Source organism: Methanobacteriaceae archaeon (assembly GCA_030656015.1).
Classification (GTDB): domain Archaea; phylum Methanobacteriota; class Methanobacteria; order Methanobacteriales; family Methanobacteriaceae; genus UBA349.
The window spans coordinates 288357-346027 of sequence record JAUSNX010000004.1 but is presented as its reverse complement, the minus strand read 5'-3'; the positions used below and the strand labels follow the sequence as shown (position 1 = coordinate 346027).

Here is a 57671-nt window from a genome sequence, read left to right as displayed (position 1 = left end):
TCAGTTTTTAAAGTATAGCGATCCTAAGAAATCTGGAGACAAGATTTTAGATGCTTATCACTTGTTATTTTACGGTTTTATAGCTGGAGTTTGTTCTGGTCTACTGGGAATGGGTGGGGGAATAATTTTGGTTCCGATCATGGTTATTTTGCTTGGATTTAGGATGATTGAGGCGGTGGGAACATCTACAGCAGTCATTATTCTCACATCTTTGGGAGGTATAATAGCTTATACATTTAATGGTCTAGGAGTTCCAGGATTGCCGGAGTATTCTGTGGGATATATAAATTTGCTTCAGTTGGCAGTTTTAGCTGGTTTTAGTATACCTATGGCTAAATTAGGTGCCCGAACAGCGCAAAAATTGCCTGAAAAGTATTTGAGATACATATTCTCAGCCATTTTAATTTATATTGGCTTAAAAATGATAGGAGTTTTTGAATTTCTAAGAATTCCAATTTAAATCCTATCATCAAATTAAAAAATAAACTGAACAAATTAAATAAAGAAATATTATTGGAACATATTATTGTTTAATATATTTGATTATTAATTCTCAAAGTTAAAAAAATATTAAAAAACTATTAAAATCTAATGTATTATTCAATTAATAAGAAAATATTTGACGATGTTTTATATTATTAAAAATTTCACCTAATAAAACCTAATAAAATAATTCAATCAACTTTATTTATAATCAAATTTAAAATGAAAATAAATATAATTAATTAAGGAGTTATCAAATGCCAGAAAGTGATAAAATTGCTTATGTATCTGCAGCTGCAGGTATTATTCTTATTATTTATCCATATTTAGGTCCGGTTAACCTGAGTAAGATTTCTGGTTTGATTCTACTTGGCCTTTGTCTTTTAATCTTTTTCAGTGAATTTAAGGATACTAATTTTGAAAAAATTTCAAATGAAAGAATAAAAATGGCTTGGTTAGCTATAGTTGCACTTTCATTACTATTGGGGATTTCGTTAATATATCAAATTTATGTTTTTGGACTATGGATTTTAATAGTTGGAATATTGCTTGGAGCATCAGGATATCTTATTTTTAAATCAGGATATTCTAATAAGTACCAAAAGGATCTTAGAAACATTTTATTGGTTTTGGGATTAATTTATATTTTAATGGGAGTTGGAATTATTAATCCTATGTATTTAGGCATTTTTATTGGTCTGGCACTTATTTATTATGCTTATCAACGTCAAAGATAGAAATAACGAACTAATATGAGTAATATAGGAATTAAAATAGAAAAATAAAGAATTAGAGAAAGAATAGAATTAATTAGGGCAATTAATTGCTATTTAAGCTATTTAAAAACTATTAAAATGAATTTAAATCACATTTTACCATAAATTGTCATCCCTACCCAAATAAGCACAAATGCAGCAAATAACACATAAATAATCTTTTTAGTTTTATTGACTTTATTCCGATTGTCAATTAAGATTTTTTCACATTTATCTGAACAGGTTCTTTCTTCTAATGGTATGGGAGTTCCGCAAACGGAACAATGTCGATGTGGTTTGGTCATATTTATACCTCTTTACTTATATTTATTAAACTTTATTTGTTAATTAGAAAATATTTTAAATAAAATTTATTTAAAAAATATGTTTATTTTCATTATTTTGGGATTATAACTGTTCCTATTTTTCCATTTAAAGCATTTAATAAGTTTTCAGGATAATTTCCATTAGCAATAACGGTTTTTATCCCAGATCGCTTTATCATTTGAATAGCAGTCATATCAAAAAATTCGTATGTACCGGCCTTTACATCCTTATCTGCCAAAAATTCCATCATCTTGGTGGCCGTAACATTTTTATGAAGCTGGGCATCCTGGTGTTTATTTGGATCTTTGTCATAAAGGCCATCTACAGATGTTAAATTTATTAAAAGATCTGCTTTCACAAATTCAGCTAGAATGGCACCTACGGCATCAGTGCTATGGGCTGGTTCAGTACCACCCATGACAACTATTCTGTCGCTGGTAGAATACTCTAGTGCTTGGTGGAAGTTCTCTGGAACTAAAGGATAAGCATCCTTACCAAGTGCCATAATTAATAACTTGGCATTCAATCTGGTAACATCTATGCCAATATCATCACAATGTGCTTCACCACCATCTAGGTCTCGTGCTACTTTTATGTAATCTCTGGCCGGTTGGCCACCACCTACAACCACAAACATTTCATGCTGGTCTTTTAAAGAACCCAAAATTTCTGCATAATCTTCAAATTTCTGGTGGTCATATTCTTTTATTATAATGGATCCGCCGATAGTTACTACAATTCTCATAATGATCGCCTGGCTATTTTAAAGGCCTTAACTTTATTATTATTGAAAAATATAATTTATTAGTTAATTGTTTAAAGTGGTTCATAAAATGAAATTTAAATAAAATTTTTTTAAATTAAAACCAGTTATGAATCTTTAATCTATTTAAAATTTTAATCTATTTAAATATTTAATTTATTATATCATTATAATTATATTAGAAGTATAACTTTATACCCTTAAATAACATAGTTTATAACTGTTTATTTAAAATATATAAAAAAATATTGATATCAAATTTGCATAATTTACTATTGATACGCATTATTTTCTTATAATGCATAACTTAATAAAAAATTAAATAAAAAATATTTTTCATAAATAAAAATTCACATTAGATTTATTTAATTTATTTAATCACAGATAATCTAACTAAATTAAGAATATTATTTAAAATAATTAAACAAATTTAAATAACTTTATCAATTGAAATTTAATTTAATATTTAATATATTTTTTATAGATCAGGAGTGATTATATTGACTGAAATATCATCAAAAGATCTTTATGAATTTAAAAGAACTTTAAAGGAGCTTGCCGATAAAAAAGGCAGAGGAACTGAACTTGTTTCAGTTTATATCCCACCAGACAAACAGGTCAGTGATGTTGCCAAGCACATGCGAGAAGAAATGAGTCAGAGTGCAAACATCAAGAGTAAATCAACCAAAAAAAATGTTCAATCTGCTATTGAAGTTATAATACAAAGATTGAGGCTGTTTCCAAAACCTCCTGAGCGTGGATTGGTGATGTTTGTAGGGATGATACCTAGAGGTGGCCCGGGCACAGAAAAAATGGAGACTTATGTTTTCGAGCCTCCAGAATCAATTCAAACCTATACCTATCACTGCAATTCCGAATTTTTCTTGGAACCTCTTCAAGATATGCTGGGGGACAAAGATGTCTATGGTCTGGCGGTTCTTGACAGAAAAGAAGCTACAATAGCTGTTTTAAGGGGTAAAAGGATTGATATCATCAAAATTTTAACCAGCGGAGTACCAGGAAAGCATAAAGCCGGGGGTCAATCTCAGAGAAGGTTTGACAGGGTTATTGAATTGGCAGCACACGAATTTTTGAAAAGAATAGGTGAACAAATCAATGATGCTTGGTTACCATTACCAGATTTAGATGGTGTTGTATTGGGTGGTCCGGGTCATACTAAGGAAGAATTCCTTAAAGGCGACTATATGAATCATGAAATAAAGAAAAAGGTAATAACCACTGTTGACACGTCATATACTGGTGAATTTGGTATTCGTGAGGTCATTGATAAATCAATGGATGTTTTAACTGAAATTGATGTAATGCGTGAAAAGAAGCTGGTTCAAAGGTTCTTGCATGAGCTGGTAAGTGATAATGGGCTGGCCTCTTATGGTGAGAAAGAAGTGAGACAGAATCTTCAAATGGGTGCTGTTGAAGTTCTTTTATTGTCTGAAGACCTTAATTCTAAAAGAATAAGCTATGAATGTTCTGTTTGTGGTCATACTTCAGAATATACCACTAAAAATTCAGAATCTGAAGTTGAAAAAACATGTAATAGCTGCAATGAAAAAATGAAATTTGTAGAAAGCAAAGATGTCATTGATGACTTTGTTGAAATGTCAGAGGAAGTTGGGTCTGAAATAGAGATAGTATCTACTGAAACAGAAGAAGGAATGCAGCTGCTACGTGCTTTTGGTGGAATAGGTGCTGTTTTAAGATACCGGCCTTAATGGCCTTTAATTTTCATTTTTTTGAGTATTCTGTATTTATTAAATGATTTATAATTTTCATTGGAGTTTTATCTTGAAATTCTTTACTATTTTTTTAAGTTTTTATAATCTCCATATTTCTTAGAAATTAGCCTCCAAATAAAAATTTCATAAAAATCAATATTCCAGGATATAGTATGGCCTCTATATCTGCAATAAATGACTTATTTGACAATTCTGCTGGATTCACATGGCCTACTTTCAGATAATGAGAGGTATATATATAAAAAAGTGTTAAAAATAAGGCAATTGGTGGTAAAACTTTTAAATACACTCCTATTATTAAAATACTTGAGGTTAATATATTAATTCCTTTTAAAAAGTTGATTGTATTTTTAATTCCTAAAACAGCAGGCATAGTTTTTAAGCCAGATTTTTTATCTGATTTTGTGTCTTTCAGGTCGAAAAATATAGTATTTACAATTACTTTAGAATAAATAAACAAAAATAAGAAAATAAAGCTCATATTAAAGGTTGATTTATGGTAAATAGCAATTAGAAATGTTCCCCAAGATCCCCAAATTAAAGCTATATAAAAATTTTTAAAGGCCGTAATTTTTTTAGTTATTCCCTTTAAAAATCCAGTATAAATGATTCCCATTATAAAAATGGTTATTACGAATACTATTATTGCAAAATTGAATACCCATATTAGTAAAATCCCCATTAGAGTAAGATAAAAAAGTGTTAATTGTTTACTTCTATTGGGGTCTAAAAAATTTGCTCTTTCAGGATTAGTTTTAGCATCATTTTCTAAATCTTCATGATAATCATGACTATAAACAATTAATGGAAGCAAAAAAGAAATTAAAAGTATTCGGAAGTCTAAAGAAATATTTAAAATAAAACAAACAGTTAAATTAAGTGAAGGCCCCCATAACGCAGGTAAATATCCGCCATAAATAAACAATTTTTTTATAAATTCACATAATCTAACAAAAATTAATAGTGCTTTTTTTGGAGACAGGGATATTAAATTCCTGTCTCTATAAACTAACGGAACTTTATGTCTCATGTATTAATATTTTATTAAAATCACCAAAAGAACTTTTTTTATTGATTTAAGATACTATTAAAAAGTAATAATGTTATATTTAAAGTAGATAATACGCCAAATTTTTTATTTTTTGTTAAAAATCAATTAAAAGAGATTTATTTGTATTCTGGGCCTATTTTCAAAATAATAATAATAAAAAACTTAAATTAAAATTAAAAAATTTTTAATTTAAAAAAGGATTATCCAAGGCGGCTGACTTGGATTAATGATTCAACAGGAACATCTGAAACTTGGGAAATTCCTTTTTTATCAATCAAGACGGTTACTGCAGTGGGGATAGCTCCTTGATCTTTAAGGACATTGATAACTTCTTTTATAGTGCGACCACTGGTAATAACATCATCGACGATTACTACTCTTTTACCACTCACTGAAGCAAAATTACTACTTATGGCACCTGCTGCATCTTCGCCTTTCCGGTGTTTAATTGGGTGAAAAACAGCAATTGATGTTTCTAGACCAGATTCCACATCCATGACATCAGCCATCATGGTGGCAAATGGTACTCCACTAACTGCAATTCCAACAACCACATCAGCTGTTCCATGCTTTAATGCCATATCGGCCATGGCCGCAGAAACATATCTTAAACGGGCAGAACTGCCACCTAAACTTTCCCAGTTAATTGCAAAGTCCACAGGGGCTTTTTCTTCTGATTCTCCCATTTTTTTACCAGTAGATTGTAGTGTTAGCCATCTTGCTGTGTCTTTAGAAACATTCAGTTCGTCGGCGATTTCTCCTGTAGTAAAACCTCTGCTTCTCAGCTCATTAGCTTTTTTTATAAGTTCCTGATTCATTTACAACCCTCACTGGTACTGGATATTATATATTATAATAAATTAATTATTCTCCATTTAATTTAACAGGCCTATGCTCTCTTGAAGATTTCATAGCGGCCAAAACGGTTCTAAGAGCATAGATTCCATCGTCTCCTGTGATTTCAGGATCTTCATCATTAACAATTGATGAAAGGAATGATTTTATTTCTTCTTTTAATGGTTCTTCGTGTTTTATTTGAACATCTTGAGCAAATTTTCCAAATACATCAATACTTTGATCAATGTAATCAATAGAAATTATTCCATCAGTTCCAGTAATTTCCAGTTCACGCCTTTTGTAAGGAGTTAACCAGTTTACTTCTAAAATACCAGTTATTCCGCTGTTAAATTTAGTCATGATTTCGGCATGATCTTCAAATTCACATCTTTCGAGTATACTACCCATAGTTGCATAAACTTCTGCTACTGGCTCACTAAACAAGTAGTACATTACATCAAGATCATGAATCGCCAAATCAATAGTTACGCCCACGTCTTTAATTCGGGGAGGGAATGGTCCTACTCTTTTAGCAGAGGCAGAAACTACATCTCCAATAACATCATTTTCAATGAGTTCTTTGGCTTTCTGAACAGCAGGATTAAATCTTTCTACATGTCCGGTTCCTAATTTAACGCCTTTTTTCTTGGCGGCCTTAACCATTTCTTTGGCTTCATCCAGTGTAAAAGCAATTGGTTTTTCAACTAAAACATGTTTTCCATGTTCTATAGCATTCATTACTACATTATAATGGTGTGTAGTAGGAACGCAAACACTCACAACTTCTATTTCTGGCATTTCTAGAATATTTTCATAATCCACAAATCCTTGTGCATCATATTTTTTTGAAACTTTAGCTAAAGTTCCTTGTGTTATATCAGAAATAGCCATTAAATTGGCTTCTTCAAGGCGATAGTAAACTCTCGCATGGTTATATCCCATTGCACCTACGCCTATTACTCCCACATTAACTTTATTCACACATAATCCTCCATATGATTTGCAGCAATTAAACCTAATTCTTTGGCTTCTTTAATTGATCCATTTAAATTGATTTTTGATAAAATTTCGCCTTCCCTATTTAGAAGAACTGCATAAAGGTCTAGTTTACCATTATTTTCGCGCGCTATGGCACCTAATGGCCATTGACAGCCAATACCTAATTTTTCAAGCACGGTTTTTTCTGCAAGTACTTCTTGGAAAGATATATAATGATTTAATTTTTCAATGATGCTTCTTTTTGGACTATCTTTTCTGGTTATTACTGCCAGCGCCCCTTGTCCTGCAGGGGGAGTTAAATATTCCAAAGAGAATCTATTTTTAATATTTTTTGTCAATCCCAGACGATTAAGGCCGGCTTCTGCCATCAAAGTAGCATCACATTCGCCTTCCATAACTTTTCTAATCCGAGTCTCTATATTTCCTCTTATAGGCTCTAACTTAAAATTCTTTTGGTGATAATTACAAAAAGCTTCTCTTCTCAGACTACTGGTTCCTAATTTTGAACCGGGAAGAAGTTCTTCCCAGCTTTTTTTGGAAACCAAGACTTCATTAGGTGATTCTCTGATGGGAACTGCTGCAATCACCAAATCCTGGTCTAAGTCGGTGGGAACATCTTTTAGGCTGTGAACAGCAAAATCGACTTTTTCGTCTAAAACCGCCCGATCAAGTTCTTTTGTAAAAAGCCCCTTAGAATCCATATTGTAAAGTTGAGAATTGGTTATTTGATCCCCCATAGTTTTAATAATATGGGTTTCTATTTTCTCATTGCTTATTTTTGAAATTTCTTTGATAATATATTTAGTTTGCACTGTGGCAAGCATGCTCCCTCGAGTTCCTACGATCAATGAATCATCTCCAAACTTATTACGGAGGATTTTTAATTTAATAATTATATAATTCTTATTTTATAAATTTATACTTTAAAAATGAATTTTAATCCAAAATAGTTTAATCTGCAAATATAATCTATCTTAAAATTTATTTACTAGATTTTTTTGTTTTCATTCTTAAATTTTTTTAATTCGATATTATAATATATAAAGTGATATCATGAATTAAGATTTTCATTATATAAAACCTTCATTTGAAAATTTTTGAAAATATCTATTGAATTATAATGTATTCCAATTATATTAAATATTATATTAAATTTTTTCCAGATATCAGATATAATGAATATAAAATACTTATTTATTTATACTAATTACCGTTGCTTAAGATTTGAGTAATTTGAGCGATAAATGAAAACAATATTTTTTCTTCCATTATCAATAGCAAATTGGACTGCTTCTTGAGGATCAAAAAAGTGATAAGGATTATAATTCATATTTTCTTTAATTCCTAACCCTAATTCGTTGGTAAGTATTAAAGAAATCTTTTTTTCGGGAATACTATTTGATGTATTATTATTTTTATTATAAAATATCTTTTCTAAAAGTTCAGCAGCTTTAATTTCATCTATTTCTTCGCAAGTTATTCCGTATTGTCCGCCTAGAATAATGGCTGGGTTTTTCAGTTCCATAGTCATGTTAATCGCATGTTCTATGGCAGTGATATTTATACCGGGATTAATTTCTTCTATAATGTTTATTTTATCAAATTTTTTTATAGAACTTCTTCCTTCCAATCCAGAAAAATTTTTCAGCCCTTCTTTAATGTTATTGGGGATCATCCCTAATGTTAAAGCACAACAAACAGCAGCCAGTACATTTTCAACCTGATATGGGGATGGAGCAAATGTTTCTACTGAAAAATCGCAATTTAAAACATCCCCATTAATTGTTTTCAAATTCCAGGTCTTTATTCCAATAATTGATTTTTTAAGTCCATATTCAATGTTGCTTAAGCATAAATTTGATTGGTCTGTTTTATTAAAACTGAAAGTGTTTAATCTATTTTTTAAATTACCATATTTCAAATGACCATAATATTCCATAAATGTGTCATATTCACAGCATATCATCTTGCTCTGGAATATTTGTTCTTTAGCTAAACTGGCCTTACTTTTTTTACCGGCAATTGGGTAGTCTTCAATTATGTTGGTTAATAACCCCACATCAGCCATTCCAGTAGCTCCTAATGAAGTTTCAAATATAGAAATTCCATAATCATTATTTCCTGCCAATTTAATGGTTTCAATTATACTGGCAGGGGTTATGCTAATATTTTTTTTTAGAACAATTGATTCTGATATTATTTCACTATTTTCAGATGGTTCACCATTTTCAAAGATTTCTGCCCCTAAACTACTCAGTATAAGTGGCCGGTATGGTGCAAAAATTTGTTTTAACATTCCTACTGTACTGGTTTTTCCTTTTACACCAGTAACTTCAATTATAGGAATTTCTTTGGAATTCCCATTTAAATTTAATGGATACTTTTCCTTTAAATTTTCTTCAAAATTGCTATTTTCAATTTTTAGTTTTTTCCAATTATCTAAAATTAATTTAATAGCTTGATGATGGGAAAAATCTGGTTTAATATTTAGCGGACAATGTACTGGTGAAATGATTTTAATATCATCATCTGTTTGGAAATCCGGGTTATTTAAACTTAAAAATGATTTCAAATCGTCTTTACTTTCCAAATATTCGTTTTTTCTGAACCCAGAATTTATTAATCTGATTCCATTTTCCTGAAGAGTCTTTTTTTGCTTCGCGCTGGTGGTTTGGTAAATATCCCATACCCATACATCCTTAAAAATATCTAATTTTGCTATTTCTAAGGCGATAATCAATCCGCCATGAGTAAGGTCTATTATAAGAACATTCATTAAATTCACCAGGTAAATAAAATATTTGACAAATGATTTATTTAAAAATTAATTTGGATTAAAATGTTGATTAAAATTTGATTATTAATAATCGGTTCATATTTCAGCAATAAGTCTGTTATTTAGATTTAAAGCTAATTTGATTTTATTTGGGGGAGTAATATAAACTTTAAAAAGTTTAATTAAAAGTTTAGAATTTTCATGAATTAATTCCGCCTTCAGTAAGTTTTTCCCTGACTTTTTTGTAAAAGTCTTTATTAAGCCTCACAAAATAAGCTTTGGTGTCTGATTTTTTGAATAACAGTTCTTCCGGATAATTGAATTCTTCTTCAAATTGCCCATCTATTACAGCAATTGCTTTTTTTCCTTCTCTTAACAACTTTACTTTTATCTCACTTTCGTTGGAAACTACAATTGGTCGCGCACCAAGCTTAAATGGGCATATGGGAACAATAAGGAACGCTTCAACTCGAGGATCTACTATGGGCCCTCCTGCTGACATAGAATAAGCTGTAGATCCGCTGGGAGTGGCGACTATAAGGCCATCAGCTCTTAATTCTTCTACAACTTCTTCGTCAACAGATATTTCTATATGTAGCATCTTAGCAGGTTTTTTGGTCATCATAACTACTTCATTAAGGGCCGAAGGTAATTCATTTCCATGATAAACTCTTAGAAGTGTTCTCTCTTCAATAAAATAATTTCCAGATAATACTTCTTCCAAGGCAGTGAATGTGTTTTCAGGATCTATTTCTGTTAAAAATCCAACAGTACCTAAATTTATTCCCAAGATGGGTATTTTTTTACCATTAACCAAATTTTGGGTCCTTAATATGGTTCCATCGCCCCCAATGGCTATTATCATGTCTGCTTGCATATCTTGAATTTCCACACCCATTTCTTTAAATTCGTTGATTTCTTTTATGAGCGAAGAATCTATGGAAACTTTGATATCTTTGTTCAAAAGAAATTTAACTATTTCTTTAACTAATTCGACTGATTTTGGGATGTCTAAACGGGCCACAATTCCAATATGCATCTAGATGACCTCCATTATTTTCATGATTTCTTGATGAAGATTACTATTTCCTGCAGCAATAATGGATGTTCTTGCATTTAAACTTAAAAGACCATCTACGGATTTTCCTTCCTGGTCAGTTACAATTCCTCCTGCTTCTTCTACTATTAATTTAGCTGCCGCAATATCTACTACTCTCAGGTTTCCTCTAAGATCCATAAATGCGTCATAGGCCCCATTACCAACATATGAAAGTTCTAAGGCAACAGAACCTAATATCCTCATTCTTCGGATGATTTTACAGATGTTATTCACCTGGCTAAATTTTGTGCCATAAATAAAAGCACCCATGGATGATTTATTTAAACTATCTTGGGTGGATGGAAAGACTCTTTCTCCATTCACCATAGATTCTCTTCCTTTAATGGCCTCGTAAAAGTCACCGGTGGCGAAATTTTTAACAAATCCCATTTTCACATCTCTTAGGGACGGTAAATTTGCGCCAGGTATGTATTCTGCCACAGCTACGGATATTCCAAATGCAGGAATATTTTTAACAGAGTTACTGGTTCCATCTAGAGGATCCACTACAAAAATGATTTGAGGGTGTGGGCTTGTTTTGAAAAAGTCACCGTCTGGCTCTACATTTTCATCATGTGCATTTCTAAGTGATTCCGTATCTAAATAATCATTTGGGCTGGAATTAATTTTTATAGTCCCAATTTCCTCACTTATTAAAATTACTGGCCTTTTTGATCTTATAAGGACTTCAATTACTTCATCTTCAGCAACTAAATCAATTAATTTAGACGGCGTACCGTCTGCACCCATTTTTATTATTTCTCCTGCTTCATTTTTGCCAACTAGTGGAGAAACAGCTTTTTCAACTTGTTCGGTCATTTTAACAGCTATACTTCTCCAAAATTGCAAATCAGATTCTTCCATTTAACCATCCCATTTTTATTAATATCTGGTATTGTAATTACAAAAAATCTGCTATTATTTTCTTACAGCAGTTTCATTTGACTAATTTTAATTCATTAGTTATTCATATTAAGTTACAATTTAATAAAATTAAGGGAAATGTGATTTTATTAAATTCTTTTTTTTAAAAGAGTTTGAAAAGTCAAAAAAATTGGAATTAAAAAAATAATATAAATAATATTAATAAATAAAATCTAGAATTATGATTTCCTGTTATTTGTTAAATAAGAGAATTAAATTATTTTTTAATTTAATTCAATGATATATGCTTCAATGGACTTTAATCACCTAAATAAACTAAAGATGCTACCACTGCACCTAAATCAACTACTTTATGATTAATTTCCTCAACATGCAATTCTTTTATTTCCATATTCCTAACTTGCATCATGTATTTTACCATGGAAATAGTTTCTTTTCTAATTGCTTCTGGATCACAGTTGATTCCACTGTGTTCCACCACACAACCAAAATCAGAGGATGTGGCCACGGCAATAGCTGCTGAAATAAGATCCCCTGGATTAGAAGAACTTGTATAGGAAAGCACACAGTTAACCATATCTCCGGGAGTCAATTTTTTAAGTTCTATAATCTCAGTATTTGCCGGTATTATACTAGAAACTTTAATTAGGTTCACATCTCCAATTCCTGCATGTAAGAGAGCATTGTCAAATGCATTTAGTTTAGTGGGACCTTCTGCTTTTCCAGATGTTATTGCGACTTTCATTAATGATCACTTATCTATTAATTTTTTCAACTAATTTTTTCTAATTATTATCTAATTTTATAAAATTGTAATGCATCTCAGTGATTATTTGATTCAATTATGATTACTGATTAATCACATATTTTTAGTATAATTTTATAATCATTTATACATTAAATAACCTAATAAGATTAATAATAACTTTGATATAATCTAATTATCTATAATTTTAATTAGAAATACAATTATCTTAAAAGGTCTTTAAATAAAGTTAATATAAATAGATAGTTAGATATATTGTTAACATCTTATGGTCATTTCAAATTATTCATGATATATTGATATATTTTTATAAATTGGATTTGGCTTAAATTAGATTAGATATTAATCAATTTTTCAGCTGTTTGTGATAATTATGGCTATTTCATCTAACGATAATTACTATAATGTCTAAATAGCGTCCTATATCAGTTTCAATGCTGGTGTTCTAATTGGAGACTTTTATTAAAGTCTCCAAGTATCATTCAGTATGTTGACATTGATATTTTCTTACATTATATAGGAGGTAAAATAATGTCAAAGAAAGTTGTAGAAGTTAAAACTTTAAAAGTCGGTAAATATGTAATTTTAGGCGGTGAAGCATCTAAAATCACCAGTATTTCAACATCATCCCCAGGTAAGCACGGTTCTGCAAAAGCTCGTGTGGAAGCAGTTGGTATTTTTGATACTCAAAAAAGAAGTATTGTAAAACCAGTGGATACTAAAATTGATATCCCAATTATTGACAAAAGAACTGGTCAGGTACTGGCTCTTATGGGTAGCGATGTTCAATTAATGGATTTGGAAACATATGAAACCTTTGAAATTCCTATTCCAGATGATCTACGAGACCAACTCCTTGAAGGTGTGGAAGTTGAGTATATCTTGGCCATGGGTAATAAAAAACTCATGAGAACTAAAGGATAATTATAATTGGATATCTTAATATTCAGATAATGAATATCTTTAGATTAATTAATTCTGATGATTATAATCTACTATTAATTAAATTAATTGTTATTAATCATCTAATATCTAATCAATTATATTATTTAAATTTAATAATAATCCTTTTAATAATATTTTTAGATTTGTTTGATTAATTGAATATTAATTGATTAAGATATTGAATTGGTTAAACCAATTGCTTAATTAATAAAAAAGATATCTATTATGATTATAAATAAACTTTTAAATAATATTAACTTATAAAATGGGAAATGAGATCATAATGTTACTTTATACTCATAACCCTTCAAAATTTGCTTTTTCTAGGGATAAATCGGACTTTGAAAATTATCTATCCAATTTAGATATTGATTATGCAAATTCTGAAAATAAGGAAAATCAGAGGCTTTTAGGATTAATTGGTGTGCCTTTTGATGGCACTACTACTTACCGGCCAGGGGCTCGTTTTGGCCCATCGGCTGTCCGTGAGGCATCTTATAACTTTGAAAATTATAATTTGTCATTTAATGAAAGTTTAGATGCTATTTTTTTTGATTTAGGCGATCTGGAAGTTATCCATGGCAATGCCAAAAAAACATGTGAAAAACTTCAAGAAACCGTATTGGAACTTTATGGTGCTGGAATTACTCCCATAATTATTGGGGGTGAGCACAGCGTAAGTTGGGGAGTTATATCTGCCTTAAAAGAACATCATGGCTTAGAGGATATTACTGTAGTTCATTTTGATGCGCACATGGATATTATTAATGAATACCTGGGAGAGAAACTTTCTCATGCTACGGTTATGCGCCGAGTTTTTGATCTTGAACCTAAAAAAATCATTCAAATTGGTGTTCGTTCAGCATCTTTAGAAGAAAAAAATTTCGTGGATAAAAATTCACAAAAAATTGATTATTACACTTCGTATGATGTTAAAAATGATGAAAAATTGATAGAATCAATTCTGAATAGAATTGAAGGCCCAATTTATATTTCAATAGATATGGATGTTTTAGATCCTTCTCAAGCACCCAGTGTGGGTAATCCGACTCCCTGTGGATTGAGTTCTTTCCAAATTGAAAAATTTATTAAAATATTGGCCCAAAAAGATGTAATCGGTTTAGATTTGGTGGAAGTTGCCTCTAAGGAGATTGGGGATATTACTTCTATTAATGGAGCTAAAATTATTTATGATTTCCTTTGTTTACAGTGATGAAGGATTATATCTAAATTCTTTTTGATATTTTTTTCATATTTTTAATTTTAAATTAATTTCTATTAAATTTCTATTAAATAAAAAAATAATGAAAAATAATAATGAAATAAATTAAATACTATTCTTTAGAATACATATACAATTATGTGAACAATATTTTCTTAATGCTTTGAATTAATTCAAAAACGAGGATTAATATTAATTTATCATATTAATATCACTATTTATTAGATTTTAGAGGTTATAGAATGAATATGCGCGAAGTAGAACTTTCTGGTCACATTATAGATAGTCTCATCCTTCCTAAAACAATGGATATCATAATGGATATGGGTGGGGACTTTAAAATTCTGGAATTTGAAGTTGGTAAAAAGAAAACGGATACTAGCCATGCCAGAATTCTGGTTTCTTCTGAGACTCCAGAGCACTTAAATGAAATATTGGATGAATTAAGTGAAATTGGAGCATCTATAGCTGAAATTAAAGAGGTTAAATTGGTAGCATCTGAGAAAGACAGAGTTTTACCTTCAGATTTTTATTCTACTACTAATCATCCCACTTTTGTTTATTATAAAGATGAATGGATTGAAGTGGAAGAAATTGAAATGGATTGTATGATTGTTATAGAACCTCGGGATAAAAAAGCCTTCTGCAAACCTATAGGTCGTGTTGAAAAGGATGATTTAATAGTTGTGGGGCGTGAAGGTATTAAAGTCACTCCTCCAGAAAGGCCAAGGGGTAAACAAGGAGTATTTGAATTTATGAATAGTGATGTTTCCTCTGAAAAGCCATTAATGTCTTTAATTAAGAAAATTGCATCGGAAATTAAAGAGATTAAACAACGAGGAGGAAAAATTGCTATTGTAGGTGGCCCGGCTATTGTACACACTGGTTCGGCTCCAATAATTGCCCAAATGATTAAAGAAGGATATATTGACGTTATATTTGCTGGAAATGCAATGGCAACTCATGATATTGAAAATGCATTATATGGAACTTCGCTTGGGATCTGTGTTCGCAGTGGAGAAGCAGTTACTCGGGGGCATCGTCATCACATCAATGCCATAAATGAAATCAATAAAGAAGGCTCTATAAAAGATGCAGTAGACAATGGAGTACTAAAAAAGGGTATAATGTATGAATGTGTTAAGAATAATGTTCCTTTTGTTCTTGCAGGATCTATACGTGATGATGGGCCTTTACCGGATGTTATAACTGATGTAATTGAAGCACAAGATGCAATGCGGATTTATGCACAGGATGTGGATATGGTGATTATGATTGCCACCATGCTACACTCTATAGCAACGGGTAACATTCTCCCGTCTAAAGTTAAAAGTATATGCGTGGATATAAATCCTGCTACTGTCACTAAACTGGCTGATAGAGGAAGTGCTCAAGTGGTAAGTATTGTAACTGATGTTGGCGCATTTTTACCAATATTGCTCGATGAGCTAAAAAAATAATATAAATTAGGATAATTTTGGGAAAGGATTCAAATTAATTAATTAATTAATTTTTTCCCATTTTTTTGATCTACTAAACTAAATAACAAATTAATGATTATTAATCCAGAGTTTTCTGTTGTATTGTGGTGAAGAAATAATAAAATGAAATCAACACTAAAAACAAGATTACTATATTCAAATAAAATAAATAGCCACCAGCACTTATTATTCCCACTTCATTACTGGAATAAGTTATTACAAAAATAGCCACTCCTAAAAGAAATGAAATAGCACCCTTACGTATTTGAGCATACTTTAAAAAGAATCGGGCCTGCATTTCCTCTTTATTGTAGGTTATAAAAATGACCATAGCTCCTAAAATACACACCATCACTGTAATAAATACAATTAAATTAATTATTTCTAAAATAGACAAATATTCACCTCCTAATAGGTTTATTATGTCTTTAAAAATATTTATAATTTATGAATTAATATTTATGATGAATCATAATCACGACTATTTAAAAAAATAAAATAAATATATTCTCACTATTCTTAATTTAATGACTTCAGTTAATTAACCATTAAAAAGTAGGAAAATCATTTATTTACTGCTTTTGGAGCGATAAAATGAATGGACAAAACAGAAAAGATATTAAACGAGGATCTGAAGTTTACATAGTACTTAAAAAAGATCAACGCACTGGAAAAAGAACCAAGGGTGTAGTTAAAGATTTGCTCACAAAATCTGCTTCCCATCCACATGGAATAAAGGTTAGGCTTGAAGATGGGAGTGTGGGTCGGGTGCAGGAAATCCTAAAATAATTAAATAGATTTATTATTATCTAATACTCATTAGCTTAAATTATTATTCTAAATTCAGATTATGGGCAAATAATAGAATCAAAGATGATATTAATACATTATAATGGGGTTTTTTCATGATAATGGGAAATATTTTAAATGTTTTTACAGATGAAGTGTATCCTGCTGAAATTACTATTAAATCAGGTATTATAACTTGTGTAAAAAAAATTGAAGGAGATTTTGATGGAATACTAATTCCAGGATTAATAGATGCCCACATTCACATTGAAAGTTCTATGCTTACTCCTTCTTTTTTTGCTAAAGCCGTGGTTCCTAATGGTACAACTGCTGTAGTGGCCGATCCCCATGAGATAGCTAATGTATGGGGCCTTGAGGGGATTAATTTCATGCTTAATGATTCGAAAAAGGTTCCCCTTCGATTATTTTTCTCAGCACCCTCTTGTGTACCTGCAACAGAATTTGAGACTTCTGGAGCGGATGTTGGCCCTGATGAAATTGATATTTTAATGGAAAAGGAAGAAATTGTGGCTCTGGGTGAGATGATGAATTTTCCAGGAGTTATAAATGGCGATCCTCAAGTCATGGCCAAAATTGCTAGTGCTAAACGCCATAAAAAACCTGTTGATGGCCACGCACCACTTTTATCTGCTGGAGAACTTTGTAGCTATATATATGCTGGGATTTCTACTGATCATGAATGCAGTTCGCTGGAAGAGGCCCTGGAGAAAAAAGAACTGGGAATGAAAATAATGATTAGAGAAGGTTCTTCTGCAAAAAATTTGGAAGATTTAATATCTGTGGGGGGAGATTTCCTAGTTTCTGATGATAAACACCCTCAAGATCTTTTAGAAGGACATCTGGATTATATAGTTAAAAAAGCAATTAAATTAGGTATGGATCCAGTGAAAGCTATTAAAATGGTCACTATTAATCCTGCTGAACATTATTCTCTTAATATGGGAGCTATTAGTCCTGGAAGGGCTGCTGATTTTATTTTGATAGATAATTTGACAGATTTTAATGTAAAAAAGGTTTTTATTGGTGGGGAATTAGTTGCTGAAAATAAATCTGCTCTTTTTGATGCAACTCCTCAATGCCATAGCAACAGTATTGTCCTTGAAAAACTTGAACCATCAGATTTTAGAATCCGGGCTTCTGGAAATGAGGTAATTGTTCGTGTGATTAATGTTTCTGATGGCCAAATTATAAGTTCTGAGTCTGAAGCAATGGTACAAATTATTAATCAAGATTTAGTTTCAGATACCTCTTTGGATGTAATCAAGATTTCAGTTATAGAAAGACATGGAAAATCAATAGCTTTGAAAAATAAAGAAGTATTTGATGATAAAGAAGTATTAAATAATAAAAAAAATAGGTTGAAAAATCTCCCAAATATATGCACGGCTTTTGTAAAAGGATTTGGTATTAAAGAGGGAGCATTTGCTTCCAGTGTGGCCCATGATTCACACAATGTGATTGTTATAGGTACTAATAATCAATATATGTCCCAGGCAGTGAATACTTTAATAGAGAATAAAGGTGGGCTGGTAGCAATATCGAAAAATGGTGAAAAATCTTTAAAACTACCTATAGCTGGTTTAATGGTGGATGATGATGCAGAAATAGTATCTTCTAAATTACGAGAACTTCATAACCTGGCCATGGAAATGGGATGCTCTCTTGAATCTCCTTTTATGACTATGTCATTTTTGGCCCTTCTGGTAATTCCTCAATTAAAAATAAGTGATAAAGGCCTTTTTGATGTTTCTAAATTTGAATTTGTGGATGTAATTAAGAAAATAATTAATTAATCAAATCTTTTTAAAAATTATTGAAGAAATTATTGAGACCTATAATTAATCGAGATCCTTAAAATTTTCTTTAATCTCTTTTATTATCCTGCTCAGGGCAGCTTTTTCTTGAGGACTACCTACTTTTTTTACTAATCGGTCCATTTCTTTTATTCTAGCCCAGTAAATAGTTTTTGTTTCATTATCTGCCAGCTCAAACCTAGTATAATTTATTAATGACTCAATTACAGCATATATTCCCCTATTTAGTGGAATTGCTTGAGATTTGATTTTAACTACTTCTTCAACATTGGCAGTTACAATTGACATTTTAGAAGATCCTAAATCATTTTTTTTAGTAATTTCTTTTATTTTGACCACATAACAAACAAAAAAAGCATCTGCATCTTTTAAAAAAGGAATTTCATTATAATATTCAAAACATTCATCATTCAGGTCTTCTAAAGTTGATTTAGTAAAAATAATTGGATTTTGAGTTATATTTACTATAAAATAATCATGGTTGTGGATATTATTTACAGTATGGGTTCCTTCGTACAAATATAAAACAATCTGTTTTGAATTTTTGCATAGAACTCCAATAGGGGCGGCATTAACTGCACCATTAGTATTAGTACCATTATCATCTGTTTTTAAATCATCAGACTTTTTTAAGTGGCCTTGATACTTTTCAAGCCCATTAATATTTTTGGTAGTTATAATTGTTTCATATAACTGGCCTTTTGCCATTTGGATAGAATATAAATCATCTAATTTTTTATAATTGGGATTTTCATTATTTAAATGATTTTTTGGCATTTGGATTCCTTTTTATTTATTTATTTATTGCTATTATTAATCTTAAAATAGGGTAAATCAGGATATTTTTGAATAAATTCTTATTTTAATACACATCCTTTTAAATCTGCATTAATAATACAGTCAAAATCTACTTTACTATCCCAGTTTACTTTACGGAACATATCCATGTAAGATATTCCAATCACCGTTCCACCATCACCTAAAACATTTTCAATCAATTCATTAATCTGGCTTGGTTCAGATCCAATGTGGGGAATGGAAAGACCTCCTAAAAGCACTAAAACATCCACATTTGCATTTGCATTTGCATTTGCATTTGGGGTTTCCCCTAATTCTAATCCATAATTAGTTATTTCCATTTTACGAGCTTTATCTACGTCCGTCATTGGAATAAAAATAGTTTCTTTCTCTCTAATGGCATATGCAAAAAGTAGTGCAAAAGGCGTGCAGACTCCGGGAACTCCTGCAAAAGCAATTCGCTCAGCATCTTTTACTTCATCTTTAAACGCTTCTAAATGACCTTTAATACCTTCAAACTCTTTAATTTTTTCCATAAAATCCCCCAATTTACGAAAATAACAATATATTCTCCAATATTCGTAATTTAGTTAATGATATTATTTTAAAATTTATATTTCTAATTTAATTCCATTAATTTATTATTTCTATTCAATAACCTTTGTTGAATAAATTAAATCTGACTATTGTTATCTTTTTTAGTTAATTATTTTTCAAACTTAATATAACCATACGGTTATATTTAATCAAATAAATATTTTATATTATGGAAATTGAAAACCTTAAAAGGGGACTGGAGATACTTACTTCATCTGATGAATTTGCATTAATTGTTCCTGAAGTTAGGACCAACTTAGTAATGGCCAAAATAGATGCTAAAACTGAAAAAGATGTTGCAGGAATTCCAGGAAGGATAACTACTTTTAATGGAATTGCTTTTGCTTGTAGGGAACCTGAATTTGGAGCATCTTCTCACATGGCTCGTATGGTTTTAAATGTTAAAAAATACGATTCGACAAAGAGAAGTGCCATTGATCTCAAGTATAACCCTCAAATAATTGAAATCTGCCAGAAACTGGGCCTTAAAGTTTCTTCTTATGATAGAACCCATGAACCCGAGAATATTAAAAATGAAGAAGGTGGAACAATTCCTTGGGGTGTTAAGGAATCTATAAATAAAATTGGAGAGGTTCCTGATGTGATTTATCATTTGGGGGCATGGGGTAAAGAACCTATTGTCTGTTTGCTGGCTACTGATGCAATAGAAGCTGCCAGAACCGCAGTATGTATTGCTAAGTTGTGGTTGGCTTTTGATTAAATTCGATATATTGGATTATTCTTCAAAATTTTGCAAATAATTATAAATTTCACAAAATTTTCAAATTTGCGGATTTCATATTAAGTTAACTATTCAACTTATTTTTCTTAAATGGATTGCCAGCTAGTGATAAAACAGTACCATTTAAATATTAATATTGCATAATTAAGATAATAGACTTTGATAAATAGGTAATTAATAATTTCATAATAATTCATAATTAAATTCTATATTTTATCATTTATAGAATTCTAAATTTTAAAGATTATTTAGATTATATGAGGGATCATAATGAAGTATGATATGTATTACGAGCTTTTGGAACAGCCCAAATCATTAAAAGATACTTTAAAAGCAGAAAAATCTCAAATGTCTGAGATTTCTAGCAAAATATCTGAAATGGACCGTTTGTATTTGGTAGGATGTGGAAGCTCTTTATCAACCTGTTATTCTGCTAGAGATGCTATTAACATGGTTCATGACACACCCGTCGAAGTTTTTACTGGCTATGAGTTTCTTTATCATAAAAAAATCGAAAATAAAAATGCAGGACTTATAGTAACTTCTCAATCTGGAGAAACTGCAGATACTTTAGCTGCGCTTCGAAGGGCTAATGAAATTGGCCTTCCCACAGTATCCATAACCAATGAATCTGAAAGCAGTATGATGAAAGAGGCTGCAAACTCAATTTTAACTCGATGTGGTAGGGAAAATGCAATACTGGGTACTAAAACTTATGTTACTCAGTTAATGTGTTTATATCAAATTCTTTTTGATGCTTTTGATACTTCACAATCACCTGAGGTTTTAAAACAGCTGAAAGATCTTCCAGATATCACTGAGAAACTTATTAAATCCACGGAAAATGAAAATAAAGAACTGGCCCAGAAATTTGCACAGGAAGATATTTTTTACTGTATGGGTGGAGGGCCTAATTATGGATTGGCCTACAAATTGGCCATGACTATGCTTATGGAAGGTGCTATTAAACACGCATGTCCTCTTTATTCTGCAGAATTCCGGCACGGTCTTATTGAAAGAGTGGAAAAAAGTGTTCCTACAATCTTCTTAGATTCGGGATATCCTGGTGATGAATTAACTGAAAGAGCAATTGAATTCTGTGACAATATTGGTGCTAATAATATCGTGTTCAAAATGCAGGATTATGCAGATGTTAATTATTTATTATCTCCATTTGTTCTGGTAGTTCCTCTGGAATGGTTTGTTTATTATCTGGCCCATTTCAATGGAGAAGATCCTGGCAGTACTCGGCATATTGGGAAAGTTAGATATTAATTTACTCAGTTTAAGCAAAATTGAGTAAAATATTTAAAATAATCTTTTTATTATATTTTATAATAAAAATTTTACATAATTCTTTTTTAAAAAATACTTTTTTATTTCTAAATAAAAGTAAATTTGAATAAATAATTTTTTAATATTTCTTTTGGAATGAATCTTAGAATAAATAATTTCTAGAATTAAATCCATTTTAGCTTATTTTAAAATAAATATTAATAAAATATTAATTAATAACCATTTTTATAATCATTGTGTGATGGTTTTACAATAAAAACACTTCTAAATGAATTGATGTGCTGAAACTAATTTTAATCAATTTCAACATTAAATTTCTTTTTTTTAGCTTTAGGAAGATTTATTGTTAAGACACCGTTTTCGAAGTTAGCTGAGGCCTCTTCTACAATCACATGCACGGGCAAATTAACTGATCTTAGTGCTTCTCCATATTTCCGCTCTTTTCTTAGGTAGTTGACATCTTCAACTTCTATTTTTTCCTCAAATTTAGCAATAATGGTTAAACTACTTTCAGCAAGTTCTATATTTATATCTTCTTTGTTAACCCCGGGAAGATCAGTTTTGACGGTTATCATTTCCCCAGATTCAATAAGGTCAATATTGAGCTTAGAAGGGACTTTTTTACCATATTCTGAGATTTTATTTTCTAAATCTACTTGCATTTCTTTAATGTTTCTAACCACATCATCAATCATTTTCTCAGTAGTAAGCTTTTTCTTTTCTACATTATCGTCATGGTTCGTGGTGATACTTTCTAATTTTATTTTATCATTCACCAAATTCCTCCAATCGAGTTATTATTTCTTTCACTCCAGTTCCATGAACTGCAGAAATTCGCAATGGATCTTCAAACTTGTCCACATACGCGTCAAGGTACTTAACATTATCAGCTAAGTCAATTTTGTTAAAAAGACATATGACTGGAGTTTTGAATACTCTTTGAATTTCCTGTAAAAGGTGATATTGGCTTCCTAATGGGTAACCACAAGTTTCTGAAGCATCGAATATGAATAAAATAACATTAGCTAAATGTTCTAATGCTACCATGGCCCTTAGTTCTATGTCATTCATATCCAGAATGGGCCTATCTAAAAGTCCAGGAGTGTCAATAATCTGAATTTTTTTCCAATTTCTTTCTAAATGACCTATCTGGATCCCTTTAGTTGTAAATGGATAATCAGCCACTCTAGGCTCAGCAGTGGTCAATCTACGAAGAAGAGTTGATTTTCCAACATTTGGAAAACCAGCAATTACGACTGTAGTGGCCGCAAAATCTACGGTTGGCATATTCCTTAACTTGGCCTTGGCAAAGTCAAGAAAGTCCAAGTCCTTTTCAATTTTTTTTACAACAGATGCTATTCTACCAAAAGCCTGGCTTCTTAGACTGGATGATTTATCTGGGGTAGATCTTCTTATACGAGAAGAATAATCTTTTTCTAACTGGGTTATTATGCCTATGGACCAGTTTAAAGCACCTAAAGATTGTTTCATCTGATCTACACCTACTGCTACATCTATGTAGTCCTGATAAAATTCAGGCATCTTCTCAATCTCTGGCACTCTATCTAATATGAGTTGGATTCTATCTCTTATGACTTGGCAGGCGGTTTGAACTCTAGTTTCTTCTATACGCTTAGATTTTAAATTTCTAGGTATTTTAGAACTTCTTACTCTGGCAGCTGCTTTTTTAGCCCTTCTAAAACCAGTATCAAGGAGTTCATCTGGTGTGGGGACGGTTGGTATTATCATGAAATCACACTTTGTAAATTTATTATAGTATTATATTTAACTGTTGAATCTATATTTTATAATTTAATATTTTTATTAGTCTTTAAATCCGATTTAGCTTTTATAATCCGTTTTATAATTAAATCTCTAAGATTAAAAACCTCTAAGATTAATCTACTAAAATCAGTTTATTAAAAGCTTTATGAGAATAATTAAGAATATTTTTATAATTTTGAAGTTATTATAAAAGTTAGCTGTAAAAATTCATAAAAACACGTCATTAAAAGTATTTCATTTATAAGTTATGTACTGAGTATATTAATAATTTTGTATTAAAAATAAATTCTGTCATTAATTTGTTTCTTTTTAATGTAATTTTGAATTATTATTTTTCATGGAATATTTGTGCCTGAAAATTGAATATTTGTGTATCTGCACCATACCAGCAGTCAGATGGTAGGCCTGCTTTCATACAAGTATTGCATAAAAACTCTTCTTCATCCCAATTCCACTCCACTGGAACTTGAGGCAAGAGAAGGCCTTTATAAAAGTTTTTTTCTACAATTAAACCATCTACTCCCACTTTAATTTTTTTGAGATAATCCTTTGGATTTTCGACTTCTACCAGTTTTGGTTTACTTAAAACACTAATTTCCAGGCCTATTTCACTCATTTCTGACTCTTTAACTGGGGGAAAACGAGGATCTGAACTTGCTGCAGAAATAGCAACTTCAATAACTGCATTTACCAGCGGTTTAATTGGTTCACAGTATCCTATGCATCCTCTTAATTCACTTTTTCCTCTATCAATGCCCTTTTTATTTAATGTTACAAAAGCACCCATAGTTTCTTTTAATGATTCTGGCGTCTTTGTAGGTGGTGAAATAATTTTTTTATTTTTAATATAGCTGTTAATTGATTTTCTGGCCAATTTAAGTAAAAATTCTCCTTCTTCCTCCGAAAGCATTTACATGGAACCCCCTACTATGGCATCAATAATCCTTACGTGCGGGCCACCATCTCCCACTGGAGCAGTCTGGCCGGATTTTCCACAGAATCCCATGCTCATTTTAAAGTCAGATCCGACACCATTAACCTTTTTCAAGGTTTCCATAATATCTCCGGATAGTGAAACATCTCTTAATGGAGTTTTTATTTCCCCATTTTCAATTTTAAATGATTCAGCTGCATTGAACTGGAATATTCCTTTTCCAGTATCGACTTGTCCTCCGCGAGAACCTTTAAGATAAATTCCATCATTTATATCTTCTATAAGTTCATCAAATTTCAATTCACCTGGTTTAAGGTAGGTATTACTCATTCGAACTATAGGTTGCTCACTGATTATGGACCTGGCATTTCCTGAAGATTCGATATTTAACTTAGATGCTGTTTCTCTAGAACTTAAAAGAGATTTGAGAATTCCGTTTTCCACTAGGACATTTTCTTTTGTTTTTGTTCCTTCTGCATCATAGGCATAATATCCAAATGCGTCCATACTGGCATCATCAATTATAGTTACCATATCGGATCCTATTTGACTTCCCATTTTGTCTTTTAATATCGAATCATTTTGTAATATTAAATCTGCTTCAGCAGCATGGCCCAATGCTTCATGAATAAATACTCCGGTTAATTCACAATCCGTTACTACTGGGAACTTTCCAGATGGTGCTTTTTCTGCTGAAAGCAATCGAACGGCTTTTTCACCAATTTTTCTACCGAATTTTTCAATGTCAGCATTTTTTAATACTTCAAATCCTTTAGAACCACCCATACTCCCATGGCCAAACTGAATAACTTCTCCATCAGCAGCTACGGCATTTAAGAACATACCTACTCTGGATTCTTCCATGGTTACTTTAGAACCTTCTGAACTTAAAAAAACACTGTTACTTTCACTATCAACATAGTTTACAGTCGTACTAACTACTTGATCAACCGTAGCTGATTGATTGGCTTCTTTGATAATTTCCTTTTTTTCTTCAGTTGAAACATCAGCAGGTTTTATTTTGGCCGAAGATTTTACATTATCAATAGCAGCATCAGATTTAGTTAATTGAACATCGCTTTTAAGAGATTTGGATAATTTAAGAGCATATTCTCCTATTTCACCTAATTTTGAAAGGTCTGTTGTAAAAGCAAATCCCCATGCTCCTCCATTAAGAACCCTAACTCGACCCCCATGGTCAAATCCAGATTTTATTTCTTGAACTTTACCATCTTTCATTAAAATTGAGGTGCTGTTGCCACTACCTGCACGTATATCAACGTAATCGACTTTATTTTCTAAATCGCGGATTATTTTTTTAAATGAATCTAAATCAAGAGTATTTTTCATTAATATCCCCTTTTCCTACATAATCATATAAATTTTAATATTTAATAAAATTTTTTTAATATTCTTGTAAATCAATTAATTTCCCATAAAATTTATCCCATAAAATTTTATTGTATGGGTATTGATAGTTTTATTTTATTATAATAACTTTATCATATCAATTTATTTAAATATATATCAATTATAAAGTAAAATATATTTATGATAAACTATTAAATAATTAAAGTTTGCATTTATTTCTTTTAATTTTACTTATTAAAGCACCAGGTGGTAATTTGAAAACAATTCAGGAGATAAACCAAAAAATAAAGAACGGCGACGCAGTTGTGGTAACTGCAGATGAAATGACGAGTATTGTCGCCCAGAATGGGGCCCAGAAGGCGGCTGAAGAAATTGATGTGGTCACGACCGGTACATTTGGTGCTATGTGTTCTTCTGGTGCTTTCTTAAATTTCGGACATTCTGATCCACCAATTAAAATGTCTAAAACATTCCTTAATGGGGTTGAAGCATATTCTGGTCTGGCTTCTGTGGATGCTTATTTAGGGGCGGCCCAGCCAAGCCAAAATCCAGACATTGGTTTTGATTACGGTGGATCTCATGTTATAGAGGATTTAATCCGTGGAAAAGAAGTGGAACTTATAGCTGATGCCTATGGCACGGACTGTTATCCATTGAAAAGAGTAGAAACTTCCATAAATTTGGATAAAATTAATCAAGCAACCATGGTAAATCCGAGGAATTGCTATCAAAACTATGCAGTAGCCATAAATTCTACTGATGAAACTCTTTATACTTATATGGGCACATTACTTCCTAAATTTGGAAATGTAACCTATTCCAGTGCCGGAACGCTTTCTCCACTTATTAACGATCCTTATTTCAATACAATAGGGATGGGCACTAAAATATTCTTGGGCGGTGCTGAAGGATATATCCTATCTGAAGGTACTCAACATTCTACCGAAAATGAAAGACGAAATGGAGTGCCGGTAAGTGCATCGGGTACTTTAATGCTCCAGGGTGACATGAAGAAAATGAATCCGAAATACATTCGGGGCGCTACTATGCCTAAGTATGGTCCTACGCTTTATGTAGGGGCAGGAATACCTATACCTATTTTAAATGAGGAAGTTGCGGCTAGAACTGCTATTAGTGATGAAGAAATAATCTGTAAAATTATAGATTATGGTGTTCCTCGTCGAAGCAGGCCAGTAATAAGAGAAACTAATTATAAAGAACTAAAAACTGGTAAAATTGAAATTGATGGAATTGATGTTCCGACTTCTCCACTTTCATCATATAAACTGGCCAAAATGGTGGCGGTGGAATTGAAAGAATGGATAGAAAAAGGAGATTTCTTGCTGACAAATCCGGTAAGGCCATTGTCTTCCAAGGGAAACATAGTTAAACCTCTGGAAATAAGTAAACCGTCTGTCATGGTTAAAGATATTGAAAGTAAACCAGTTATCATGGCCTGTCCTGGCGAAAAGATAAATGATGTAGCCAAAAAATTAGTGGACAATAATATTAATCACTTGCCAGTTGTAGATAATGATGGAAAATTAAAGGGTATTGTAACTTCCTGGGACATTGCTGATGGTGTGGCCAAAGGGAAATCAAAACTGGATGAATTAATGACCCGAAAGGTTATTATTGCCCGTGAAGATGAATCTGTGGATATAATTGCCCGTAGAATTGATAAAAATAATATTTCTGGCCTACCTATTGTTGATAAGGAAAATATTGTTAAGGGAATGATCACGGCTGAAGATATTTCTCGATTGATTGGAGAAAATTTAAAAGATGAAAATGGGGGAGAGTCAATATGAAATCATGGTTAAGATTTTTACCCACTATTGTAAACAAAGCTATAATGTCTGATGCTATTAAGATATATGACATCGATTTTAACATTTTAAGAGCTCATATTAATCCTCGGGGTGGAAAAATGCTGGTAGAAATCAGTGGGCCTCAGGAAAATGAATGTATTCAATATATGGAAGAACAAGGTATTGAAGTAATTCCTATAATGAGGGTAGTTCAAAAGGACTCAGAAAAATGTGTGGATTGTGGGGCATGTGTTTCCCTGTGCCCGGTGAAGGCTATATGTATCCAGGATGATTGGGAGGTGGAAATTGACAATCAAAAATGTATTGGTTGTGGTTTCTGTGTTAATTCCTGTCCAACCAAAGCTATCAGCTTAATGGAATGAATTAAAATTCTTTTTCATTAATTCTTATTTTAGCTTTTAATTACCTTTTTTTATATGCTTTTTTAAATAAAATTAATTAAAAATTATTTAATTACTAATTCCATAGATAGAATTAAATTGGAAATATAATTTATTGATATTTAATTAAAATTAAACAATATTTTAATTAATAGACTTATAAATTTAAATTATATTTATCCTGGATAAAATGAGTTCAAATAAATTTAAAGGTGGTTTTAATGGTTATTGTAGTAGGGTCTGGTGCTGGTGGAGCAACGGTGGCCCGAGAACTGGCCTTAGCAGGAATTCAAGTAAAAATTATTGAAAAAGGTCCAGTTATTCAATCTAAAAAAGCTTTTAATTATTATGATCCTTCTGAAGAAGGGATAGATCTTCTAAAAACGTCCTGTGTTGGAGGATCCACATTAGTAGCTGTTGGAAATGGGGTTAGAGTTCTTGAAAATGAATTAAAAAATATGGGTCTGGATATTTCTCTAGAGCTTGACGAAATTGAAGAAGATCTTGAAATTGGTCCAATGCCCGATTCTCACATAGGAGATGGAACCAAATTACTCATGGAATCAGCCAAATCAATGGGTTTAAATATCCAAAAAATGCCTAAATTTATTAGAAGTAAAGATTGTAGTCCTTGTGGCCGATGTTCGTTTGGTTGTCCAAAAAATGCTAAATGGTCTGCTGCGGACTTTGTTTTGGAGGCTCAACAAGCTGGTGCGGAAATAATATCGGAAACTGAAGTTACAGGGCTTATTGTGGAAAATGGACGGATAATTGGAGTTAAAGCATTACAAAATTCTGAAGAAATCAACTTCCTATCAGAAATCGTAATTTTATCTTTGGGTGGTATTGAAACTCCCAGATTGCTTCAAAAAGCTGGAATTGAAGCAGGAGAAAACTTTTTCATGGATACATTCATCACTGTAGGTGGCTTACTTGAAAACATAGGGTTTAAAGATGAAGTACAGATGAATGCACTTATTATTAAGGAGAATTTTATTTTAGGCCCTCATTTTTCCACTTTTTTATCTGCACAATTGAAAGAAAAAGGCGCCACTGACAAAGATATTTTAGGCTTTATGGTTAAAATTGGAGATGAATCATCAGGTTATGTAGGTCCAGATCGTATTGTTAAAAATAATACTCTAAGAGATGTTCGTTTTTTAGCTGAAGGTGCAGCACTGGCAGGCGCTATTTTAGTTGAAGCCGGAGTTAATCCGGATACAATCATTTCAACCCATCCTAGGGGTGCACATCCTGGTGGAACTGCAGCTATAGGGGACGTGGTCAATGAAAATTTGGAAACTCCTATAAAAAATCTTTTCGTGGCTGATGCTAGTGTTCTACCTACTGCACCGGGTGCTCCCCCGTTACTAACTATAATGGCACTTTCAAAAAGACTAGCTAAACATGTAATTTCAGAATATAACTAAATTAAGGTCTTTGAAACTCAAATAAAGCTTATTTTATCATATATTCTTTTTATTTCTTTTTTTTGATTAAAAACATGCCCAAAAAAATATAAATTAATATATGGCTCTATTTTAGAACTAATTTTATTTAAATATTATTATCCGACTCTTCAATTTCAATTCAAAGTACTTAAAATCATTTTTCACTTTCACAAGATTTATATAAACATTTATATAAAATCAAAATTAGCCTTTATTTGACCTTTTTTACAAATTTATGGCTTAAAATATGTTTATTAAATAATGAAATAATAGGCAATAAAATATTAGTGATTTTACCAAAAGTAAATTACAAGGTGAAAAAATGAATCAGAAAACCATGAAAGCATTGGTTTGCTTTTTAGGTATATTAATAGCATTTTCTACAGTTTCTGCTGCCTCAGCAGTACAAATTCAAACAATTTATTCTGGAACCGGTGGAGACATTACTAAAAACAAATTGGTTTATAAAAATATTCCTAAATCTACAATTTCCAGTCAAATAATTGCATCAGCAAAAAAAGGAACTCCAATGGTCACTTTTGGCGATGGGAGTGACCCTAAAGTTATGATAGTGGCAGGAGTTCATGGGAACGAGTTACCAGCAACTATTGCGGCTATGAAACTCATAAACTATCTTAATGGAAAGCATATAAAAGGAACAGTTTACATAGTGCCCTTTGTTTCCCCTTATTCTACTTCTAAATCTACTAGATATTGGAAAGGTAAAAATTTGAATAGTGTGGCTAATAAAGCAGGCACACCCACAAACAAGATAATAACTCTAGCTAAACAACTCAAAGTTAAATCTTTAGGAGATTTCCATTCTACAAGGCCGGGTGGAGTTCCTGGAAAGAATAGTATTCTCTGTACTAAGTCTCCAACATATGGTAGTTATAAAATGGCTTACTACATAAGTAAAAAATCAGGATCAGCTTTAATCTATGAGTATAGGGCGGGTGTTTCTTATCCAGGTGCAGTAGAAGACGCTTCTAATTTGGCTAGAATTCCCGCAGTTACTTGTGAGGTCAAATCTTCCCATGGAACTATTGCTTCAGGTAGTGTAAGTAAATCTTACAGCCAAATACAGGCCTTTTTGATGTATAATGGTGTTATTTAATTATAAAACTAAAATTATAACCATTATCCTATTCAATTTTTTTATTTTTTTTATAATAGTGATTTTTAGCATTTATTTTAAGATTTGCGGATTTAATGCTCATTTTTAATTGATTTAAATTAAAAATAGAAAGTTTAGAAGAAATAAAATATAAATAAAATGGATTAATTATGCTTATTGTTTTTTGAATAGTCTTCTTAAATAAAGAATTATTTTCAAGCTATTAACCCATTAAATTTTGCAGATAATTAATTGTATTATCTAAAATCGATCCTTTTATGCTTACGGAAGCAGGGAAAGTCATATATTTCTTTTCAGTGTGTTTATAAATTACCTGAGCAAACATTTTGCTGTAATCATTTATATTAAGAGTTTTTCCCTTTACGGTGACACTGCTTGGTGCTTTTTTATTAGTTTTCATGTAGGCATAGACTCTCGCAGCTGTGTCTTTATATTCGGTTCTATTTAATGTTCCTGAAAATGTGCTGGCCGATGAAGCACTAGAATCAGACATGGACACGGCACTATTTGTAATGGGAAGTCCTGCAATATATTGGGAACTTAAATAAATCCAATTGGCCCGGTTCATGGCGGTATTTTGTCCATTAATTATTCTTTGAGCATCGCTGGATAATGTGGTAGGGTTTATTTGGTGTTTTGCTATTAAGGAACTGGTTGTAGTAGAGTCGCTGGTACTTAAATGTTCTTTATTTGCATAATAAGCACTGTAAATCAAGCCTGAAGCAATTTTACTCACTCTTTGATCTTCAGTGCTAGTTCCAACCCGTGGCTCGATTAAACCTATTCCTGAGGACTGAATATATTGGCTTGGGCTGTAAATTCCAGCAAAATATACATTGGAGAAATTATCATCCCAAGAACGTCCTAAGTAGCTAGCAGTGCCCAGATTTGTTTTCCCATAATTGATGAAAACAATTCCTTTTAAATCAGATGCATCACTTTTAAGATACCCTGTTTTCACTCCAGTAACAATATCATAAACTGTACCAGGGCATGCTGCAGCAATATAAGCTGCTATTCCATTAGGTGCATTTTTAATCGCTCTTGCTGCTTCATTAGATCCTGGGGAGCTGGGATCAATTATAACATTGGCCGATCCAGCAATGGCATTTTTAATTTTTATCATCAATTCTTTGTCGGATGCAGTTCCAGTTATACTGTCTGAGGTGAGATAAATATTTGGTAAATCCTTTTTAGAGTATTTATTTAAGGCTATACTGGTAGTGGCAGTATTGGGGGACCATATCGTCTTGCCCGCGACGGTCATTTTATCGGAAATTTCAAATCGGGCACTATTCCAGGTGGCCATCGCCACAGGCATGAGTGATTTAGGGGCAGTTACTTTAATATTATATGAATAAGATTTTTGAATTGTTTTAAAGGTTAGAGCATCACTACCATACCATATTCTGGTTTTTTTAATGTTCTTAAAAGAACTCAATGAAGAATCAGGTATGGATGTTTTGGATCCACATATTATTATTTTCTTTGCTTTTAATCGATTAATTTCAGTTTTAGTTGCGGAAGGTAATGTTTTTCCAGTAATAAGCAATGGTGCATTGTTTTTTATAGCTAAATAAGTCGCTGAAAGATCACTACCCGTAGTTAAAATGACTACATTACTGGTAGACCAGTACTTTGACAGAGAAGATGTTCTGGCCGATATTTTTGTCCCACTGATTTTCAAATTACCGACCACCATGGTATTTTGACCAGTTAAATAATTTAAAACGGACTTTTCAGGTGTTAGAGAGCTTAAAATCAACTGATTATTAGTATGGGCTGCTGCTGGAGCAGTCATTATTCCGTGTGAGGAATCGGTGACAAAAATCCCGGCATCAACTGGAGATAATGTTATAAATGCAGTTATAATAAGAATGCATATTAATAAAAATTTTTTTATATGATTGGTTTTCACATTGCTAGGAATATAATTTTCAGATTTAAGTCTTTCTAAAGCTTTTTTAGAGGATTTAAGTATTTTTTTAGAATTGAGATTCAATTTCTCCTTCCTCCATTAACCTTTCACAATAGTAACACCTCAAAATCACAGGCTCTTTGGTAATAACGTAAAATTTTCCAGTAACGGGTTCTATGGTATTGCTTATGCAGTTGGGATTTGGACAATTTAAAAGGCTTTTAATTTCATTTAAAAGACGAACTTTTCCTTTTCCAACTATTTCATAATCTCTTATAATGTTTATAGTTGCTTTAGGAGCAATAAGTGCTATTTGGTCAACTTCACTAGAGGCCAGTTCTCTGTTTTCGATTTTTACTATGTCTTTTTTTCCCATATGGGCCGACTGGACATTCATAGCTAGGGTAACCTTACTTTCATCACTGGGCAGGCCTAAAATTTTCAGGACATTTAAAGACTTGTTAGCAGTGATATGATCAATTACAGTACCATTTTTAATAGGCTTTACCTTCAATTCTTTTGGCTTCTTCATGAAACAACCCTTTACTTTTTAGATAAAATATTAATCTTAAATTTAGTGACTAATAATGTGTTATTTTTTATATAAATTATCTTTGTTAAAATAAATGATTTAAAACAATGTTTTAAGGCAATTATATTTTAATCTATTATGTAATGATAAGGATATTCATTAAAATTAATTTTTATTTTTTTTAAAAATGTAATTAAAAATAAATGAATTGGCCAAAGCACAAAGAAATACATCTTTAAAACTAATTATTTTCTTTAATAGAAGTTAAATGCATATTTAAAATTAATTTTATGCTTATAAATAAAAATAAAAAAATGAGAAATTAAGAAATGAATTAGAAATAATTAAAAATTTAACAATTTAAGTTTAGTTAAATTATAATTATCCTTATTATTTCTTAACTTGCTTTATCTGTTTCTCTTTCCATAAGAACTTCTATGAACTTGGCGTAAACTGGCCTGGTTACGAATATTCCCACTATTATTCCTATTATGGTAGTAAATGCAAATCCAGATAAAACACCAATTCCAGTAGCTCCTCTTGCAAAACCAACATATGCTAAAGGTAACATGGCCGCAATAAGAGTTCCTGCAGATGCAAAGATAATGAAGAAAGCGCTTTTAATTTTGAATTTAGTTCTACGGCTTCTTCTATCTTTTAGACTTTTTCCCTTAAGAACTTCATCAGTTATAATTATCTGATCGTCTACTCCAGTTCCAATGGCCGCAATAATCCCTGCAATGGCTGCTAGATCTATACTCCAGTGAATTATTGATGCTGTACCAAGAATTAGAACTAATTCTGCCAGCGTGGTGAAGATAATAGGTATAACCAGTAATGGATTTCGGTATCTAACCATTATGACTGCGGAAATAGCTAAAATAGCTAATATTCCGGCAATAAAAGCTCCATCTGCAAATTGTTTACCTAATTCTGCAGAAACACTACTTACTCCAACAATTTTAACTTTAACAGGTAGTGCACCTGATTTAAGCAGTGTTTGCAGTTCTTTAGCTTGAACTTCCGCGGCTTCTTTTGATTCAGCTCCTCCGCTGATTTGAACGGATGTAGATGGATTTCCTGCAGCTAATTCTGCAGAAACCTCGGGAGAAGTTATAAGTCGATCGTCCAGATACATATTAACTGGTTGACCGGCTTTTCCTTTAGCTATTTTAGCAAATTTATCTGCTCCACCTATACTTACTTTAAATGGAACGGCATATTGGTTGTCAGTGATTATTGGTGCCTCCACACTAACAATATCTGCCCCATTTAAAGCCGTTTCATTTCCTATTTTGGCCACAAATTTACCAGGAGTACCTACAATTTTGGACACTTGGTCTGGTTGAACTCCAGCAATTTCCACAATGACGTATTGATTACCACTGGATCTTACTTTTACATCTTTTACACCAAATATGTTCAGACGTTTATCCAAAACACTGGTAACGGTGTTCATGGTATCTGTATCAACTGGTTTTTCCAACTGGATTTGGATAAGGGATCCACCTTTTAAATCCAGCCCTTGTTGAATACCAAAAGCAGAAATGGCCAGTAAACTGCCAATGACTAGAACAATTAGCAGTATGGATCTACGGTCCCTTATAAATCCTTTAAATCCTTTTTGCTTCATGTTCTTGCCTCCAAATACCATCTGAGTATTCCAAGGTTCATGAGCCAGGTAGCTATGATATCTGCGGCCAGACCAATTATAAGAACTGCAGCAATATTACTTAAAACAACCGCTTGAGGTATTAAGAATATTGTAACTAAGTATAATGCTCCCATTGAAGCTATTGCTGCTACTGACATGGTTAAACCAGTCTTCAAAGCATCAAGAGTTCTTTCTGTTAAAGTACCTTCTTTTCCTTTCAGTAATCTGGTTGTTAATAGAATATCTGTATCTACACTGTAACCTATTAACATTAAAATGGCACCCACGGATGCCAGTGAGAGTGGAATTCCAAATAATGACATTCCCCCTAATGCAATTAAAATATCAGACAAAGCTGCTAAAATAACTGCTATGGAGGGAACAATCTCTCTAAATATTATAAATACTGTTATGGACATGAATAAAAATGCAAATCCAACAGCCCAGTAAACTTGAGTAAGTGACTGTGCACTCAAAACGGGCCCTACGGAACTAAAACTGGAAATAGTAGCAGTTCCTTTCATTAAATTTGCTAATTGTTCTACGTCTGCAGTACTATCTATCTGAACAGTTGCCTTATTATTATTTATAGAAAGAACACTGACTTCAGTTGAATTAAGCCCATCTTCAATCATTATTTTTAAATCATTGGAGCTTATGGACTTTTCTAAGCTTAAAACAGCCAATGATCCTCCTTTAAGATCTATACCTTCATTTAAACCATTCGATGCCAATAATATCACGGATAGTAATGTGATAATTACTGGTATTGCAATCAATGGTTTATATGATTCCATTAGTTTTTTAAACATTGAATCACCGTTTAAACGAGTTATCCGGATTGTAAATAAATATAATCTGCTATTTTTTAATCAGGATTTGTTAACATGATTAAAAATTAATAATCAAGTTATTTCATGATTAAATTATTTCTGATTAAAATGGCTTTTTATTCTTTAATTTATATTATTTCCAGATTATTTTTATTTCTCTATTTCTCCATTAATTTTTTATAAATTTTATGTATTAAATATTCTTCAATTTTAATTATGTACTATATTATACTAAATATACTTATTTCACAAATGTTTTTAAAAATGGGAATATTATTATATTTTTTATTATATTTTTTACATTTTATTTTATAAAAAAAGTTTTAAAACTAAATAATGGGATGATTGGATTAATATTTTAATAATGGCTTTTCATGTAATTAATATTAAATAAAACCTATTTTGGTGTATAATTATCAACAGATGATTTAAAGCTTTAGATGAAATAGATGGGATAAAAATTATATATTTCAATAAAAAAAAATTATAACAAATTATATATTCTAAATTTTTTGAATAAAGTAAGAAGAAATATCTTATTGAATATTAATTTCCATAGATCTTCAGATCTAATTCTCCTATCTTTTTCCAAGTTTCTTCTTTTATTTCAATTAATTCCTTACCACTAGTTTTTATACTGAATGAATTAACCATTCGAGCCCCTCTGGCCTCAATTTTTTCTTGCATTCTTTTTATAACACTTTTGGCACCTTGATTACCCATAGTTGCGAATAATATTACATCCTTTCCTTTCAAATCTGCTTTATCCACAAATGTAATTATTGCGGGAGAGGGTTTCCCGGCCCAAGTGGGAGAACCTAGATATATAATTCCATAATTGTCAAGATTTAAATTTTCAGGGGTGATTTTGGTCTTGCTTTCCCGGAATGCATCTACAGAAGCGCCTAAATAATTTAATATTCCTGAACGCTCCTTCACATCTTTTATTTCTTGCAGATCTGCGGATAATTCTTCAGCCAAGGTCTCAGCAACAGTGGCAGTTTTTCTACTTCGGGAATAATACAAAACAATTGTTTTCATTTAAACACCTATTATTTCTAAATTTAGCTTACAATTAGGCTTTTTTATTTTAAATCTTTTAACTAATAATCTCTTGTTATAAGTTATGATTCTATTTAATTAATATTTTTGGAATTGTTTGTAAAAATTTAATTTCCAAATTTAATTTAAAATAAAGTCCAATAGATTTTAATTTTAAAAAATTTGAAGAAATTAATCTATAAATTAAGGATGCATTCCCAGAAATTCCAGGGATTCATTTTCCTTAAATCCAAACATGAGATTCATATTATGGATAGCCTGACCAGAAGCACCTTTCACCAGATTGTCAATGGCAGATACAATCACCACACGGCCGTGATGGTCGATCTGGAAACAGCCGACATGTGCAAAGTTTGATCCGCGAACTGCACTCAAGCGAGGAATTTCTCCATCTTCTAAAACTTTTACAAATGGTTCGCCAACATAAAACTCTTTATAAATTTCTTCCAAATATTCTGAACTCAAATCGTCTTTTATTCCTTCTTTTAAAAAGGTGTGTACTGTGGTTAAAATTCCTCTAATAACTGGAACAAGATGTGGGGTGAAGCAAACTTTAACTGAACCGTTTTGATTGAGTTTTTCATCTATTTCACTCATGTGCCGATGACTGGTCACATTGTAAGGAATTACATTGTCACTGCAGTTTGGAAAATGAGTTGCTGGAGTTGGATTTATTCCAGCACCACTTATTCCAGTTTTAGCGTCAATAATCACGGTTTCCACAAGTTTCTCATTAATCAATGGCATACAAGCTAAAATTGATCCAGTAGGGAAGCATCCGGGATTGGCTACTAAATTAGCCTTTTTAATATCTTCTCGGTAAAGTTCTGGAAGCCCATAAACTGCATCTAAAGGATGGGCGTGTTTTAGATTATACCATTTTTCATAAGTTTCAATATTATCGTAACGATAATCTCCACTTAAATCAATTACCTTTGCTCCACTTTCTAAGATCTCCGGGACAATATTCATGGAAGCTCCATGGGGTGTTGCTGTGAAAACAATATCTGCATCAATTTCAGATGCTTTTATGTCCTGAAAAACTAAATCAGAGTCTCTTAGATGGGGATGTACTTTATAAACAGCTTTATCTGCATACTGGCGTGAAGTTATGGCTGAAACTTCCACCTGTGAATGATTATGCAAAAAACGGAGTAATTCTCCACCAGTATATCCACTGGCACCTATTATGCCTACTTTTATCATGTTTTCACCATTTTATTAAATTGATTATAAATTATAATCTATATGCTTGTTATTTAATTTATTATTAATTATTATACAAATCAAATATATTTTGTTTTATACAAACCATTATATCTAATTTTTAATTTATATGATTCTTTTAAATTTAATATAGATTCAATTAAATATGGATTGTTTATTTGCAATTAATACTAATTTCTCAAATGTTGAGCATTCAATCTTTCAATTAATCTTAAATTTTAATTTTAATTTTAATTTTAATTTAGCTTGATTATAAATTCCTATTCTAGTTTTGGAGTATAATGCTGGTTAAAATCAGAATATGATAACTATTTGTTCTGATTTATTATTAATTAAGAATAAATAATCAAAAAATTGTTTTTCGAGCTAAAAAGGTTTATAAATGTTTAATTAAGCAGAATACTTATAAATTTCAGTATTCAATAAAATAATTATTCATAATGGCTTTAATTTAAACCAATTCATTTTTAAAATTATTTATACCCTATCTAAGTCGAAATACTTTTTAAAAAACTCGCATTTATTTTCTATTTTTTATAAATAAACATTAATGGGCCATCAACTTGTAAAAAAAGATATTGATACTAGATATTATGATTGACTGAATTCGATTACTATTATGAATGCCTTATTTAAGAAAAAGAGTTTTAATACACCTTTTTTTCCAGATTTAAATCAAAAAGTTTATATGTTATACAATAGTGAAAGAATTCATGTCCAAGAAGTTCATGACTTATTTAATTGAATAATGGGACTTAAAATGGCATTTTTAGAGGAATAATCTATTTCTCTGAAATATTTTCAACTTTAAGGCTATTATTTAATAGTTATTTTCTTGGCATGGAGGCGGTAAAATTAAGCGACACTCGCTTATTGCAGTACTTTTGTTACTTTTTGTAGCAGTAGTAATGCCAATCAATGATGTTAATGCTGTAGATCAACAAAATGCATCTAATCAAACATCTAATTTGACTTCAAACTTGAGCACATCGAATTCAACTTCAAATACTCAAAATGTCACTAATGCGAATTTGACTGCAAAGAAAGTTTCTACTCAAGCAGGCTCTACGGATCCAAAAATTAGCTATACTTACTATGTCAAAGTTCCATACAAAGTTCATGTCAAAGTTGCTTACTATAAATCATACAAAGTTAAAGTCAAAGTTTTAGTTAAAAAAAGGTACTATTGGAATGGTAAATACAGAACAAAGTATTTCTACACGTATAAATACGTTACCAAGTACAAAAAATATTATAAATGGGTATATGAAACTAAGTACAAATCTGTTGCAAAAACAGGTTACACCTATTCTTCAGAATACTTGAAATCGACTAAAAACTGTCAGGTAACTGATCCAACTATAGTTGCACTTGCTAATAAATTAACTAATGGTACGAATAGTTCTTATGAGAAGGCAGTAAAGATTTTCAATTGGGTTAGGGATAATCTGGACTACTCTTTCTATTACAACACTAAATACGGTGCCGTGAAAACTTTGAAAGCAAAAGTTGGTAATTGTGTGGATCATTCTCATTTATTAATTGCCTTGGCTAGAGCTGCAGGCATTCCAGCACAATATGGTCATGGTGATTGTAAGTTTAACAGTGGAAATACCTATGGGCATGTTTGGGCTCAGTTATATGTGAATGATAAATGGTATAATGCCGATGTTACTAGTTCCAGTAACACTTTTGGAGTAATTAAAAGTTGGAATACTGCAACGGCAACCATACATGGTTTTTACCCTGAAATATCATTCTAATTATATTTTTTTATTTTTTTAGATAAAAAATTGGCCTGTTATTTTATGGATTATTTTATAGATTGACCCGTCTGCTATTTAATTGCTTTATTAAGGACTATAAAACAAAAACAAATAATTATTAGTTTTAAAATTTTTTTATTAAATTAATTAAGATTAATTTATTCTCTATTCAAGATTTAAACATCAATATTGGTTGAATTACTTTAAAATAATTGTAGCTGACTATTTCTTTTTCATAAAAAATATATATGTCATGTAAACCAAGCTAAATCTTACCAGATAAATTCAATTTTACTGGTAACGAGGAGGCCAATAATGGAGCGACGCAAATTGCTTGCAGTGCTTCTCATTTTGGGAATAGCACTGTTAAGTATGAATAATGCGTACGCCACCTCTACAAATCTATCTAATACAGAAAATGTGAATAACTCAATTCCAGTAACTAACAATACAACTACTATTCAAAAATCCAATAATTCAGTAATTAACCAGTCTAAAGCCTCAGTTAAAGGACTATGGCTTAAGGCTGAAGATATAAACAGTATCAACACTACAGCATTGAAAAAATCCGGCATTACTGATGTTTACATTAAATACAACGATTTCTTATTGTCATCTTATACCAAAACTCTCAATGGAATACTATCTAAGTTCAATAACTCTGGAATAAGAGTAAATATTTGGATTGCATGCTTTAAAGATGGGAAAGGTCAGTGGATCGATCCCCAGGGTAAATATTCATATACAGTAAAATTACCTTACAAAAAAAATGTAAAGGTATCCTACTCAGTTAAAGAAAAGGTTTCTTACACAAAAACCATTAAAACACCATCTCAAGTAACGGTTAAAACACCTTACAAGTTTTGGTATAAGTCAAATGGTGTGTGGAAATATAAAATTCAATATAAATTAACCAATGAAACCAGATACAAATACAGCTACCAAAAATCTTACAAATGGGTCACTAAAACTCATTATAAATGGGTTGAAAAGACTTACTATAACACCGAGACTCGCTATGGATTTAATAGTACTTACAGAGATCAATTGGTTTCTAAAATAGTTAATGTGACTAAAAACTTTAATATTGATGGAATTCTTCTGGACGACATTTGCTATTCGGGAGTTGGTGAGGGAGTCGCTTCCAAGAATACGAACAGTACGGAGGCCATTACATCTTTTGTTCAAAAGATTTTTAGTTCTATTAATGCTATTAAACCAAATGTTACTCTGTCTGGGACATTAATGCCTAGCAGTGAAAGTTCCAAATACTATGGACAGGATTATGGTAAACTATCCCAATGTCTTGATTATATGGTCCCTAAACTGTTAAAAGGGATTAATAATAAAGATTCCGCCTGGATAGGATCTATGACTCAGTACATAGTTAATAAAACTAACGGAAAACCAGTACTGGATTTTATCCAGACATATAAATCAGACAAACAGTTAACAACACTTAATTCAACAGAATTAGGCTTCGATATACAACAATCTCTCAAAAATGGTGCCAAAGGATTTATACTGTATCAATATGGATTAATAAACCCTCAAATTATTAATTGCAGTTCAGGAAATAACACTTCAGTTTCATCAACCGTTATTCAAATCATTAACGCTGCCAATACTCTAAAAACTTACATTGAAACCAACCACCGACTTCCAGCAGACGTTCAAATTTCAAATACTCGACTGTCAATAGCACAGTTCCTTAAAATAATGGCAGATACTATATCGGCTATAAATATGGGAACAGGAATTCCTGCATTTAATTTAAATGTTAAAGCACCCCTCAATTCCTCTGGAGATTTAATTAATGGTAACTTAAATCAGACTGAATATTTAGACATTGTTAAGAAGGTAAAGTCCTATATAGAATCTTTTGGAACCGCACCAGGTTCAGTAACCAGTTCAAAAGGGAAAATTCAATATGAATCACTGACTTACATATTTTCTAAAATCATTAATTTCTACGGCCAAAACGAGCGATTGCCGGGTTACACAGAAATAGATTCATGGGAAATAAGTTTTGCACCTTTTAACCCTCAAAATTATCTTAAAGAGACCAAAAATTCTCAATCAACAGACCCCATCATAGTTGCACTTGCAAAAACCATTACTAATGGTTCAAATTCGACTTATGAGAAGGCTGTGAAGATTTTCAATTGGGTTAGGGATAACTTGCAATATAACTTCTATTATAATACTAAATATGGGGCTGTAAAAACCGTGATAGCAAAATCCGGTAATTGTGTAGACCATTCACATCTCCTGGTGGCATTGGCCAGGGCAGCAGGGATTCCAGCAAGATATGTACATGGTTCATGTACTTTTAACAGCGGAAATATCTATGGACACATTTGGACTCAGCTATTGATTGACAATAGATGGTACGACGCAGATGCAACCAGTTCTAAAAACAAACTTGGCGTTATAAATAATTGGAATACAAAAACAGCTTACATAAAGGGCAGTTATATTGAACTGCCTTTTTAATTTTTTTTTTTAATTATGTCCAAAATAAAATAAATTGAATTAGTACAATTGAATTAATGCATATTAAAAAATTTAATTAGCTATTAAATAAAAATAACAAATAAATTAATTTTATAAATAAATTAATGTTATAAAAATGATTTCAGCAATTTTTAAAAGCATTTTCATCAAATTCGCTGTTTTTAATCTTTTTTATGATTTTACAAGAACTATCTAAATTGGATTTATGATATTTCGTAATTCTTTTCACTTGACAATTAAATCCTCTATTTTTCAGATCTTTTCTCAAATAATCCAGGTCAAATTTTTGATCAGGGCCAATAGCGATTATGTCTGGGTTTATTTTTTCCACAACTTCAAACATATCGGTTTCACTACCTAAAACTGCTTCATTAACAGGTTTTAAAAATTTAACCATTTCCAACCTCTGTTTTTCATTTATAATTGGAATTCTCTTCTTGGACCGCACTGTAGAATCCCTGGCCAGCACAACAACTAGTTTAGCGTCTTCACCACCTAATTTTTTGGCTTCTTCCAGGAATAGGCCGTGTCCTGGGTGTATGAGATCAAAAGTGCCGGTCGCCATCACTATTTTCATGGTTTTCACCTTATAATTGGTATTAATTGAAATAAAGTAATTATAAAAGTTTTCAATTATTTTTTCAATATTTTATAGTTAATATTTATCTTAATTGATTTTTAAATTTATTAAATTTAATTTAGAAGAGTTTTAAATAATATTTTCATATTTAAGAGTTTTTTCAAAGTCAATTTTTCCTTTATAAATAGCGGAACCAATAACTATTCCTTTAACTCCTGTTTTTTGCAGTGTTTTAATATCTTCAAGAGAACTTATTCCGCCAGAATATACAATAGGTATTTTGACAGCATTTACTAATTCAAGGACTGGATCTAAATTAAATCCATTCAAAAGTCCTTCCACATCAACATTGGTGAATAATATTCCACCTGCTCCGTTTTCTTCTAAAATTTGTCCCATTTCTGGCGCTGTTCTAGAAGTTTTTTCAGTCCATCCTTTTATCACGACTTTAGAGTCTTTACTATCTAGAGAAACCATTATTCTTTCGCTACCGTATTCATTAGCGAGTTCTTGCACGATCTGTGGATTTTCAATGGCCATGGTCCCGAGAATGATTCTTTTAATTCCCATATCCAGAAGTTCCTTAGCATATTCCTTAGTTCTTATACCCCCGCCCATCTGTATGGGGACAGAAACTGTATCTAAAATTTTTTTCACCACAGAAATATTATTTTTTTCACCAAAGGCCCCATCTAGATCGATAACATGGATATTGGTGGCATTTTTTTCTTCCCAGCTTCTGGCAACTTCAGCAGGATTTTCAATTATTATCTGTTCAGTGCCGGGTTTTCCTTGAACCAGCTGGACGCATTTTCCATTTTTAATATCAACTGCAGGAATAATAAGCATTTTATTATCTTGGAACGACATTTTTACACCTAATAAATCTGATTTTTTATTAAAATTTTATTGCAGTATCTAATCTACTAATATTAAATTAAAATAGTTATAATTATACTATTGATTATAATACTATTGATTATAATTTTTAGAGATATACAATTCTTAGAATTTTAAATTATTTGAATAAATCCCATTAATATTTTATTACCATGACAAAACGTAATTTAAGACATTTTTTTCGGATTCCAATAGAGGATAAAAACTCCTAAAAGCATTAATAATCCAAATAACAATTCTATTGCAGTTAAAGGTTCTCCTAAAATTATAAATGCAAATATTGCCCCAAATAGGGATGATAATGGGAATATGGCCCCTACTCGGGTAGATCCTAGTTCTCTTATGGCGAAATAAATTAGAATAAATGAACTACCGATGCTAAAAATTGCCACAAAAAGAAGCAACGGCAACATTTCCCAGGGAGTTTTAAGACTTATTCCTAAAAATAAGGTAGTTATTAATAGAAATATTCCTCCAATAGAACTTTTAAGCCCAGCGATCCATATTAAATCTCTTTTATTGCTTAAAAATTTGCTTAGTACAGTATCAACACTCCAAAAGAAAGCAGCTGCAATAATCAGAAGACTCCCTATAAAACTTTCTTTGAAGAAGATATCTGCTATTTCTCCTTTTGTAGCAAGATAAACAGCTCCCACAATAATAAGGCCCATTCCTAAAATGTCCTTTTTCCTAAGAACTTCTTTAAATAAGATTAAACTCATGATTATTATGAAGAGTACTTCGACATTTAGCAAAAGTGACGCATTCACTGCAGTTGTTTGATTTAAACCGTTTAAATAGAGTATGGGTGCTATAAAAGCAGTGAATAGGGCAGTCACAATCAGAATTACATAATCTTTTTTATTAATAAAGTTTTCAGAGTTATTTTTTTTGTTTAAAACATTTAAGGCTTTTTCTTTAAGGGGTGATTGTCGAATCGTGAATAAAAAGATTCCAGCAACTGTATAAGTCAAGGCAGCAATGGTTAGGGGGTGCATTTCTTGTAGCAATATTTTGTTAAATGGGGTAGCTATACCAAAAAACAACGTGGCAGTAATTACGCTTAAATATCCCCATAACCTTTTCATACAAATTTCTCCTCAAATGTTAGAAAATGTCGTTTAATTACAATTATTCGTCTTATTTTTTAGTCTTATTTTTTTTATTACTCTTACTCAGAATGTTGATTGTTTCTGTTTATTTATATTAAACTATAAACATTTTTAAGATAAATACATTAGTTAACTAGAATATATACTACTTCTAAACTAATTCAAAATGAATTATAAACTATAATTTTTTATAATTTTTCACAGATACTATCTATAAGTTATTTAAGGTGTTATTTCATGAAAAAAGTCGCTTTAAAAGTTGCATATATTGGAACTAATTTTCACGGGTTTCAAAGGCAGCCTAATCATCGTACTGTTGAGGGAGAGCTAATTTACGCATTAAAGAAAGCTAATTTGGTTGAGGATCTGAAAAAATCTTATTTTTCTATTGCTGGCCGCACGGACCGGGGGGTTCATGCTTTAGGTAATGTAATATCTTTCATGAGTGAAAAAGAAGTTATTATAAATCAAATTAATGACCATCTTCCGGAAGATATTCAAATTTTAGCCAAGGCCCCAGTTCATTATGGGTTTAAGCCAAGACATGCCTTAAAACGCCACTATAAATACATAATTTCTGAGAATGCAAGCAGATATCCTCTTTTATGGGAACTTGATATTCCATCAGAAAATGGATTTAATTTGGAAAAAATGATAGAAGCAGCTTCATATTTCGAGGGCACTCATAATTTCATTAATTTTTCAAAAAGAAGTGAAAGAAATCCTTTGAGAACTGTGGATGAAGTCAAAGTTTCTAAAAATGGTGAAATAATAGTTATTGATGTTGCTGGAGAAAGTTTTCTGTGGAACATGGTTAGAAAAATGGTAAAAACAATTTTAGAAGCAGGTAATGGTAAAATAAAACCTTCAGATATAATTGAGATGTTAAATCCAGAAAAAAATATTCCTTTAAAACCTATGGTGCCGGAAAATCTGATTTTAATGGATGTTACCTATAAAAATCTTAACTTTACTTATGATAATTATGCTTGCTATAGATTCCAATCAACTCTAAAAGACGAATTATTCAAACATAAATCAGCAACCCTTTTAGAGGAAACAATGATTAATGATTTGGAATCTTTAAAACAACAATGAATCTTAGTTAAGGAATTAGATGGGGTTTATTCTAATTAAAAACTTTGAACTAACAATTCACTTTTTTTAATTTTTTCATTATTATTCTTGATATTCTATTTATTTATTCATTTTTAAGGTGAATTGAAAATTTTATTATTTTGTTTGATTAGATAAATAATAAATATAATTTTTATTCATATTACAATCAATAACACAAATCAATACTAAACTTGAATTTTATAGTAATATTTTATATTAATAATTAATCAATCTCTGAAAATGAGCTTTTTACAAATTAAAGTTTAAATGCCAAGCATTTATATTTTTCAAGGAGGAAATTTCTCTGTTTTACGAGAATTTTGAAGAAAACAATTTGGAAAATTCTAAAGAAGATTCAGATAAAATACCTGAAAATTTTAATGGTTATTTTAGTTTTAATTCCATTTCCAAAACAGATTCTGATAATGATTCTAATTTTAAAAAGGATAATCCAAAAATTGAATATAAAAAGAGAACTATAATTGGTTTTGATCCGGGATTGACAGTCGGGATTGCAATAATTGATTTAAATGGCCATATTCTTTCATTAAAAAGTTTTAAAGAGGCCAAATATTCTGAGGTGGTTAGAGAAATAATTAATCATGGCCGTGCAATTATAGTTGCCAGTGATGTTTATCCACCTCCTAAAATGGTAAAAAAATTAGCTGCTTCTTTAAATGCTAAAATAGATTCTCCCTCAAGTGTATTCACTGTTGGATCTAAAAAAGAAATGGTAGATGAGTTTTTAAGAGATAGAAAATCTAATTTTTCTCCAAATAATGCTCACCAGCGGGATGCTCTAGCAGCAGCAATTAAAACTTATAAAAATTATGAAAAAAAGTTCAATCAAATTGATAAAAGAGGAAAAGAGAAAAATTTTTCATTTAACGAGAGAGAAGAGGTTAAAACTCTTTTTATTAATGGAATGCCTATAACTAAAGCTTTAGATTTTATCAATGATTCAAAAGTCACCATAAAAGCTGAAAAATCAAATTTTGATAATATATTAGTTTCTGATTTAAAAACAGGATTGGATTCCAATTCAGACTCAAATTTAGATTCTCAAGAAACTTTAATAAAATTAAAAAGACGCATAAATCAACAAGAATCTCAAATTAAAAATCAAGATGATGCAATAAAAAATTTGAGGCACAAAAATAAACTGCTTAAAAATAAAATTAGAAAACAGAAGAAAAAATCATCTAAACTTAAATTCAAGCTGGAAAAACTTCAACAGGATTACTCCAACGAAATTTTACTGGAAAAGAAGGTGTCTTCTAAAATAAATATCATTAAAAAACTTCAAATGAGTTATAATAATGAAAAAATCTTAAGAGAGAAATTAGAAGAAAAATTAAAGACTTTTAATAAAATTAAAACAATTGAAGTCTCAGATAAAACAGTACCCGTTAAAATTATTAAATCATTTACTAGGGATGGAATAAATGAATCATATCATCAAGGAGATTTAAAAAGTGGAGATGTGGTGTTTATTTTAAATTCTCGTGGAGGAGGATCTCAAACAGCATCTTTACTTTCTAAATTATCTTTAAAGGCCATTATTGTCTCTGATGAAATGCCACCTCAAGCAAAGGAAGTTTTAGAAAATAATGATATTCCCCTAATTAAATCTTCTAAAATAGGGATTAAAATGGGTAAAGATTTTGCCATAGTTAAATCAGAAATCTTGGATAAGGAAATTCAAATATGGAAGAACAAAATTAAAAAACAAAGGAACCAAGACGAGAAAGAGAAATTATGGAATGTTATTGATGAGTATAGGGCCAAAAGAAAGAGAGATTCACAAGAATAGCTAATTTTATTCTTTTTCCTAAGTAAATATTTATTATTCTACTATTACAATGTATTTTCCGGCTAATATTTATTTAAATCGATGATATGAAATTAAATGAATTTAGAAGATAATTTATAACATAATTTAGCTAAAATATTCTTATAATATAATTTTTATAACTATAATTGATTTTATAATAGTGAATGTTCAATTAAGAAATTAATTTTGAACTAATATAACAATTAATATAAATTTATAAAGCTTTAGATGAGGTATGTGTCATGAAAATAGCTATTGTAATAGGAACTCGGCCGGAAATAATTAAAATGGCCCCAGTAATTGATGAAATAATAAAAAGAAATCTTGATTATGTTTTAATTCACACCGGCCAGCACTATGATCATGAAATGTCTGATCAATTTTTTTCTGATCTTGAATTGCCGACTCCAGACTACAATATTGGTGTAGGTTCTGGATCGCATGGCGAACAGACTGCAGAAATGATGAAAGGTATTGAAAATGTTTTTGTGGAAGAAAAACCAGATATGGTGATGGTCCAGGGTGATACCAACGCCGTCCTTGCTGGTGCTATTGTGGCATCTAAGTTACACATTCCCGTGGGCCATGTAGAAGCAGGTCTCAGGTCTTTTGATAAAACCATGCCTGAGGAAATTAATCGTATGGTGGCAGATGTTTGTTCTCAGTTATATTATGTTCCCACTGAGGAATCAGCGATAAATCTAATTGTAGAAGGCATAAATCCTAAAAATGTGATTATAACGGGTAATACTGTGGTAGATGCCTGTTTAAGAAACCTCAAAATTGCAGAAAATAACTCAAATATTCTTGATCAATTTGAAGGGGATGAAAAAATCCTCACTTTAACCATGCACCGGGCAGAAAATGTGGATAATCTAGAAAGACTCACTCAAATCACGGATGCATTAATAGAACTGGACGAATTAACCATTATTTTTCCGGTACATCCGCGAACCTTAAAAAACCTGGAAAACTTCGGTCTTCTCTCTAAACTGGTTAAAAAAGATAATATAAAACTCATAAAACCTGTTGGTTATTTAGATTTCCTACTATTATTATCTAATTCTGATATGATCATGACTGACTCGGGAGGACTCCAAGAGGAGGCCATAACTCTAGATGTGCCTTGTATGACATTGAGATATAATACGGAACGTCCTGAAACTGTTACCGCTGGGGGAAACATTTTGGTGGGTTCCAATAAAGATAAAATTATTGAAACGGCCAATCTTATTATGAATGATCCAAAAACCAGGGAAACAATGAAAAAGGCTGTTAATCCATATGGTGATGGTAATGCATCTTCTAGAATTTTGAATGTTACTTTAACTGATTATGAAAATGGGGAATTAGAAATAAAATCTCCAGAAGATATCATGAATCAATTTAAAAGAAAAATTGAATTGATAGAATCAAATATCACTGTCAGAGAATTTGAAAGCACTCAAAATGCTTTAATTAGAGTTGTTTATGAAAATAATGAAGCAGGATTTCCTCATGAAGATCTTGATTTGAAAAATAAGTTGGTTTTATTTGATAAATACCTTCAAAATTATTTTTAATTATTTTTAATTATTTTTAATTTTTTTTATGTTGTTTTTAATTAATTTAATTAATTTTTTTTATGTAGGAATATTTTTTTTAGAGGGATTATGCTAGAGAGTATGCTAATTCTATAAATAATAGTTACATTTATTTAATTAATTCAATAGCTATATTCTATAAAGATTTACTTACTTAATCTATAGATAGAATCAAGTGTTTTAAAAGTAATTATTTGTTAAAGTTATCAAATAAATTATATGATTCAATTAAAATTCAAATATTATGTTTTATTTAAAAAACAGGAGATAAAATGACTGAAGAAGGCTGTAACATAGTTATATTTGGTTTAGGCCATATAGGGCTGCCAACTGCTTCACTTTTTGCAAAAAATGGTTTTAAAGTAGTGGGTGTTGACATAAATCAGAGTACTGTTGAAAATGTTAATTCTGGTATTTCTCCCATAATGGAACCTGGGTTAAATGAACTGGTAAATGAAGTAGTGTTTAGTGGTAATTTAAGGGCTACTACAAATGCTTCAGAAGCTGTTAAGAATTCTAATGTGCTGATTGTTATTGTACCTACTCCCGTAGATCAAAATAAATGCTCAGACCTTTCTGCAGTAATATCTGCTTGTAAAATGATTTCTAATGGCCTTAAAAAAGGAGATCTGGTCATAATTGAAAGTACAATTCCACCAGGAACCTGTGAAAATGTGGTAATCCCTATTTTAGAGGAAAGTGGCCTTAACTCTATAAATGACTTTAAAGTTGCTTATACTCCTGAAAGAGCTCTTCCTTATAACACATTATATGAAATGACCCATAATGCTCGAGTTATTGGAGGTATTGATGCTGAAAGCTCAAAAAAAGCTGTTTTTTTGTATGAAAAAATCACTAAAGGTGAAGTTATCACTGTCAAGGATTTAATGACTGCTGAAATGGTTAAATTAATGGAAAACACTTATAGGGACACTAATATTGCTCTGGCCAATGAACTAGCCATGGTTTGTGAGTCTGTGGGAATAGATGCTATTGATGCAATTAAAGCAGCTAATTTCCATCCAAGAGTAGATATTCACACCCCTGGGCCAGGTGTAGGTGGTCATTGTCTATCTATTGACCCTTATTTCATTGTAGAGATGGCTGAAGAAACGGAAAATCCTTCAAAGTTAATTAAAACAGCAAGAAATATTAATGAGCATATGCCTCACCATGTAGCACATATAATTGAAAAAGCACTTCAAGAAGTTGATAAATCATTAAATGGTTCTACTATTGGTGTTTTAGGTGTTGCATATAAGGGAAATGTGGCGGATGCTCGGGAAACGCCGGCTGAACCTCTTATCAGGGAATTATCTTCTCAAGACGCTAGAGTCATGGCCCATGATCCCCATGTAAATTCTGAAATAATCATGGCCATGGGCGCAGAACCAGTTTCCTTAGAAGAAGCATTAAAATGTGATTGTGTTGTTTTAATCACAGATCATAGAGAGTACTTTGATATAACTCCTGAAATGATTGAAAAATCAGTTTTTGTCTGCACTAGGCCCATTTTAGACCCGGAAAAGTTCAGAGAGGAGGGTGTTATTTTTAAGGGAGTTGGAAGGCCTTGAAAGTTCTTATTTTCGAATATGCAACAGTAATGGGCCTGGAAGATCCTGAATTTTTATTTGAAGGCAGGGCCATGTTGGAAGGCCTTCTGGACGATTTTAATAAAATAGAACATTCAATTAAACATTCTATAGGACTGTCTAGAACCTTCGAAGTTAGTTATTTAATTGCCGAAAAATTATTGAAAAATGAATATTTACAAAAATGGGATGCATGTGATCCTTTAACTGTAAATTTTAATCCTAAAAATTGTTCTGATTTAGAAAATTGGCTGGAATCAAATATTTCTAACTTTGAAGCTTGCATATTTGTAGCGGCTGAAGAAGATATGGAACTTTATAAATTAACTAAAATAATTGAGAATAATGGTGTAACTGTACTGGGATCAACTTCAGATGCTGTTTTAAAATGTTCGGATAAATTAGAAACTTATGAACATCTTAAAAAGATTCAGAATCAAATTAATAAAAACTATAAAAACACCAATATTAATATAAATCTCATAAATACCTATAAAATTGATTTAGATGAATTTAGGAATGAATTAAAAGAAAAAAATCATCTTAAATCATCAAATAAAATACTCTATAAATTATCAGATAAATTCTCTAATTTATTTTATAATAATAAGAAAATGATTATTAAACCGGCTGATGGAGTTGCTTGCCAGGGAATAAAAGTTTTAAATTCCATTGAAGAACTTTATGAATCGTTAAAATCTATGGAAACATCACTTCCTCATGTTTTACTTCAAGATTTTGTGGAAGGTCAGGCCTGCAGTGTCAGCTTACTTTCTAATGGTATTAATGCCGTTCCTATTAGCTTGAATCTTCAAAAAATTGAATTTGATGATGGTGAGCTAGAATATAGTGGTGGTAAAGTTCCCTGGGATCACCCCTTAAAATATGAAGCATTAGGTATTGCTAAAAATATTGTGGAGTCTATTGATGGCCTTAAAGGTTATGTGGGTGTTGATTTGATTCTTTCGGATAAAATTTATTTTATAGAAATTAACTCTCGCCTTACCACACCCTATGTGGCTTTAAGAAATTTAATGGATATTAATCTGGGGCTAGCAATTGCTGATTCAGCTAGGGGAAATCTTCCAAGTGATTTAAATCTTTCTGGATGTTCTGAATTCCAAAAAGGGGCTGAAAAATTGGATATTATCATTAAAAACTAATAAACTATTATAATTTTAACTAAGATCTATAATTGAATTTTTATTTAAATTTATCAAGAAAGGTGATTTCTAATGAAAATAGCAGGATTTGATATTGGTGGGGCCAATACCGACTTGGCCATCATTGATTTTGATCAGGGAGGAGATATCGAAAATATAAAAACCGATTTCAGATATCTCCCTATGTGGATGAAAAATGAAGAGTTGGGGGACTATTTGCTGGATTTAATTGGGGAAGAAATCGATCAATTAGATGCAGTAGGAGTCTCTATGACTGCAGAACTGGTTGATGCTTATGAGACCAAAAAAGATGGTGTTTTAGATATTGTTAAAAAAGTTGAAGATACATTTAATGTTCCAGTGGCTTATGTGGGCCTTTCTGGAATGATGAATGCTTCTCAAGTTATTTCAGATCCACTTCAAGTGGCTGCAGCCAATTGGATTGCCACCTCTCAGATAGCATCCATAATGTCCCAAAATTGTATTCTGGTTGATGTGGGAAGCACTACAACAGATATTATTCCTATTAAAAATGGTTTAGAATGCGCTCGTGGCAGATCGGACTTGGAAAGATTAGGAACTGGTGAAATGGTCTATACTGGAACCCTAAGGACCAATGTAGCGGCCCTAGTAGATAAAGTACCATTTGATGAGGGATGGTTTAGAGTATCTTCTGAGCTTTTTGCCATATCTGCTGATGTTCATCATGTTCTGGGCAACATCACTAAAGAGGAATACAGCTGTGATACTCCTGATGGTGCGGGTAAAGAAAAAAAAGATTCTCTAAGGCGAATTTCAAGGGTACTTTGTGGCGATCTTGATGTATTAAGTACATCTGATATTGAATCCATTGGTGATTATATTTACTCACAACAGGCCCTTAAGATTTCAGAGGCGATTTCAGAGGTTGCTGAGAGGGAATTTTTGGATGAAGTAATCACCACCGGATTGGGGAGAAATATTCTGGCTGCTCGTGCTGTTGAAATGGCAGGACTTGATTTCACGGGAATGGATGAATTTTTAACACCTGAAGAATGTGTAGTGGCCCCGGCTGTGGGAACTGCTATAATGATGGAAGATTATTTGAGTGATGAGTAAATTAATTATCAACATTAATCAACTATACCTTTATTAAATTATTATTAGATTATTCATCATTTTCACAGAGATTGATTGCATGGAATTTAAAAATAGTTATATCGTGGCCATATTGATTATGGCCATCATATTAATACCACTGGTTCTACTTAATTTGAGCACCCATTCCCAGATTGGTTCAGATGATAGGGGATATGTAACTAAGGATGTCTATGCACATTATGGTGATTCTAAAATTAAAATTGCCATAGTAACTGGTATTCATGCCCGTGAATCTATTGCCATTGCTCCAGAACAATGGGCTGCCCGGGTTTTTGCTCTTCTAACTCCAGTAGAAATAATCAATTATAATATTGTAGTAGAAAAAAATCCTCAAGATTACTCTCAAGGCCGTAAAAATGGTGAAGGCTTAGCAGCCACCTTCATACTGCCCGATGTTAAAAAATCGGACTATAATCTGGTTATTATATCTCATGCACACCAAACGGGCTATGGTGAAGGATATTATGTTGCTACACCTCAGATGGATAATCCTTCGGTGACTATTGCACAAAATATTAAATTTAGTGGCTTAAATTTCAATTATTATCCTGCAGCCAAAAATGCAAAATATAAAAGTTCTTCTGCATTTCTATTTTCTAAACCATTGGCCTTAGCAGGTTACCCTACTTTGGTTTATGAGATACCAGAGAATGTTACGTCTTTTGAATCGTTTTTTATGACTTATAAATTATTGGAAACGAGCTATGGTTTTTTAAATTCTAAAATACAATAGAATAATAATCATAATATAAAAACAAGCAATAAAAAATTTATTCTGGATTTTTCTTTATTTTTTATATATTTTTAAAATTTTTATTTATATTTATAATTTATTTTTAATCTATAAATTTAAATAATTTAAAATTAGAAAAATCGATATTCTGGATTTTAACTAGTATTTAATAGAATATCATTAATCAAAGGACTACTTTCAATTTAAATTTATATTTAACATAATTAAAAATGTTATTGATTAATTCAGTACCAAACATCTTTCATTCCTAAAAGATATCCAATTGAATTTGCTGAAAGATGCAAAATAGGACTAATAATCAGTGCTAGTGCAATTAGTTCTAAGCTAGGATTAAATACTAATGATGAAAGTAATAATGCACCTACTACGAAGTCTAATTGGTCTAAAACGGGGGCAGGTCTGCCGCGACCAATATTAATGCGTCTCTTAATAAAACTGCCTGCAGCATCACCTAGTAATGCTCCTAAACCTAAACTAAATCCCAATAATGCTCCGTAGAATATATTTCCTGCAATAATTCCCTGCAATATTCCAATGGCAGTTCCAATACCGGTTCCAATTATTGTCCCTCGCCAGGTGACTCCATCTCCTAAAATTCTTCGCCCATCTCGAAACTCGCGGCCAAAATCAAGAGGTTTACCTCCCCCAAAAGTTAATGCACTCACATTTGCAAGATATGCTGGTAGCATAAAGTATATTACATAGACAGCCATATTTAAAACATTGATAATATCTGGATTCATCGTTTACCTCTAGATAATCATTATAATTGATGTATTATCAAGCAATTGAAATAATTAGTTATATTTTTAACATATTATGTTTTAACATATTGCATTGATATTCAAAGAAATCAGTTTATAAGAATTAGTTTATTAGATAATTAAATTTATAAGATTAGTTTATAAGATTTATAACTTTATATTAAATATATATGGGTGAAATTATGGTTATCAAAAAGACAAAAAGCCTATGTCCTGAGTGCTTAAAACCTTTAGAAGCAGAAGTTTATGAGGAACAGGGCAAAGTCATGATAAAAAAGGAATGCCCCGAACATGGTACTTTTGACAATGTTTATTGGAGCAGCAGTGATATTTATAATAAGGCTGAAGAGTGTAATTATGGGGGATTGGGTGTTTCTAATCCTCAGACAGTCCAGGACAAAAATTGTCCGGCAGATTGTGGTATTTGTCCAGAACACGAAAGCCATACCATTTTAGGACTTATCGATGTTACTAATCGATGTAATTTAAGATGTCCGGTTTGTTTTGCCAATGCAGCAGTTTCTAAAATGTTATATGAACCTTCTTATGAAGAAATAAGGAAAATGCTTCAAAATTTAAGAGCTAATCAACCAGTTGCTACTCCGGCCATTCAGTATGCTGGAGGGGAACCTACTGTCAGAAAAGATATAGTGGATTTAATAAAATTGGCCAAGGAAGAAGGATTTAGCCACACTCAAATTGCTACTAATGGTCTGCGTCTGGCTAGAAAACCCGAACTGGCTAAAGATCTTAAAGAAGCTGGTTTGAATACAATTTATCTCCAATTCGACGGAGTTACTGCCGAACCTTATCTGGAAATAAGGAATAAAGATTTATTCCAAATCAAATTAGATGCTATTGAAAACTGCCGTAAAGCAGATTTAGGTATTGTTTTGGTTCCAACGTTGGTAAAAGGAATAAATGATCATCAAATTGGAGACATAATTCAATTTGCAGTTGATAATATGGATATTATTCGCGGCATTAATTTCCAGCCAGTTTCATTTGCCGGAAGAACACCCGCCGATCAGGTAGAAGAACAACGTATAACTATACCTGATTTCCAGAAATTTGTTGGTGAGCAAACCAATTCTCAGATAGAAATTAATGATTTTTATCCGGCATCATCTGTTAGGCCAATATCTGAATTTGTAGAGGCTATTGAAGGTGTACCTCAGGTTGCTTTCACTTGTCACCAGCACTGTGGTACTGCTACTTATGTATTTGTAGAAGACGGGGACATGATTCCCATAAATAGATTTGTTGATGTTGATAAATTCTTTGAACTTTTGGATAAAAGTGCCGATGACATTAAAGATGGTGGATTAACTGGAAAAGCTAAAACTATTGTTCGAGCTACTCGGGATCTTCCTAGAACTATTGATAGAAATAATTCTCCAAAAAGTGTTGACATTAAAGGCATATTGACTTCGGTGTTTAAAGACAGATCTTACAGCTCTTTAGGAGATTTCCACCACAAAACCCTTTTAATATCTTGTATGCACTTCATGGATCCTTGGAATTTTGATGAAGACCGAGTAAAAAGATGTGTGATTCATTATGCTATTCCAGACGGTAGAATAATTCCATTCTGCACTATGAATTCACTTTATCGTGAAGAAATTGAGAAAGAATTTGCTGTACCTTTAAAAGCTAAATAAATAGGTTTAACTAGATTTGAGGGTTTTGAATTGATTATCAATACTCCTTCCCGACTACATCTTACTTTAATAGATCTAAATGGATCTTGCGGACGAATTGATGGTGGAGTGGGAATCACTATTCGCGATCCGGAACTAGTTCTAAGGGCAGAACCTTCGCCTAATGGGGATCAAGGAATTAATATTTATTTTGAAGATTCTGACAATCTTTCTGAAAATTTAATTTCTGATTATTCTCAGAAAATAAAAGAATCTGCTACCAATACTTTAAAATATTTTAATATTGACGATGGCTTTGATTTTTTTGTAGAAAAATCATATCCTGCTCATGCGGGTCTGGGATCAGGCACCCAACTTTCCTTAGCCACATCTAAACTCATAACGGACTTAAATGATATCGAAGTACAAACTACTACTTTAGGCCGCATTGTTGGTCGTGGTGGAACCTCTGGAATTGGTGTTGAAGCATTTAATCATGGAGGCTTCATTGTAGATGGAGGACACAGTAAAAATGAGAAATCCGACTTTTTACCTTCATCAGCATCTTCAGCTTCTCCACCACCAGTATTGGCCCATTATGATTTTCCAGAAGATTGGAATATAATACTAGCCATTCCTAAACTGGATGAAAGTGTTTCAGGAAAAAAGGAAGTTAATATCTTTCAAAAATACTGTCCTATTCCACTTTTAGAAGTACAGAAACTTTCACATTTAATTTTAATGAAAATGATGCCTGCGGTTCTGGAAAAAGATATAGATTCATTTGGTGATGCTTTAAATCAGATTCAAAGCACGGGATTTAAGAAAAGAGAGATGGATCTGCAAAATAAGTTAATTGGGGACATATTGAATAGCATGAGGGATGCAGG

General features: G+C 31.5%; 52 protein-coding genes (2 of these 52 cut by a window edge). 25 read left to right on the top strand and 27 right to left on the bottom strand.

Annotated elements, in window-relative coordinates; translation table 11 throughout:
- Nucleotides 1–460, top strand: partial view of a sulfite exporter TauE/SafE family protein gene (locus Q7I96_04855; GenBank protein ID MDO9626941.1) — the 3' portion only. Its footprint begins 371 nt before the window's first position; only the last 460 of its 831 coding nucleotides appear in the window; the start codon falls outside the window, past its left edge; its stop codon occupies nt 458–460.
- Nucleotides 461–740: 280 nt separating this feature from the next.
- Nucleotides 741–1220, top strand: a complete 480-nt coding sequence (locus Q7I96_04850) for a hypothetical protein (GenBank protein MDO9626940.1) — start codon at nt 741–743, stop codon at nt 1218–1220.
- 128 nt (nt 1221–1348) lie between these two features.
- Here the strand turns inward: Q7I96_04850 and Q7I96_04845 are convergent, their stop codons facing one another.
- Together Q7I96_04845 and pyrH are read right to left on the bottom strand one after the other, a co-directional pair.
- Nucleotides 1349–1543 (bottom strand): DUF2116 family Zn-ribbon domain-containing protein, encoded by a 195-nt coding sequence (locus Q7I96_04845; protein MDO9626939.1) that lies wholly within the window; start codon nt 1541–1543, stop codon nt 1349–1351.
- A 92-nt stretch (nt 1544–1635) separates the two neighbouring features.
- Nucleotides 1636–2310, bottom strand: coding sequence for a UMP kinase (pyrH, locus tag Q7I96_04840; protein MDO9626938.1), 675 nt, complete (start codon nt 2308–2310; stop codon nt 1636–1638).
- Between the two features lie 518 nt (nt 2311–2828).
- Here pyrH and prf1 point away from each other — a divergent pair.
- Entirely contained in the window at nt 2829–4058 is a 1230-nt protein-coding gene (gene prf1, locus Q7I96_04835; protein MDO9626937.1) for a peptide chain release factor aRF-1, read from the top strand.
- Nucleotides 4059–4185: 127 nt separating this feature from the next.
- Here prf1 and Q7I96_04830 read toward each other — a convergent pair whose 3' ends face one another.
- From Q7I96_04830 to Q7I96_04795, 8 genes are all read right to left on the bottom strand, one after another.
- Nucleotides 4186–5007, bottom strand: coding sequence for a UbiA family prenyltransferase (locus Q7I96_04830; protein MDO9626936.1), 822 nt, complete (start codon nt 5005–5007; stop codon nt 4186–4188).
- Nucleotides 5008–5333: 326 nt separating this feature from the next.
- Nucleotides 5334–5951 (bottom strand): orotate phosphoribosyltransferase-like protein, encoded by a 618-nt coding sequence (locus tag Q7I96_04825; GenBank protein ID MDO9626935.1) that lies wholly within the window; start codon nt 5949–5951, stop codon nt 5334–5336.
- Nucleotides 5952–5997: 46 nt separating this feature from the next.
- A complete protein-coding gene (locus tag Q7I96_04820; GenBank protein MDO9626934.1) occupies nt 5998–6951 on the bottom strand; it encodes a Gfo/Idh/MocA family oxidoreductase in 954 nt (317 codons plus the stop codon).
- Nucleotides 6948–7817, bottom strand: coding sequence for a hydroxymethylbilane synthase (gene hemC, locus Q7I96_04815; GenBank protein MDO9626933.1), 870 nt, complete (start codon nt 7815–7817; stop codon nt 6948–6950). Before hemC ends, Q7I96_04820 begins: the two co-directional genes overlap by 4 nt.
- A 359-nt stretch (nt 7818–8176) precedes the next feature.
- Nucleotides 8177–9745 carry a coenzyme F430 synthase gene (cfbE, locus tag Q7I96_04810; protein MDO9626932.1) on the bottom strand — a complete coding sequence of 523 codons (1569 nt, stop codon included), beginning with the start codon at nt 9743–9745 and terminating at the stop codon, nt 8177–8179.
- A 199-nt stretch (nt 9746–9944) separates the two neighbouring features.
- A complete protein-coding gene (locus Q7I96_04805) occupies nt 9945–10784 on the bottom strand; it encodes an NAD(+) kinase (protein MDO9626931.1) in 840 nt (279 codons plus the stop codon).
- Nucleotides 10785–11708: an inositol monophosphatase family protein gene (locus Q7I96_04800; protein MDO9626930.1), complete on the bottom strand. Its 924-nt coding sequence runs from the start codon at nt 11706–11708 to the stop codon at nt 10785–10787.
- Nucleotides 11709–12027: 319 nt separating this feature from the next.
- On the bottom strand, nt 12028–12474 hold the full coding sequence (locus tag Q7I96_04795) for an arginine decarboxylase, pyruvoyl-dependent (protein ID MDO9626929.1): 447 nt from the start codon (nt 12472–12474) through the stop codon (nt 12028–12030).
- A gap of 552 nt (nt 12475–13026) precedes the next feature.
- Here Q7I96_04795 and Q7I96_04790 point away from each other — a divergent pair.
- From Q7I96_04790 to Q7I96_04780, 3 genes are all read left to right on the top strand, one after another.
- A complete protein-coding gene (locus Q7I96_04790) occupies nt 13027–13419 on the top strand; it encodes a translation initiation factor IF-5A (protein ID MDO9626928.1) in 393 nt (130 codons plus the stop codon).
- A 304-nt stretch (nt 13420–13723) separates the two neighbouring features.
- On the top strand, nt 13724–14653 hold the full coding sequence (speB, locus tag Q7I96_04785) for an agmatinase (GenBank protein ID MDO9626927.1): 930 nt from the start codon (nt 13724–13726) through the stop codon (nt 14651–14653).
- A 251-nt stretch (nt 14654–14904) separates the two neighbouring features.
- Nucleotides 14905–16122 carry a TIGR00300 family protein gene (locus tag Q7I96_04780; protein ID MDO9626926.1) on the top strand — a complete coding sequence of 406 codons (1218 nt, stop codon included), beginning with the start codon at nt 14905–14907 and terminating at the stop codon, nt 16120–16122.
- 100 nt (nt 16123–16222) lie between these two features.
- Here Q7I96_04780 and Q7I96_04775 read toward each other — a convergent pair whose 3' ends face one another.
- A complete protein-coding gene (locus tag Q7I96_04775) occupies nt 16223–16540 on the bottom strand; it encodes a hypothetical protein (GenBank protein ID MDO9626925.1) in 318 nt (105 codons plus the stop codon).
- 197 nt (nt 16541–16737) lie between these two features.
- Between Q7I96_04775 and Q7I96_04770 the strand changes: the two genes are divergently transcribed.
- Together Q7I96_04770 and Q7I96_04765 are read left to right on the top strand one after the other, a co-directional pair.
- Nucleotides 16738–16932 carry a YwbE family protein gene (locus Q7I96_04770; protein ID MDO9626924.1) on the top strand — a complete coding sequence of 65 codons (195 nt, stop codon included), beginning with the start codon at nt 16738–16740 and terminating at the stop codon, nt 16930–16932.
- Nucleotides 16933–17048: 116 nt separating this feature from the next.
- Entirely contained in the window at nt 17049–18746 is a 1698-nt protein-coding gene (locus Q7I96_04765; GenBank protein ID MDO9626923.1) for an adenine deaminase, read from the top strand.
- Nucleotides 18747–18791: 45 nt separating this feature from the next.
- Here Q7I96_04765 and Q7I96_04760 read toward each other — a convergent pair whose 3' ends face one another.
- Both Q7I96_04760 and Q7I96_04755 read right to left on the bottom strand, forming a co-directional pair.
- On the bottom strand, nt 18792–19544 hold the full coding sequence (locus Q7I96_04760) for a DUF447 family protein (GenBank protein MDO9626922.1): 753 nt from the start codon (nt 19542–19544) through the stop codon (nt 18792–18794).
- A gap of 80 nt (nt 19545–19624) precedes the next feature.
- Nucleotides 19625–20101 (bottom strand): DUF2124 family protein, encoded by a 477-nt coding sequence (locus tag Q7I96_04755; protein MDO9626921.1) that lies wholly within the window; start codon nt 20099–20101, stop codon nt 19625–19627.
- A gap of 230 nt (nt 20102–20331) precedes the next feature.
- Between Q7I96_04755 and Q7I96_04750 the strand changes: the two genes are divergently transcribed.
- Nucleotides 20332–20883, top strand: a complete 552-nt coding sequence (locus Q7I96_04750; protein ID MDO9626920.1) for a thiamine-phosphate synthase family protein — start codon at nt 20332–20334, stop codon at nt 20881–20883.
- Between the two features lie 291 nt (nt 20884–21174).
- Complete coding sequence (locus tag Q7I96_04745; protein MDO9626919.1) at nt 21175–22179, top strand: SIS domain-containing protein; 1005 nt, start codon at nt 21175–21177, stop codon at nt 22177–22179.
- A 314-nt stretch (nt 22180–22493) separates the two neighbouring features.
- Here Q7I96_04745 and Q7I96_04740 read toward each other — a convergent pair whose 3' ends face one another.
- From Q7I96_04740 to Q7I96_04725, 4 genes are all read right to left on the bottom strand, one after another.
- Entirely contained in the window at nt 22494–22976 is a 483-nt protein-coding gene (locus tag Q7I96_04740) for an Hsp20/alpha crystallin family protein (GenBank protein ID MDO9626918.1), read from the bottom strand.
- Nucleotides 22969–23949, bottom strand: coding sequence for an NOG1 family protein (locus Q7I96_04735; GenBank protein ID MDO9626917.1), 981 nt, complete (start codon nt 23947–23949; stop codon nt 22969–22971). The genes Q7I96_04740 and Q7I96_04735 overlap by 8 nt, the downstream gene beginning before the upstream one ends.
- A gap of 364 nt (nt 23950–24313) precedes the next feature.
- Nucleotides 24314–24895, bottom strand: coding sequence for a TIGR00296 family protein (locus Q7I96_04730; GenBank protein MDO9626916.1), 582 nt, complete (start codon nt 24893–24895; stop codon nt 24314–24316).
- On the bottom strand, nt 24896–26269 hold the full coding sequence (locus tag Q7I96_04725; GenBank protein ID MDO9626915.1) for a TldD/PmbA family protein: 1374 nt from the start codon (nt 26267–26269) through the stop codon (nt 24896–24898).
- Nucleotides 26270–26544: 275 nt separating this feature from the next.
- Between Q7I96_04725 and Q7I96_04720 the strand changes: the two genes are divergently transcribed.
- From Q7I96_04720 to Q7I96_04705, 4 genes are all read left to right on the top strand, one after another.
- The gene (locus Q7I96_04720; GenBank protein ID MDO9626914.1) at nt 26545–28101 is read left to right on the top strand and encodes a homocysteine biosynthesis protein; all 1557 of its coding nucleotides are present in this window, start codon (nt 26545–26547) and stop codon (nt 28099–28101) included.
- On the top strand, nt 28098–28484 hold the full coding sequence (locus tag Q7I96_04715; GenBank protein MDO9626913.1) for a 4Fe-4S binding protein: 387 nt from the start codon (nt 28098–28100) through the stop codon (nt 28482–28484). The genes Q7I96_04720 and Q7I96_04715 overlap by 4 nt, the downstream gene beginning before the upstream one ends.
- A gap of 239 nt (nt 28485–28723) precedes the next feature.
- Nucleotides 28724–29932, top strand: a complete 1209-nt coding sequence (locus Q7I96_04710) for a GMC family oxidoreductase N-terminal domain-containing protein (GenBank protein MDO9626912.1) — start codon at nt 28724–28726, stop codon at nt 29930–29932.
- A gap of 343 nt (nt 29933–30275) precedes the next feature.
- Nucleotides 30276–31070: a succinylglutamate desuccinylase/aspartoacylase family protein gene (locus Q7I96_04705; GenBank protein ID MDO9626911.1), complete on the top strand. Its 795-nt coding sequence runs from the start codon at nt 30276–30278 to the stop codon at nt 31068–31070.
- A gap of 223 nt (nt 31071–31293) precedes the next feature.
- Here the strand turns inward: Q7I96_04705 and Q7I96_04700 are convergent, their stop codons facing one another.
- The 6 genes from Q7I96_04700 to argC all read right to left on the bottom strand — a co-directional run bounded on the left by Q7I96_04700 (nt 31294) and on the right by argC (nt 38296).
- Nucleotides 31294–33093, bottom strand: a complete 1800-nt coding sequence (locus Q7I96_04700) for a pseudomurein-binding repeat-containing protein (protein ID MDO9626910.1) — start codon at nt 33091–33093, stop codon at nt 31294–31296.
- Entirely contained in the window at nt 33077–33541 is a 465-nt protein-coding gene (gene pyrI, locus Q7I96_04695; GenBank protein ID MDO9626909.1) for an aspartate carbamoyltransferase regulatory subunit, read from the bottom strand. Before pyrI ends, Q7I96_04700 begins: the two co-directional genes overlap by 17 nt.
- A 397-nt stretch (nt 33542–33938) precedes the next feature.
- Complete coding sequence (locus tag Q7I96_04690) at nt 33939–35174, bottom strand: preprotein translocase subunit SecD (GenBank protein ID MDO9626908.1); 1236 nt, start codon at nt 35172–35174, stop codon at nt 33939–33941.
- A complete protein-coding gene (locus tag Q7I96_04685; GenBank protein ID MDO9626907.1) occupies nt 35171–36007 on the bottom strand; it encodes a protein translocase subunit SecF in 837 nt (278 codons plus the stop codon). The genes Q7I96_04690 and Q7I96_04685 overlap by 4 nt, the downstream gene beginning before the upstream one ends.
- A 567-nt stretch (nt 36008–36574) precedes the next feature.
- Nucleotides 36575–37069 (bottom strand): flavodoxin, encoded by a 495-nt coding sequence (locus Q7I96_04680; GenBank protein MDO9626906.1) that lies wholly within the window; start codon nt 37067–37069, stop codon nt 36575–36577.
- Between the two features lie 204 nt (nt 37070–37273).
- Nucleotides 37274–38296, bottom strand: a complete 1023-nt coding sequence (gene argC, locus Q7I96_04675; GenBank protein MDO9626905.1) for an N-acetyl-gamma-glutamyl-phosphate reductase — start codon at nt 38294–38296, stop codon at nt 37274–37276.
- A 905-nt stretch (nt 38297–39201) separates the two neighbouring features.
- Here argC and Q7I96_04670 point away from each other — a divergent pair.
- Both Q7I96_04670 and Q7I96_04665 read left to right on the top strand, forming a co-directional pair.
- A complete protein-coding gene (locus Q7I96_04670) occupies nt 39202–40080 on the top strand; it encodes a transglutaminase family protein (protein MDO9626904.1) in 879 nt (292 codons plus the stop codon).
- A 318-nt stretch (nt 40081–40398) separates the two neighbouring features.
- Nucleotides 40399–42579 carry a transglutaminase domain-containing protein gene (locus Q7I96_04665; GenBank protein MDO9626903.1) on the top strand — a complete coding sequence of 727 codons (2181 nt, stop codon included), beginning with the start codon at nt 40399–40401 and terminating at the stop codon, nt 42577–42579.
- Between the two features lie 142 nt (nt 42580–42721).
- Here Q7I96_04665 and Q7I96_04660 read toward each other — a convergent pair whose 3' ends face one another.
- The 3 genes from Q7I96_04660 to Q7I96_04650 all read right to left on the bottom strand — a co-directional run bounded on the left by Q7I96_04660 (nt 42722) and on the right by Q7I96_04650 (nt 45168).
- Nucleotides 42722–43177: an adenylyltransferase/cytidyltransferase family protein gene (locus Q7I96_04660; protein MDO9626902.1), complete on the bottom strand. Its 456-nt coding sequence runs from the start codon at nt 43175–43177 to the stop codon at nt 42722–42724.
- A gap of 132 nt (nt 43178–43309) precedes the next feature.
- A complete protein-coding gene (gene hisA / locus Q7I96_04655; GenBank protein MDO9626901.1) occupies nt 43310–44050 on the bottom strand; it encodes a 1-(5-phosphoribosyl)-5-[(5-phosphoribosylamino)methylideneamino]imidazole-4-carboxamide isomerase in 741 nt (246 codons plus the stop codon).
- Nucleotides 44051–44247: 197 nt separating this feature from the next.
- Nucleotides 44248–45168 carry a DMT family transporter gene (locus Q7I96_04650; GenBank protein ID MDO9626900.1) on the bottom strand — a complete coding sequence of 307 codons (921 nt, stop codon included), beginning with the start codon at nt 45166–45168 and terminating at the stop codon, nt 44248–44250.
- A gap of 261 nt (nt 45169–45429) precedes the next feature.
- On the opposite strand from Q7I96_04650, the gene truA reads away from it, so the two are divergent.
- The 7 genes from truA to Q7I96_04615 all read left to right on the top strand — a co-directional run bounded on the left by truA (nt 45430) and on the right by Q7I96_04615 (nt 54356).
- A complete protein-coding gene (gene truA / locus Q7I96_04645) occupies nt 45430–46290 on the top strand; it encodes a tRNA pseudouridine(38-40) synthase TruA (protein ID MDO9626899.1) in 861 nt (286 codons plus the stop codon).
- Nucleotides 46291–46645: 355 nt separating this feature from the next.
- Nucleotides 46646–48124: a DUF460 domain-containing protein gene (locus Q7I96_04640; GenBank protein MDO9626898.1), complete on the top strand. Its 1479-nt coding sequence runs from the start codon at nt 46646–46648 to the stop codon at nt 48122–48124.
- Nucleotides 48125–48387: 263 nt separating this feature from the next.
- Nucleotides 48388–49707 (top strand): UDP-N-acetylglucosamine 2-epimerase (non-hydrolyzing), encoded by a 1320-nt coding sequence (gene wecB / locus Q7I96_04635; protein MDO9626897.1) that lies wholly within the window; start codon nt 48388–48390, stop codon nt 49705–49707.
- A 293-nt stretch (nt 49708–50000) separates the two neighbouring features.
- Nucleotides 50001–51302 (top strand): nucleotide sugar dehydrogenase, encoded by a 1302-nt coding sequence (locus Q7I96_04630; GenBank protein MDO9626896.1) that lies wholly within the window; start codon nt 50001–50003, stop codon nt 51300–51302.
- Nucleotides 51299–52483: an ATP-grasp domain-containing protein gene (locus Q7I96_04625; GenBank protein MDO9626895.1), complete on the top strand. Its 1185-nt coding sequence runs from the start codon at nt 51299–51301 to the stop codon at nt 52481–52483. Before Q7I96_04630 ends, Q7I96_04625 begins: the two co-directional genes overlap by 4 nt.
- Before the next feature lie 72 nt (nt 52484–52555).
- Nucleotides 52556–53581 carry a hydantoinase/oxoprolinase family protein gene (locus tag Q7I96_04620; protein MDO9626894.1) on the top strand — a complete coding sequence of 342 codons (1026 nt, stop codon included), beginning with the start codon at nt 52556–52558 and terminating at the stop codon, nt 53579–53581.
- Between the two features lie 79 nt (nt 53582–53660).
- The gene (locus tag Q7I96_04615) at nt 53661–54356 is read left to right on the top strand and encodes a hypothetical protein (GenBank protein ID MDO9626893.1); all 696 of its coding nucleotides are present in this window, start codon (nt 53661–53663) and stop codon (nt 54354–54356) included.
- Nucleotides 54357–54601: 245 nt separating this feature from the next.
- Here the strand turns inward: Q7I96_04615 and Q7I96_04610 are convergent, their stop codons facing one another.
- Nucleotides 54602–55120 (bottom strand): CDP-2,3-bis-(O-geranylgeranyl)-sn-glycerol synthase, encoded by a 519-nt coding sequence (locus Q7I96_04610; protein ID MDO9626892.1) that lies wholly within the window; start codon nt 55118–55120, stop codon nt 54602–54604.
- Between the two features lie 203 nt (nt 55121–55323).
- Here Q7I96_04610 and Q7I96_04605 point away from each other — a divergent pair, with 203 nt between their 5' ends.
- Together Q7I96_04605 and Q7I96_04600 are read left to right on the top strand one after the other, a co-directional pair.
- Complete coding sequence (locus Q7I96_04605; protein ID MDO9626891.1) at nt 55324–56802, top strand: radical SAM protein; 1479 nt, start codon at nt 55324–55326, stop codon at nt 56800–56802.
- A 30-nt stretch (nt 56803–56832) separates the two neighbouring features.
- A protein-coding gene (locus tag Q7I96_04600) for a beta-ribofuranosylaminobenzene 5'-phosphate synthase (GenBank protein ID MDO9626890.1) crosses the window boundary here: on the top strand, nt 56833–57671 show its 5' portion. The gene runs 163 nt beyond the window's last position; 839 of the gene's 1002 nt are visible here — the first part of the coding sequence; its start codon is at nt 56833–56835; its stop codon lies beyond the right edge, outside the window.

What these genes read in the sequence shown, in the direction of transcription:
- Q7I96_04750 (MDO9626920.1), top strand. Translation starts at nt 20,332, where the DNA reads ATGGAAATTGAAAACCTTAAAAGGGGACTGGAGATACTTACTTCATCT.
- cfbE (MDO9626932.1), bottom strand. Translation starts at nt 9,745, where the DNA reads ATGAATGTTCTTATAATAGACCTTACTCATGGCGGATTGATTATCGCC.
- truA (MDO9626899.1), top strand. Translation starts at nt 45,430, where the DNA reads ATGAAAAAAGTCGCTTTAAAAGTTGCATATATTGGAACTAATTTTCAC.
- Q7I96_04805 (MDO9626931.1), bottom strand. Translation starts at nt 10,784, where the DNA reads ATGCATATTGGAATTGTGGCCCGTTTAGACATCCCAAAATCAGTCGAA.
- Q7I96_04605 (MDO9626891.1), top strand. Translation starts at nt 55,324, where the DNA reads ATGGTTATCAAAAAGACAAAAAGCCTATGTCCTGAGTGCTTAAAACCT.
- Q7I96_04765 (MDO9626923.1), top strand. Translation starts at nt 17,049, where the DNA reads ATGATAATGGGAAATATTTTAAATGTTTTTACAGATGAAGTGTATCCT.
- Q7I96_04690 (MDO9626908.1), bottom strand. Translation starts at nt 35,174, where the DNA reads ATGAAGCAAAAAGGATTTAAAGGATTTATAAGGGACCGTAGATCCATA.
- pyrI (MDO9626909.1), bottom strand. Translation starts at nt 33,541, where the DNA reads ATGAAGAAGCCAAAAGAATTGAAGGTAAAGCCTATTAAAAATGGTACT.
- Q7I96_04710 (MDO9626912.1), top strand. Translation starts at nt 28,724, where the DNA reads ATGGTTATTGTAGTAGGGTCTGGTGCTGGTGGAGCAACGGTGGCCCGA.
- Q7I96_04665 (MDO9626903.1), top strand. Translation starts at nt 40,399, where the DNA reads ATGGAGCGACGCAAATTGCTTGCAGTGCTTCTCATTTTGGGAATAGCA.
- Q7I96_04780 (MDO9626926.1), top strand. Translation starts at nt 14,905, where the DNA reads ATGAATATGCGCGAAGTAGAACTTTCTGGTCACATTATAGATAGTCTC.
- Q7I96_04620 (MDO9626894.1), top strand. Translation starts at nt 52,556, where the DNA reads ATGAAAATAGCAGGATTTGATATTGGTGGGGCCAATACCGACTTGGCC.
- Q7I96_04850 (MDO9626940.1), top strand. Translation starts at nt 741, where the DNA reads ATGCCAGAAAGTGATAAAATTGCTTATGTATCTGCAGCTGCAGGTATT.
- Q7I96_04610 (MDO9626892.1), bottom strand. Translation starts at nt 55,120, where the DNA reads ATGAATCCAGATATTATCAATGTTTTAAATATGGCTGTCTATGTAATA.
- Q7I96_04760 (MDO9626922.1), bottom strand. Translation starts at nt 19,544, where the DNA reads ATGCCAAAAAATCATTTAAATAATGAAAATCCCAATTATAAAAAATTA.
- argC (MDO9626905.1), bottom strand. Translation starts at nt 38,296, where the DNA reads ATGATAAAAGTAGGCATAATAGGTGCCAGTGGATATACTGGTGGAGAA.
- Q7I96_04735 (MDO9626917.1), bottom strand. Translation starts at nt 23,949, where the DNA reads ATGATAATACCAACCGTCCCCACACCAGATGAACTCCTTGATACTGGT.
- Q7I96_04680 (MDO9626906.1), bottom strand. Translation starts at nt 37,069, where the DNA reads ATGAAAACAATTGTTTTGTATTATTCCCGAAGTAGAAAAACTGCCACT.
- Q7I96_04745 (MDO9626919.1), top strand. Translation starts at nt 21,175, where the DNA reads ATGAAGTATGATATGTATTACGAGCTTTTGGAACAGCCCAAATCATTA.
- Q7I96_04795 (MDO9626929.1), bottom strand. Translation starts at nt 12,474, where the DNA reads ATGAAAGTCGCAATAACATCTGGAAAAGCAGAAGGTCCCACTAAACTA.
- Q7I96_04800 (MDO9626930.1), bottom strand. Translation starts at nt 11,708, where the DNA reads ATGGAAGAATCTGATTTGCAATTTTGGAGAAGTATAGCTGTTAAAATG.
- Q7I96_04715 (MDO9626913.1), top strand. Translation starts at nt 28,098, where the DNA reads ATGAAATCATGGTTAAGATTTTTACCCACTATTGTAAACAAAGCTATA.
- pyrH (MDO9626938.1), bottom strand. Translation starts at nt 2,310, where the DNA reads ATGAGAATTGTAGTAACTATCGGCGGATCCATTATAATAAAAGAATAT.
- speB (MDO9626927.1), top strand. Translation starts at nt 13,724, where the DNA reads ATGTTACTTTATACTCATAACCCTTCAAAATTTGCTTTTTCTAGGGAT.
- hisA (MDO9626901.1), bottom strand. Translation starts at nt 44,050, where the DNA reads ATGTCGTTCCAAGATAATAAAATGCTTATTATTCCTGCAGTTGATATT.
- Q7I96_04615 (MDO9626893.1), top strand. Translation starts at nt 53,661, where the DNA reads ATGGAATTTAAAAATAGTTATATCGTGGCCATATTGATTATGGCCATC.
- Q7I96_04755 (MDO9626921.1), bottom strand. Translation starts at nt 20,101, where the DNA reads ATGGAAAAAATTAAAGAGTTTGAAGGTATTAAAGGTCATTTAGAAGCG.
- Q7I96_04685 (MDO9626907.1), bottom strand. Translation starts at nt 36,007, where the DNA reads ATGTTTAAAAAACTAATGGAATCATATAAACCATTGATTGCAATACCA.
- Q7I96_04660 (MDO9626902.1), bottom strand. Translation starts at nt 43,177, where the DNA reads ATGAAAATAGTGATGGCGACCGGCACTTTTGATCTCATACACCCAGGA.
- Q7I96_04650 (MDO9626900.1), bottom strand. Translation starts at nt 45,168, where the DNA reads ATGAAAAGGTTATGGGGATATTTAAGCGTAATTACTGCCACGTTGTTT.
- Q7I96_04770 (MDO9626924.1), top strand. Translation starts at nt 16,738, where the DNA reads ATGAATGGACAAAACAGAAAAGATATTAAACGAGGATCTGAAGTTTAC.
- Q7I96_04725 (MDO9626915.1), bottom strand. Translation starts at nt 26,269, where the DNA reads ATGAAAAATACTCTTGATTTAGATTCATTTAAAAAAATAATCCGCGAT.
- Q7I96_04790 (MDO9626928.1), top strand. Translation starts at nt 13,027, where the DNA reads ATGTCAAAGAAAGTTGTAGAAGTTAAAACTTTAAAAGTCGGTAAATAT.
- Q7I96_04730 (MDO9626916.1), bottom strand. Translation starts at nt 24,895, where the DNA reads ATGCTTTCGGAGGAAGAAGGAGAATTTTTACTTAAATTGGCCAGAAAA.
- Q7I96_04845 (MDO9626939.1), bottom strand. Translation starts at nt 1,543, where the DNA reads ATGACCAAACCACATCGACATTGTTCCGTTTGCGGAACTCCCATACCA.
- Q7I96_04705 (MDO9626911.1), top strand. Translation starts at nt 30,276, where the DNA reads ATGAATCAGAAAACCATGAAAGCATTGGTTTGCTTTTTAGGTATATTA.
- wecB (MDO9626897.1), top strand. Translation starts at nt 48,388, where the DNA reads ATGAAAATAGCTATTGTAATAGGAACTCGGCCGGAAATAATTAAAATG.
- Q7I96_04825 (MDO9626935.1), bottom strand. Translation starts at nt 5,951, where the DNA reads ATGAATCAGGAACTTATAAAAAAAGCTAATGAGCTGAGAAGCAGAGGT.
- Q7I96_04630 (MDO9626896.1), top strand. Translation starts at nt 50,001, where the DNA reads ATGACTGAAGAAGGCTGTAACATAGTTATATTTGGTTTAGGCCATATA.